Origin of the sequence: Blastococcus tunisiensis, assembly GCF_900112815.1 — a bacterium.
GTDB lineage: Bacteria > Actinomycetota > Actinomycetes > Mycobacteriales > Geodermatophilaceae > Blastococcus_B > Blastococcus_B tunisiensis.
The window spans coordinates 1-55415 of record NZ_FOND01000016.1; the positions used below are offsets into that span (position 1 = coordinate 1).

General features: G+C 73.3%; 59 protein-coding genes, 1 other RNA gene and 1 pseudogene (1 of these 61 running past the window's edge). 45 read left to right on the forward strand and 16 right to left on the reverse strand.

Annotation, left to right across the window (positions count from 1 at the left end; translation table 11 throughout):
- Positions 1 to 284 (reverse strand): helix-turn-helix domain-containing protein (locus tag BM142_RS25270; RefSeq protein WP_254791059.1); only part of this gene is annotated, 284 nt, incomplete at its 3' end.
- Positions 285 to 382: 98 nt separating this feature from the next.
- Between BM142_RS25270 and BM142_RS18155 the strand changes: the two genes are divergently transcribed.
- Entirely contained in the window at positions 383 to 955 is a 573-nt protein-coding gene (locus BM142_RS18155) for a hypothetical protein (RefSeq protein ID WP_092201861.1), read from the forward strand.
- Between the two features lie 173 nt (positions 956 to 1128).
- Here BM142_RS18155 and BM142_RS18160 read toward each other — a convergent pair whose 3' ends face one another.
- The 6 genes from BM142_RS18160 to BM142_RS18185 form a co-directional block, all read right to left on the reverse strand.
- Positions 1129 to 1347 carry a hypothetical protein gene (locus BM142_RS18160; RefSeq protein WP_092201863.1) on the reverse strand — a complete coding sequence of 73 codons (219 nt, stop codon included), beginning with the start codon at positions 1345 to 1347 and terminating at the stop codon, positions 1129 to 1131.
- Positions 1348 to 1638: 291 nt separating this feature from the next.
- The gene (locus BM142_RS18165; RefSeq protein ID WP_092201865.1) at positions 1639 to 2799 is read right to left on the reverse strand and encodes a phage portal protein; all 1161 of its coding nucleotides are present in this window, start codon (positions 2797 to 2799) and stop codon (positions 1639 to 1641) included.
- 93 nt (positions 2800 to 2892) lie between these two features.
- The gene (locus BM142_RS18170; protein WP_092201867.1) at positions 2893 to 4080 is read right to left on the reverse strand and encodes a phage major capsid protein; all 1188 of its coding nucleotides are present in this window, start codon (positions 4078 to 4080) and stop codon (positions 2893 to 2895) included.
- Positions 4081 to 4548: 468 nt separating this feature from the next.
- On the reverse strand, positions 4549 to 5424 hold the full coding sequence (locus BM142_RS18175) for a hypothetical protein (protein WP_092201869.1): 876 nt from the start codon (positions 5422 to 5424) through the stop codon (positions 4549 to 4551).
- A 261-nt stretch (positions 5425 to 5685) separates the two neighbouring features.
- A complete protein-coding gene (locus BM142_RS18180; protein WP_139228941.1) occupies positions 5686 to 5922 on the reverse strand; it encodes a hypothetical protein in 237 nt (78 codons plus the stop codon).
- 325 nt (positions 5923 to 6247) lie between these two features.
- The gene (locus BM142_RS18185) at positions 6248 to 7783 is read right to left on the reverse strand and encodes a recombinase family protein (protein WP_092201873.1); all 1536 of its coding nucleotides are present in this window, start codon (positions 7781 to 7783) and stop codon (positions 6248 to 6250) included.
- Between BM142_RS18185 and BM142_RS18190 the strand changes: the two genes are divergently transcribed.
- From BM142_RS18190 to BM142_RS18235, 10 genes are all read left to right on the forward strand, one after another.
- A complete protein-coding gene (locus BM142_RS18190; RefSeq protein WP_254791060.1) occupies positions 7776 to 8069 on the forward strand; it encodes a CpaF/VirB11 family protein in 294 nt (97 codons plus the stop codon). The genes BM142_RS18185 and BM142_RS18190 overlap by 8 nt on opposite strands.
- On the forward strand, positions 8066 to 8929 hold the full coding sequence (locus BM142_RS18195) for a type II secretion system F family protein (RefSeq protein WP_092201875.1): 864 nt from the start codon (positions 8066 to 8068) through the stop codon (positions 8927 to 8929). Before BM142_RS18190 ends, BM142_RS18195 begins: the two co-directional genes overlap by 4 nt.
- Positions 8926 to 9867 (forward strand): type II secretion system F family protein, encoded by a 942-nt coding sequence (locus BM142_RS18200; protein ID WP_217640783.1) that lies wholly within the window; start codon positions 8926 to 8928, stop codon positions 9865 to 9867. Before BM142_RS18195 ends, BM142_RS18200 begins: the two co-directional genes overlap by 4 nt.
- 32 nt (positions 9868 to 9899) lie before the next feature.
- A complete protein-coding gene (locus BM142_RS18205) occupies positions 9900 to 10106 on the forward strand; it encodes a hypothetical protein (RefSeq protein WP_092201877.1) in 207 nt (68 codons plus the stop codon).
- The gene (locus tag BM142_RS18210; RefSeq protein WP_092201879.1) at positions 10106 to 10540 is read left to right on the forward strand and encodes a TadE/TadG family type IV pilus assembly protein; all 435 of its coding nucleotides are present in this window, start codon (positions 10106 to 10108) and stop codon (positions 10538 to 10540) included. Before BM142_RS18205 ends, BM142_RS18210 begins: the two co-directional genes overlap by 1 nt.
- Positions 10537 to 10995: a TadE/TadG family type IV pilus assembly protein gene (locus BM142_RS18215; RefSeq protein ID WP_092201881.1), complete on the forward strand. Its 459-nt coding sequence runs from the start codon at positions 10537 to 10539 to the stop codon at positions 10993 to 10995. The genes BM142_RS18210 and BM142_RS18215 overlap by 4 nt, the downstream gene beginning before the upstream one ends.
- Before the next feature lie 194 nt (positions 10996 to 11189).
- Entirely contained in the window at positions 11190 to 11450 is a 261-nt protein-coding gene (locus tag BM142_RS18220; protein ID WP_092201883.1) for a DUF4190 domain-containing protein, read from the forward strand.
- Positions 11447 to 11629, forward strand: coding sequence for a hypothetical protein (locus BM142_RS18225; protein ID WP_092201885.1), 183 nt, complete (start codon positions 11447 to 11449; stop codon positions 11627 to 11629). Before BM142_RS18220 ends, BM142_RS18225 begins: the two co-directional genes overlap by 4 nt.
- A gap of 105 nt (positions 11630 to 11734) precedes the next feature.
- Positions 11735 to 13234, forward strand: a complete 1500-nt coding sequence (locus BM142_RS18230) for a class I adenylate-forming enzyme family protein (RefSeq protein WP_092201887.1) — start codon at positions 11735 to 11737, stop codon at positions 13232 to 13234.
- Between the two features lie 25 nt (positions 13235 to 13259).
- Complete coding sequence (locus BM142_RS18235) at positions 13260 to 14240, forward strand: phosphotriesterase family protein (protein WP_092201889.1); 981 nt, start codon at positions 13260 to 13262, stop codon at positions 14238 to 14240.
- 13 nt (positions 14241 to 14253) lie between these two features.
- Here BM142_RS18235 and BM142_RS18240 read toward each other — a convergent pair whose 3' ends face one another.
- Positions 14254 to 15201, reverse strand: coding sequence for an AraC-like ligand-binding domain-containing protein (locus BM142_RS18240; RefSeq protein WP_092201891.1), 948 nt, complete (start codon positions 15199 to 15201; stop codon positions 14254 to 14256).
- Positions 15202 to 15458: 257 nt separating this feature from the next.
- Between BM142_RS18240 and BM142_RS18245 the strand changes: the two genes are divergently transcribed.
- Positions 15459 to 16310: an alpha/beta hydrolase gene (locus BM142_RS18245; RefSeq protein ID WP_092201893.1), complete on the forward strand. Its 852-nt coding sequence runs from the start codon at positions 15459 to 15461 to the stop codon at positions 16308 to 16310.
- Positions 16307 to 17098, forward strand: a complete 792-nt coding sequence (locus BM142_RS18250; RefSeq protein ID WP_092201895.1) for an MBL fold metallo-hydrolase — start codon at positions 16307 to 16309, stop codon at positions 17096 to 17098. The genes BM142_RS18245 and BM142_RS18250 overlap by 4 nt, the downstream gene beginning before the upstream one ends.
- Before the next feature lie 46 nt (positions 17099 to 17144).
- On the opposite strand, the gene BM142_RS18255 is transcribed toward BM142_RS18250, so the two are convergent.
- The gene (locus tag BM142_RS18255) at positions 17145 to 17381 is read right to left on the reverse strand and encodes a hypothetical protein (protein WP_139228942.1); all 237 of its coding nucleotides are present in this window, start codon (positions 17379 to 17381) and stop codon (positions 17145 to 17147) included.
- Between the two features lie 64 nt (positions 17382 to 17445).
- Here BM142_RS18255 and cutA point away from each other — a divergent pair, with 64 nt between their 5' ends.
- Together cutA and BM142_RS18265 are read left to right on the forward strand one after the other, a co-directional pair.
- Positions 17446 to 17772, forward strand: a complete 327-nt coding sequence (cutA, locus tag BM142_RS18260; protein ID WP_217640784.1) for a divalent-cation tolerance protein CutA — start codon at positions 17446 to 17448, stop codon at positions 17770 to 17772.
- 132 nt (positions 17773 to 17904) lie between these two features.
- The gene (locus BM142_RS18265; RefSeq protein ID WP_092201899.1) at positions 17905 to 19668 is read left to right on the forward strand and encodes a putative bifunctional diguanylate cyclase/phosphodiesterase; all 1764 of its coding nucleotides are present in this window, start codon (positions 17905 to 17907) and stop codon (positions 19666 to 19668) included.
- Between the two features lie 10 nt (positions 19669 to 19678).
- Here the strand turns inward: BM142_RS18265 and BM142_RS18270 are convergent, their stop codons facing one another.
- Positions 19679 to 19966 carry a DUF6343 family protein gene (locus tag BM142_RS18270; RefSeq protein WP_092201901.1) on the reverse strand — a complete coding sequence of 96 codons (288 nt, stop codon included), beginning with the start codon at positions 19964 to 19966 and terminating at the stop codon, positions 19679 to 19681.
- Positions 19967 to 20012: 46 nt separating this feature from the next.
- On the opposite strand from BM142_RS18270, the gene prfB reads away from it, so the two are divergent.
- The 15 genes from prfB to paaI all read left to right on the forward strand — a co-directional run bounded on the left by prfB (position 20013) and on the right by paaI (position 33222).
- Complete coding sequence (gene prfB / locus BM142_RS18275) at positions 20013 to 21125, forward strand: peptide chain release factor 2 (protein WP_092201903.1); 1113 nt, start codon at positions 20013 to 20015, stop codon at positions 21123 to 21125.
- A gap of 259 nt (positions 21126 to 21384) precedes the next feature.
- On the forward strand, positions 21385 to 22074 hold the full coding sequence (ftsE, locus tag BM142_RS18280; RefSeq protein WP_092201905.1) for a cell division ATP-binding protein FtsE: 690 nt from the start codon (positions 21385 to 21387) through the stop codon (positions 22072 to 22074).
- A 53-nt stretch (positions 22075 to 22127) separates the two neighbouring features.
- Positions 22128 to 23012, forward strand: coding sequence for a permease-like cell division protein FtsX (ftsX, locus tag BM142_RS18285; RefSeq protein ID WP_092201907.1), 885 nt, complete (start codon positions 22128 to 22130; stop codon positions 23010 to 23012).
- A 102-nt stretch (positions 23013 to 23114) separates the two neighbouring features.
- Positions 23115 to 23591: an SsrA-binding protein SmpB gene (gene smpB / locus BM142_RS18290; RefSeq protein WP_092201909.1), complete on the forward strand. Its 477-nt coding sequence runs from the start codon at positions 23115 to 23117 to the stop codon at positions 23589 to 23591.
- Between the two features lie 119 nt (positions 23592 to 23710).
- The gene (locus tag BM142_RS18295; RefSeq protein ID WP_092201911.1) at positions 23711 to 24649 is read left to right on the forward strand and encodes an NADP-dependent oxidoreductase; all 939 of its coding nucleotides are present in this window, start codon (positions 23711 to 23713) and stop codon (positions 24647 to 24649) included.
- Positions 24650 to 24671: 22 nt separating this feature from the next.
- Positions 24672 to 25562: an amidohydrolase family protein gene (locus BM142_RS18300; protein ID WP_092201913.1), complete on the forward strand. Its 891-nt coding sequence runs from the start codon at positions 24672 to 24674 to the stop codon at positions 25560 to 25562.
- On the forward strand, positions 25562 to 25939 hold the full coding sequence (locus tag BM142_RS18305) for a VOC family protein (protein ID WP_092201915.1): 378 nt from the start codon (positions 25562 to 25564) through the stop codon (positions 25937 to 25939). The genes BM142_RS18300 and BM142_RS18305 overlap by 1 nt, the downstream gene beginning before the upstream one ends.
- Before the next feature lie 43 nt (positions 25940 to 25982).
- Positions 25983 to 26225, forward strand: a complete 243-nt coding sequence (locus tag BM142_RS18310) for a hypothetical protein (RefSeq protein ID WP_092201917.1) — start codon at positions 25983 to 25985, stop codon at positions 26223 to 26225.
- Positions 26222 to 27013, forward strand: a complete 792-nt coding sequence (locus BM142_RS18315; protein WP_175527344.1) for a GNAT family N-acetyltransferase — start codon at positions 26222 to 26224, stop codon at positions 27011 to 27013. Before BM142_RS18310 ends, BM142_RS18315 begins: the two co-directional genes overlap by 4 nt.
- 22 nt (positions 27014 to 27035) lie before the next feature.
- Complete coding sequence (locus tag BM142_RS18320) at positions 27036 to 28037, forward strand: GNAT family N-acetyltransferase (RefSeq protein ID WP_092201921.1); 1002 nt, start codon at positions 27036 to 27038, stop codon at positions 28035 to 28037.
- Positions 28038 to 28047: 10 nt separating this feature from the next.
- Positions 28048 to 28914, forward strand: coding sequence for an SCO6745 family protein (locus tag BM142_RS18325; RefSeq protein ID WP_092201923.1), 867 nt, complete (start codon positions 28048 to 28050; stop codon positions 28912 to 28914).
- A 126-nt stretch (positions 28915 to 29040) separates the two neighbouring features.
- Positions 29041 to 30666: an SLC13 family permease gene (locus tag BM142_RS18330; RefSeq protein WP_092201925.1), complete on the forward strand. Its 1626-nt coding sequence runs from the start codon at positions 29041 to 29043 to the stop codon at positions 30664 to 30666.
- Positions 30667 to 30937: 271 nt separating this feature from the next.
- Entirely contained in the window at positions 30938 to 32068 is a 1131-nt protein-coding gene (locus BM142_RS18335; RefSeq protein ID WP_092202046.1) for a magnesium and cobalt transport protein CorA, read from the forward strand.
- Between the two features lie 150 nt (positions 32069 to 32218).
- Positions 32219 to 32594: a transfer-messenger RNA gene (gene ssrA, locus BM142_RS18340) on the forward strand.
- Positions 32595 to 32778: 184 nt separating this feature from the next.
- Complete coding sequence (gene paaI, locus BM142_RS18345) at positions 32779 to 33222, forward strand: hydroxyphenylacetyl-CoA thioesterase PaaI (protein WP_092201927.1); 444 nt, start codon at positions 32779 to 32781, stop codon at positions 33220 to 33222.
- A 24-nt stretch (positions 33223 to 33246) separates the two neighbouring features.
- Here paaI and BM142_RS25275 read toward each other — a convergent pair.
- A pseudogene (locus tag BM142_RS25275) lies at positions 33247 to 33918 on the reverse strand (universal stress protein); the annotation flags it as partial.
- A gap of 24 nt (positions 33919 to 33942) precedes the next feature.
- Here BM142_RS25275 and argG point away from each other — a divergent pair.
- The 3 genes from argG (at position 33943) to BM142_RS18365 (ending at position 37577) form a co-directional block, all read left to right on the forward strand.
- Positions 33943 to 35391 (forward strand): argininosuccinate synthase, encoded by a 1449-nt coding sequence (argG, locus tag BM142_RS18355; RefSeq protein ID WP_092201931.1) that lies wholly within the window; start codon positions 33943 to 33945, stop codon positions 35389 to 35391.
- A gap of 136 nt (positions 35392 to 35527) precedes the next feature.
- Entirely contained in the window at positions 35528 to 35977 is a 450-nt protein-coding gene (locus BM142_RS18360) for an SRPBCC family protein (protein ID WP_092201933.1), read from the forward strand.
- Positions 35978 to 36050: 73 nt separating this feature from the next.
- A complete protein-coding gene (locus BM142_RS18365) occupies positions 36051 to 37577 on the forward strand; it encodes an adenylate/guanylate cyclase domain-containing protein (protein ID WP_217640785.1) in 1527 nt (508 codons plus the stop codon).
- A gap of 12 nt (positions 37578 to 37589) precedes the next feature.
- Here the strand turns inward: BM142_RS18365 and BM142_RS18370 are convergent, their stop codons facing one another.
- On the reverse strand, positions 37590 to 38672 hold the full coding sequence (locus BM142_RS18370; RefSeq protein WP_254791061.1) for a potassium channel family protein: 1083 nt from the start codon (positions 38670 to 38672) through the stop codon (positions 37590 to 37592).
- A gap of 102 nt (positions 38673 to 38774) precedes the next feature.
- A complete protein-coding gene (locus BM142_RS18375; RefSeq protein WP_092201937.1) occupies positions 38775 to 40511 on the reverse strand; it encodes a class I adenylate-forming enzyme family protein in 1737 nt (578 codons plus the stop codon).
- 89 nt (positions 40512 to 40600) lie between these two features.
- Here BM142_RS18375 and BM142_RS18380 point away from each other — a divergent pair, with 89 nt between their 5' ends.
- Complete coding sequence (locus BM142_RS18380; RefSeq protein ID WP_092201939.1) at positions 40601 to 41452, forward strand: patatin-like phospholipase family protein; 852 nt, start codon at positions 40601 to 40603, stop codon at positions 41450 to 41452.
- A gap of 111 nt (positions 41453 to 41563) precedes the next feature.
- Here BM142_RS18380 and BM142_RS18385 read toward each other — a convergent pair whose 3' ends face one another.
- Both BM142_RS18385 and BM142_RS18390 read right to left on the reverse strand, forming a co-directional pair.
- Positions 41564 to 43135, reverse strand: a complete 1572-nt coding sequence (locus BM142_RS18385) for a long-chain-fatty-acid--CoA ligase (RefSeq protein WP_217640786.1) — start codon at positions 43133 to 43135, stop codon at positions 41564 to 41566.
- Positions 43136 to 43199: 64 nt separating this feature from the next.
- Positions 43200 to 43853 (reverse strand): TetR/AcrR family transcriptional regulator, encoded by a 654-nt coding sequence (locus tag BM142_RS18390; RefSeq protein ID WP_175527345.1) that lies wholly within the window; start codon positions 43851 to 43853, stop codon positions 43200 to 43202.
- 108 nt (positions 43854 to 43961) lie between these two features.
- Here BM142_RS18390 and BM142_RS18395 point away from each other — a divergent pair, with 108 nt between their 5' ends.
- The 6 genes from BM142_RS18395 to BM142_RS18420 are packed head-to-tail and all read left to right on the forward strand — an operon-like array spanning position 43962 to position 50793.
- Entirely contained in the window at positions 43962 to 45182 is a 1221-nt protein-coding gene (locus BM142_RS18395; protein WP_092201940.1) for an acyl-CoA dehydrogenase family protein, read from the forward strand.
- The gene (locus BM142_RS18400; RefSeq protein WP_092201942.1) at positions 45179 to 46171 is read left to right on the forward strand and encodes an acyl-CoA dehydrogenase family protein; all 993 of its coding nucleotides are present in this window, start codon (positions 45179 to 45181) and stop codon (positions 46169 to 46171) included. The genes BM142_RS18395 and BM142_RS18400 overlap by 4 nt, the downstream gene beginning before the upstream one ends.
- 60 nt (positions 46172 to 46231) lie before the next feature.
- Positions 46232 to 47116, forward strand: a complete 885-nt coding sequence (locus tag BM142_RS18405; RefSeq protein WP_092201944.1) for an enoyl-CoA hydratase-related protein — start codon at positions 46232 to 46234, stop codon at positions 47114 to 47116.
- A 55-nt stretch (positions 47117 to 47171) separates the two neighbouring features.
- Positions 47172 to 47696 (forward strand): 2Fe-2S iron-sulfur cluster-binding protein, encoded by a 525-nt coding sequence (locus BM142_RS18410; RefSeq protein ID WP_092201946.1) that lies wholly within the window; start codon positions 47172 to 47174, stop codon positions 47694 to 47696.
- Entirely contained in the window at positions 47693 to 48697 is a 1005-nt protein-coding gene (locus BM142_RS18415; protein WP_092201948.1) for an FAD binding domain-containing protein, read from the forward strand. The genes BM142_RS18410 and BM142_RS18415 overlap by 4 nt, the downstream gene beginning before the upstream one ends.
- Positions 48694 to 50793 carry a xanthine dehydrogenase family protein molybdopterin-binding subunit gene (locus tag BM142_RS18420; RefSeq protein WP_092201950.1) on the forward strand — a complete coding sequence of 700 codons (2100 nt, stop codon included), beginning with the start codon at positions 48694 to 48696 and terminating at the stop codon, positions 50791 to 50793. Before BM142_RS18415 ends, BM142_RS18420 begins: the two co-directional genes overlap by 4 nt.
- A 108-nt stretch (positions 50794 to 50901) precedes the next feature.
- On the opposite strand, the gene BM142_RS18425 is transcribed toward BM142_RS18420, so the two are convergent.
- Positions 50902 to 51408 (reverse strand): MarR family winged helix-turn-helix transcriptional regulator, encoded by a 507-nt coding sequence (locus BM142_RS18425; RefSeq protein ID WP_092201952.1) that lies wholly within the window; start codon positions 51406 to 51408, stop codon positions 50902 to 50904.
- Positions 51409 to 51496: 88 nt separating this feature from the next.
- Between BM142_RS18425 and BM142_RS18430 the strand changes: the two genes are divergently transcribed.
- The 5 genes from BM142_RS18430 to typA form a co-directional block, all read left to right on the forward strand.
- Complete coding sequence (locus BM142_RS18430; protein WP_092201954.1) at positions 51497 to 52057, forward strand: YceI family protein; 561 nt, start codon at positions 51497 to 51499, stop codon at positions 52055 to 52057.
- A gap of 140 nt (positions 52058 to 52197) precedes the next feature.
- A complete protein-coding gene (locus tag BM142_RS18435) occupies positions 52198 to 52716 on the forward strand; it encodes a MauE/DoxX family redox-associated membrane protein (RefSeq protein WP_092201956.1) in 519 nt (172 codons plus the stop codon).
- Complete coding sequence (locus BM142_RS18440) at positions 52706 to 53485, forward strand: DsbA family protein (RefSeq protein WP_092201958.1); 780 nt, start codon at positions 52706 to 52708, stop codon at positions 53483 to 53485. The genes BM142_RS18435 and BM142_RS18440 overlap by 11 nt, the downstream gene beginning before the upstream one ends.
- Positions 53486 to 53529: 44 nt before the next feature.
- On the forward strand, positions 53530 to 53877 hold the full coding sequence (locus tag BM142_RS18445; RefSeq protein ID WP_092201960.1) for a hypothetical protein: 348 nt from the start codon (positions 53530 to 53532) through the stop codon (positions 53875 to 53877).
- Positions 53878 to 53975: 98 nt separating this feature from the next.
- Positions 53976 to 55415, forward strand: partial view of a translational GTPase TypA gene (gene typA, locus BM142_RS18450; RefSeq protein ID WP_092201961.1) — the 5' portion only. 453 nt of this gene lie beyond the right edge of the window; the window shows 1440 of its 1893 coding nt (coding positions 1-1440); it begins with the start codon at positions 53976 to 53978; the stop codon falls past the right edge of the window.

Below are 55415 nucleotides of genomic sequence, written 5' to 3' on the forward strand. Positions count from 1 at the left end.
GTCGAGGGGCTGCGCCTCAGCCGGCGGGCGATCTCCCGGACGCCCAGACCGGCTGCCCGATCCAGGGCGATCTCCTCGCGCTCGCTGAAGGACAGGTATCGGCCTTTGGGCTCGGCCAGATGTACCGGCGGGATGCCGCCGGCCCCGAGGAACCACCGGCGCCCGGTGCTGCCGGTGACCCCGACAGCTGCCGCGGCGTCCTCGGTGGAGGATCCCGCGGCGATCAACCGCCAGAACCGTCGGCGCACCTCGTTCGGGAGCGGAACATGCCCGGTCGTACCCATCGACAACACCTCGTCTTCATCGAGGTGTTGCGTCGACTCCTTGAACCCGAGGAGAGCTGGGCTTCTGGCCTGCTCATAGGCATGCGGTCGAATACTTGATGCAGATCGAGCGTGACCTCGTGGCTCTGGAGGCCTCAGGCGAAGACGTCGAGCATTACCGTGACACGCTCCCTGCGTGGTACCGCGCCGTGTTCTCCACGGAGCAAGCCTGGACAGGCGGAGTCAATAAAGCCACACCGATCGTTGATCCACGCGACCTGCGACTCCTCCGGGCGCTTGCGGGTCAAGTCGACAGCGTCGGACTGAACCCTAAGCCCGCGCCTGACTTCCTCGCGCATTTGCAGGAGGCTCTCGGTGATGCGCGGCAGCTCATCCTGGACGCTGGGCCTGATGTGCTTTCCGACGCGGCCCGTCGCTACCTCCTTGGACTGGTGCGGGAGGCAGAAAGGTGCATCGAGGAGATTGATGCCTTCGGTACAGCGGCCGTCCGAAGAGTGACCTTCGAACTGGGCGGGGCCATGGCTTCGATAGCCGAGGTCGCCAGCGACGAGAACGTGAAGAAGACCTGGCGTGAGAAGTCACGCGCCGTGCTCATTCAGTGGGCTGGTCTTGTTCCAACAGCTGCCATAACCACGGTCGTGACGCAGATGATCGAGGGTGGCATGAGCTAGCGGCGGCTTCCCGAAGGCGGTTGAACGCTCAGAAAAACTTCATGAGCACCCGGACCGCGCGAGGACACCTGCGGCAGGGCTCAAGCTTTCGTTCGCTCGGGAACAATCGCTCCGCCATCCGCCGCGCGACGTCGGATCAGGCGCCGCGCGGCGGGGAGGACGGCGTCGTCGTGTCAGTCGAGCGGCCGGAAGCCACCCTCCCTGGTGTCGAACAGCAGCAGCTTGGGCTCGTTGTCCGTCGCCGGACGCGGCGTGAGGCGCTGGCGCAGGTCGGCGATCAGCGCCTTGACCTCGATGACCAGTTCCTCCGTCGTCGGCATCACGTCGTTCGGTACCTCCACGACGCGGCCGTCCGCGTCCATCGTGAGTGCGGTGCGGACGATCGGCTTCATCCCAGACCTGCCATGCGCTGCCGTGCCCGCCTGCGGCGCTGATGCGCGGCACGGCGTTCGATGAACTGCACGGACAGGCGGTCTGTCCCGGCGCGGACGTGGTGCTCAGGCCGCCCGTTCAGCATCTCGTTCCAACGCTCGGCGTACGTCGGGTCAGAGAAGCGGTGCCGGTAGCGGCCCCATAGCTCGGAGCACGCAGTGGAGCAGTACGGCCGGTTTGGCTGCGCCGTGAACACGCAGCCGTCCCGCCTACAAGCGGAGTCCATCGGACGTCCTTTCGGTTGAGGATGATCAGGCGACAGCCGGCCCGTTGTCCGGGCGGGCGTTGTTCGGCAGGGGCGGCAGGTCTTCGATGCGGCGGACCTCGTCCAGCGTCAGGAACCCCGCGCGCAGGCCGACCTCGTGGGCGCGGTAGCGGGTGACGGTCTCGCCGCGCAGGAGCGCGTCGGTGTTCAGCTTCACCTGGGCGAGTGGCCGCTCCTCGCGGACGAGTCGCGTCATGTGCGACTCGAGCCGCGTGAGGTGCCCGCCGAGCGAGAACACGACGAACCCGCGCGACATCTCCTGGATGCCCGCGCCCCACGAACTGGTCTTCTCCGTGGAGCCGATCAGGTGCGGCGGCACGCGGAACGCACGCGCGACGTCCTCGACAGACCAGCGCCGGGTGGCGAGCAGTTCCGCGTCGGCCGGAGACACCGAAAGCCCACGGAACTTCGCGCCCTCGGTGATGACACCGACGCCGCCCTTCTTCTCGCCGCCGTGCGCGTCCTGCCAGCCTTGCTTCAGCTGGTTGACGCCCTGGTCGCTGAGCTGGCCCTCGACCTCGATGAGGCCTCCCGGCATGGCTCCGTTCCGCAGCAGTGCGGCGGCGTGGCGCTGGGCCTCCAGGGCCACGGCCGTCGTCTCAGCCGCCGCGCGCAGCGGCGACATGCCGACGAGCGATCCGGGCTTCCGCGTGAGCGGGATGTGGACGATGTCGGCGGCAGTCAGCTCGCGGCCGTCCACGTAGTAGACGATCTGGGTGCGGTTGCCGACGCGCTTCTTGCGCGGTGCGACGCGGTCCGGGTCGAGGACCCAGATGCGTTCGATCCGCTGCGCGGCGTCGCGTTCCGTCAGCAGGTACGCGTTGCCACGGAGCAGGAGCGACGTGACCGACTGCTCGATGATGTCGCGCGGCAGGTCTTCGTCGTTCGGCTCGGCCAGCCAGCGCGGCGAGGCGACCTCGATGCGGGAACGGCCGCGACGCTCGAACACGTCGATCGGCAGCCCGGCGATCGTGTCGGCGAGCAGGGTGACGGCGGCGTAGGTCGCCGTGACGCCGAGCGCGTCGTCCGTCGTGATCGGCGTGTTCGTCTCGGCGAGCAGCTGCTCGATCGTCAGCGGCCGGTTGCCGTTCTCGACGGAGCGCTGCTCGACGCCGAGTGCGCGTGCGAAGGCACGGCGTGAGTTCATGGTGGGACTCCTGGTTGGCGATGGAGGCGATGACGGCAACGGCCGCCCCGCAGCGCGATCAGCGCCACGGAGCGGCCGTTGGTAGTCAGTGCGTCAGTTCGTGACGCCGCTGACGAGCTGGAACGCGTCGCCGCGCAGCAGCTGGACGTCGGCCCGCAGGGTCGCCAGGAAGCCGACCATGCCCTCGTCGGCGTACCGCTCGGTCAGCGCGCGGACGCTGAAGGCCGAACGGATGCCGTAGGCGACGTAGCTGAAGTCACCGACGACGATGTCGGCGGTGTCCGTGGACGCGCCGACGGTCAGGTCGGTCGGCATCCCGGCCGAGGCCAGGAAGCGGACGTCGCTGAGGTAGGCCGGGGCGGCGACGAACTGGTTGTTGAGGTCGCGCTCCGTGCGGATCGCGGCGTCCGTCCGGGTGGACAGCAGGGCGGCCTTCGGGTCGTAGCCACGGCCACGGACGGCGGCGACGGCAGCGATGACGTCGTCGTAGGTGGCGTCCGCACCGTCGGTGGTGCCGAGGGTGGTCTGCGACCCGGCGGGCAGCCACAGCTTCAGGCCCTTGGGCTGCGGCGCGACGCCGGTGCCGTAGATGCCGACCCGGTCGAGCTCGATGGCGAACGCGTCGCCGAGCGCGGCCTGGACCTCCGCGCCGAGCGCCGGGGCGTCCTCGAGGGCCTCGACGGAGGCCTTGACGACGACGGCGAGCGACCGCGCGGTGAAGCTGACCTGGCCGAACGTCGCCGACGAGTCGCCGATGGACGCGGCCTCAGCGCGCCACGCCGGGGTGGGCCGGCCTTCCAGGCTGGCCATCTTCAGCGTGGCCGTGGACATCGGGACGATCCGGGCACCGGCCTGGCGCGTCCGCATGTTGTTGACGGCGAGGTCGATCACGCCAGCGGCCAGCGGGGTCGGCACGAGGAAGCCACCGGCCGAGCCGGTGCCCTCCGACTGCGCACGCCCCTCCACGATGTCGCGGAGGTGGTTGCCGAACTGCTCGACGTCGGCGCTGCCGCCGCTCAGGTCGCGGAAGCTCGCGCCCTCCGGCAGCGGCCGGTCGTGGCGCACCTCGGTGGAGCGGCCGTCGCGCGGGTCGATCTTGGGCTCCGGCGCGTCCGTCAGCGAGCGGATGGTGGCGTCGTGCGCCTCGATGGTGGCCTCGATCCGGCCGATCTTCTCCCGCTCCTCGCCGGAGAACTCGCGGCCCTCGGCGGCGCTCGCCAGGTCACGGAGCTCCTTGACGGCCTTCTCGCGGGCCTCGAAGGCGGCCTTGATCTGCTGCATGGGGTTCAACTGGACTCCTTGGTCAGTTGGCGGTGTGCGATGTCGCGCGGCGATGCCTCCACCCCGGCCGCTAGCCGCGCGTGGTCGCGCGACCGGGGGAGTTGTGATGTGGGACGCGGCGGACGGCGTCGGATACGCGAACGGCCGCCTCAGCCCGTGTGAGCTGAGACGGCCGTCGCGGTCCCCATCGCACGCCCTCGCCAAGGCGTCCCCCGGCCGTCGTGCGGCCGGAAGTCATGGCGCACGACGAGGCAGGCCGAGTGGGCTCGTGTTCCGCTCGACCTGCCTCGTGCGCCCTATCCCGCGTGTCATCCGTCCCGGTGCCTAGCCGGGCCACGCGGAGGTCTGTGTGGGTGCGGCGGGACGGCCGCGCGTAATCGCAGCAGCCGCCCCGCCATCCCCTCGATCCCTGGACCCCTCCAGGCGCCGCCGAGGGTGGAAGGTCCTCGGCGGACGTTCAGTGCGCCGTCAGAGCCGCAGCGGCGCGTTCAGCTCGGTGTTCATGGCCTTCGCCATGAACGGCTCGGGGGTCGCCACCGTCGCCGCGTGCGCGATGACGCGCTCCGCGACGATCTGCGCGGCGCGCTCCACCACGTCCTCGTACACCTGATCCATCGCAGCCTCCTTGCGATAGTGGGCGGTTCCGTCGATCACGCGGCGACGGCCGATGAGCCGGTCTGCGACCGCGTAGAACGTCTTGCGGCCGGGCACGGCGACCTCGTCGTCGTCCTCGATCCAGTCCTCGATCGCTCCCACGGCGACCTCGTACAGGTCAGCAGCCGCATACGCGCCGGGTGCGACGTCGTCGTCCTCCAGCCACGCGCGGACCCAGTCCTCGGACGCGGCGACCTGCGCGGCGCGGATGCGCTCGCGGCGGGTGCGCTGTCGTTCGGCGGGCGTCATCGCCGGAGCGCGTTCGGCGACCGGCTTGACCTCGCGGTAGGGGCGCAGGCCGGCTCGGACGTGGCGGACGACGTCAGCCAGGTACGCGGCGACGGTGTCCGGCTCGGCCTCGGCGACGAACAGGCGCAGGTCGGTGTACGGCCGTCCCGCGTCGTCGCGGTCAGGCAGCGCGGCGATCGCCTGCCGTAGTTCGCCGCTCAGCGCGTCGTCGGCGATCGGCCGGACGTCCTGGCCGTCCGTGGTGACGATCGCGCCACCGTCGCGGAACAGCGGCCGCGCGGCGATCAGCGCCGGGCGGACGACGTCGGCGAGCACGCGGGGGCCGGGAAGCTCCACGGACAGGCCGGAGTCGAGCTTGAGGGTGACGGGCCGGAGCGCGGTCGTGCGCTGCCACGGTCCACCGTCACGGAGAGCCGCCAGGTCGGCTGGGAAGTCAGTCATCTGTAGTCCTTGGGTGAAGCGCGCCGGAGGTCAACCGGTGCGCTGGGAAGTGGTCCGTGCTCGGTCAGGTGCCGCGCCGGAGGCGGAGAGGGATCAGCTCCCCGCCCCCGGGCGGCTTCGTGTCCGTCGCCGTGCTCGGCCGTCGTCCGCGGGACCACAGATGCGCGGAGGGCGGCGCTGCCCCCGAGGACCAGTCGGGGGTGAGCGTCAAGGGCGACGTGGTGACGTCAGTGATCAGGGGGCCAGCGGCCCCTCAGCAGTTCAGTCGTCGGTGAGGCCGAGCCGGCTGAGGCCGTCCTCGGCGATGTCGCGCGCTTCCCAGCCGTCGTTCGCGGCGGCGGCGCGCGCCAGGATGTCGCGGACGTCGTCGCGGAACTGCTCGTTGCGTTCCTTCTGGATGCGCCGCGATCGCCGGACGCGGCAGTTGACGCTGCACGTCAACTTGATCTGGCCAGGAGCCGGACGCATGGGCCCGAAGCACTCCGAACACGTGAGCATGGCGCGCGGCCTCCCTTCGCACGGGCGTTGGTTTCGCCCTCACTTGGTAGGGGGCCCGCAGTTCAGCGCGACGTGCGCTTTCGCAGTCCGGCGCCCAGGGAAGTTATGAAGCCGTGACCCTCTCGCGTGGCGGCGGATGCCGCTCCTGAGCGATGGCGTCCTGCGAGAGTGGAGAAACCTGTCACGAGTGACGGTACTGAGACTCTCCGTATTAGTTGTGTAGCTGCTGCTTTGCTGCTGTTCTTAGAGAAGTAGTGACTAGAACAAGAACCGTCACTCGTGACAGGTTTCTCCACTCTCAGGAGGCGCCGCCCTTCCGCCGCGCTCAGTCGGCGTCGCCGCCGCCCTCGCGCCAGTCGATCCGCAGCCGCGACGCGTCCACGCCGCGCCGTCCGCGCACGCCAGGTCGCACGACGACGGCCGCGATCGCGTCGGCCAGCAGCGCACGCCGCCCGTCCACGTCCACGCGCGCCCATCGTTCGGCGAACGTCTCGCCGGACGGCACGGCCGTCGTTGTCGGCGCAGCCGGCTGTGCGGCCAGCTCCTCGCGCCGCGCGCGCAGCGCCGTCAGCCGCTCCACGAGCGCCGGAACGTCGGCCGACGGGTCGGCCATGCGCGCCGCCGTGGCGCGGATGGCCTCCTCGACCTCGGCGAGTCCGGCGACTTCCGGCGCGGACGTGATGACGTCCACGACCTCGAACCGGCCGACCGTGGCGAGCAGTTCGGCCGTCAGCAGGTCATCGACGGCGTCGGCGTTGACGGACACCGGCGACGGACACAGTCGCCCGGACGACCTCGTCGCGCAGCGGTAGGTCGGCACGCCAGCGCCGTTGACGCCGACGCGGAGCGGCGCATCGCAGCCGGAACAGCGCAGCAGGCCGGACGCCAGGCGTGCGGCACGCCGCCGACGTTCGCCAGCCGGCTTCGGCGCGAGCGCCGCGCGGAGGCGCATCGCCTCGTCCACCGTCACGAGCGGCGTCCACGCCACGACAGGCAGGCCGTCGTCGCCGCGCAGCACGTCGCCGCGATGCACGACGCGGCCGAGGATCGCGTCACCGACGAGCAGCTGCCGGACGGACTGGATCGACCACTCCTTTGCGCGCCGTGGACGGATGCCGCGCGCGTTGAGGTCCTGCGCGGCGGCGTACAGCGATCCGCCGTCCAGCACCGTCGCCACCAGCTGGCGCACCACGGCCGACTCGTCCGGGTCCGGAACAAGAACGCGGCCGGGACCGTCAGGGTTCGCAGCCGTCCGATAGCCGTACGGCACGTTGCCGCCCGCGAATCGGCCGGCCCGGCGGACGCCGTCGATGCCGTCCGCGACCCGCGCCGCGATCGTCGCCGCTTCCATCTCGGCGAAGGCGGCGAGGATCGTCGCCACGAACCGGCCGGACGGCGTCGTCAGGTCCAACGACTCCGCGACGGACACGAGCGCCGCGCCGTGCTGTTCGGCCTCGTCGGCGAACGCGCGGAAGTCGATGACGTTGCGCGCCAGGCGGTCGAGCTTGGCGAAGATGACGACGTCCACGTCCGCCCAGCGGTCGCGGATCGCGTGCAGGCCGGGGCGATCGAGCCGGAGGCCCTTGTCAGACCCGGAGACGTCCAGGTCGCGGACGACGTCGATGACGTGCCAGCCCTTCGCGGCGGCGTAGGCGCGGCACGCGGCCTCCTGCCGCTCCGGCGACGTGGACGGGTCCGCCTCGCCACGATGCGACGACAGGCGGACGTAGACGATCGCGGTACGTTCCGTAGTCACCTGGCGACGGTATGACGTCCTGTGCCGTTCAGTGAAGCGCGGCCTGCCCGGGATGTGCACGCTGCACGCCAACAGCGCCCGCGAGGCCGTGGTGAAGATGTGCACGCTGCCGCTGCTGGCCGGGGAGAACATCGGGACGGCGTTCGTGGTGCCCACGGTGGCGGCCAGCGTCGACCTCGTCGTGCACGTGAACACCGACGCCTCGGGGCAGCGCCGGGTCCGGGAGATCGTGGCGCTGCCCGGGCGGGCGGAGAACGGCGTCATCGAGACCGCCGACGTCTTCACCACCCGCGACGGCCGGCTGGTGCGGGCCGACGGCTACCCGCCGCACCCCGACCGCTTCGCCGCCGCCGGCTTCGACCTGCCCGCGCTCCTGGGCGAGCGGGCATGACCGGATCCGGGGCGCTGCTCGGGCTGCTGCTGGGGGTCGGGCTGCTGCTGATCTGGCGCAGCGGGCCGCGCGCCCCGCAGCCGCGCAGTGCGCCGCGGCGCCCGGGACGGCGCCAGCTGCTCCTGGCCGAGGCCGGCCTCACCGGCATCAACGCCGCCCAGCTCCTCGCCCTGCAGGTGGCGCTGGGGCTGCTCTCCGTCGTCGTCGTCCTGCTGACCACCGGCACAGTGACGGTCAGCCTCGTGTTCGGTCTCTTCGGCTTCGCCCTCCCGTACGCGCAGGTGCGCCGGCTGGCCGGCCGCCGCACGGCGGATCTGCGGGAGGTGTGGCCGGAGGTGGTCGACAACCTCGCGTCCGCGGTCCGGGCCGGGATGTCGCTGCCGGAGGCGCTCTCGGCGCTGTCCTCCCGGGGGCCGGAGGTGCTGCGGCCGCCGTTCGCCCGCTTCGCCGCCGAGTACCGCTCCACCGGCCGGTTCGGTGCCTGCCTCGACCGGCTCAAGGATGATCTCGCCGACCCCGTCGGCGACCGCATCGTGGAGACCTTGCGGGTGGCCCGCGAGGTCGGTGGCACCGACCTCGGGGGGGTGCTCCGGACCCTCGCCACCTTCCTCCGCGAGGACGCCCGCGCCCGTGCGGAGCTGGAGACCCGGCAGGGCTGGGTGGTGTCCGCCGCCCGGCTCGCCGTGGCCGCGCCCTGGGTGGTGCTGCTCCTGCTCGCCACGCAGTCCACGACCCTGGCCGCCTACGACTCGGCGCTGGGGACGGGGATCCTGCTGGTCGGCGGCGCCGTCTGCGTCGTCGCCTACCGGCTGATGCTGCGGATCGGCCGGTTGCCCGCGGACGTCAGGGTCCTGCAGTGAGCGCCGGGGTGCTCGGGATACTGCTCGGGCTGATGGCCGGGGTCGGCCTGATCCTGGCGGTCGCCTATGCACCCCCGTTCCGGTCGGTGCGGTTGGTGGACCGGCTGGCGCCCTACGTGCACGACACCCCGCCGCCGTCCCGGCTGCTCGGCACCGCGACCGAACCGGGCCTGCTCACCGCCGCCCGCCGGGTGTTCGGCCCGGTGATCGGTGACGGGGCGCGCCTGGTCGACCGGATGCTGGGCGGTCGGGTGGCCGTCCGCCGGCGGCTGGACGCGCTGGCCGGTGCCAGCACCGTCGAGGACTTCCGGGTGGAGCAGGTCGTCTGGGGCGGGCTCGGCCTGCTCGGCGCCGCAATCGTGGCCACCGTCGGTTCGGTGGCGGCCGGCGGCCTCAACGTGCTGTCGGCCGGGTTACTCTGCCTGGCCGGCCTGCTCGGCGGCGTCCTGGGCCGCGACTGGTGGCTGACCCAGCAGGTGCAGCGGCGGGAGGAGCTGCTGCTGGCCGAGTTCCCGGTCGTCGCGGAGCTGCTCGCGCTCGCGGTGACGGCGGGGGAGAGCCCGACCGCGGCCATCGCGCGGGTCACCCGCCTCTCCGGTGGCGAGCTCGCCCGCGAGCTCGGCGCGGCGCTCGGCCGCGCCCGCTCCGGGGTGCCGCTGATGGACGCGCTGCAGGAGGTGGCCGACCGCACGTCGCTGGACCCGCTGGCCCGGTTCATCGACGGGCTCCTGGTCGCCATCGAGCGCGGGACGCCCCTGGCCGAGGTGCTCCGCGCGCAGGCGGCCGACGTCCGCGAGGCCGGCAAGCGCCGGCTGCTCGAGGCCGGCGGACGGAAGGAGATCGCCATGATGGTGCCGGTCGTCTTCCTGGTCCTGCCGGTCACCGTTCTCTTCGCCCTGTTCCCGGGGCTGATCAGCATCGTCTCGCTGGCGCGATGAGCCGGCGGGACCGACAGGAGGAAGGACGCATCATGCGCCCGTTCACGTACCTGACGACCGCTCTCGCCGCGCTGGCGGCCCGGGTTCGCGGCGACGATCCCGAACGGGGCGACGTCCCCGGGTGGGTCATGATCACGGTGATGACGGCGGCCCTCGTGCTGGCCATCCTGGTCCCGTTCCGCGAGGCGATCGTCGACGCGGTCACGAACGCGCTCACCTCCGTCACGACCGGCGGCTGATGGTCGCCCTGCGTGGTCCCTCCGCGAGCGTGCAGGGCAGCGGTGTTCCTCCGGGGGAGCGGGGCAGCGCCGTCGTCGACTTCGTCATGGTCTCGATGCTGATCGTGGCCCTGCTGCTGGCCGTCCTGCAGGTGGCGGTCTACGTGCACGTGCGCAACGTGGTGACGGCGAGCGCGCAGGCCGGCGCGCGGTACGCGGCCAACGCCGACGTCGACTCCGCGGCGGCCGCGCCGCGGACCGTGGAGGTCGTCGCACGCGCCACCTCGGTGCAGACCGCCGAGGGGCTCGCCTGCACGTCGGGAGAAGAGGTGGACCCGAGCGGGCTGACCCTGGTGGTGGTGCGCTGCACCGGCGCGGTGCCGTCGCTGCTGTCGGCGCTGGGGAACCTGCTGCCGCTGGAGGTCACCGGCCGCGCGGTGAAGGAGGCGGCATGACCTGGCTGCGCCGCCGGCTGGCCGGCGAGGACGGGTCGGCGCTGGTGGAGTTCGTCTTCATCGCGCTGGTGGTGTTCGTGCCGCTGGTCTACATCGTCGCCGGGTTCTCGGCCGTGCAGCGCGGGGTGTTCGCCTCGACCGCCGCGGCGCGGGAGGCCGGCCGGGCGATCGCCACCGCCCCGGACCCGGTGACCGGGCAGGAGCGGGCGCTGCGGGCCGCGCAGCTGGCGGTGCAGGACCAGTCGGTCGACGTCACCGATCTGCGGCTGGCCTACGCGCCGGCCGGCGCCGACTGCGCCGCGGCCGGCGGGTACGCGCCGACCCTGGCGCCGGGGGAGGAGTTCTCCGTGTGCGTCACCGTCACGGTGCGGATCCCGCTGCTGCCGGAGTTCATCGACGCCAACACCGCGACCGGCCAGTTCGTCGTCGAGCGGGACCGCTACGCGGACGCCTGATGGTTCCGGCGGCGCGGTGAGATCGGGTCGTCCCGTCGCCGGCATCTCCGCGGGACGGAGCCTGGAGACCACCGCTCCGCGGGCGCGTCCATCCATGGGATGACGACGGCGCCCCCGACCTGCGACTTCGGTCGGACCCGGCTCGGCACCTCCGGGCGATGTGCGGCACCCCGGCGCCCGACAGGCTTCCCGCCATGACCGTGATGCAGGGTTCCACCGTCCAGCTGGACCCCGACCGGGGGTTCGGCGTCCCGACCGACGCCATGGGGATCCTCGGCCTGGTCTTCGCCGTCGCCCTCTTCCCCCTCGGCATCGTGTTCAGCGCCCTGGGCCTGCGCAACACCCGCCGCGACGGCACCCGCGGCCGCGGGCTCGCCGTCGCCGGAATGGTCGTGGCGCTGCTGCAGGTGGCCGGGATCGCCGCGCTGCTCGTCGCCGCCGCGGTCGGCCCGTGAGCGCCGAGACCCGGGCCGGAGGGAGCGGCGGCCCGTCCGGTCCCGAGCGGCCGAGCGTCGTCGCCGCCCGCCAGCTCGCCGAGGAGGCGCGCCAGCGCCGGTACCAGCCACGCTCGCGCCTCCCACCGCGGCTCCGCAGGTCCCGCCGGTTCCAGGCCCTGGCCTCGGTGGCCCGGTAGCCGACCGGCGTCGCGGTGCAACGCGTTGCACCGGTCTGGACGCCGGTGAGCCGCCGCGCCAGACTCCGCTGACCAGTCCCGGACGACGACGTCGCGGAGGTCGGCATGGCGTACCCGTTCGACCGCAGCGACATCGAGCCGGGCCCGGACGGGATCCGTCGCTACCGGAACCTGCCGCGCAACCTCCCGGAGATGCTCCGCTCGGCGGTCGATCGCCGGCCGGACGGCGAGGCGCTGGTCGAGCTCGGCGGCGAGCGGGTGACCTACCGGCAGCTGTGGGACCGCGCCGCGCGGGTCGCCGGCGGCCTGCGGGCAGGGGGCGTGCAGCCGGGGGACCGGGTCGCCATCCGGCTGCCCAACGGCAACGACTGGGTGTACGCGTTCTGGGGCACGCTGCTGGCCGGCGCCGTCGCCGTCCCGGTGAACACCCGGTTCGCCGAGCCCGAGGTCCGCTACGTCCTCGACGACTCCGGCGCCACCGCCGTGTTCGAGCCGGGGGAGCCGCTACCCGACGGGGAGCCGCTGGAGACCACCGACCAGGGGCACGCCGACCTGGCCGCGATCTTCTACACCAGCGGCACCACCGGCTTCCCCAAGGGTGCGATGACCACCCACGAGAACTTCCTGTCCAACGTCGAGACCTGCCTGCGCTGCCTGGCCGTCGACCGCGCGGAGCCGGCGTCCACGCTCATCTCGGTGCCGCTGTTCCACGTCACCGGCTGCAACTCCCAGCTGCTCGTGGTCACCGCGCTCGCCGGGACGTCGGTGATCATGCCTGCCTTCGAGGTCCAGGCCTTCCTGCGCGCGATCTCCGACGAGCGCATCTCGGTGCTGACCACCGTGCCGGCCATCTACTGGCTCGCGCTGCAGCAGCCCGACTTCGCCGCGATCGACACCTCGTCGGTGCGGTCGCTCAGCTACGGCGGCGCACCCATCGCCCCCGACCTGGTGCACCGCATCCAGCAGGCGTTCCCCACGGCGCGGGTCGGCAACGGCTTCGGGCTCACCGAGACCGCGTCGGTCTCCACCTACCTGCCGCACGAGGACGCCGCCGAGCACGCCGACACCGTCGGCTACCCCGCGCCGGTGGTCGACGTCCGGCTCGACGACCCCGACCCGGTCAGCGGGGTGGGCGAGCTGCTGATCCGCGGCCCCAACGTCGTCCCGGGCTACTGGCGCAAGCCGGAGCAGACGGCGGAGACGTTCGTCGACGGCTGGCTGCACTCCGGGGACCTGGCCCGCATCGACGACGACGGGCGGGTGGCGATCGTCGACCGCAAGAAGGACATGATCAACCGCGGCGGCGAGAACGTGTACTGCGTCGAGGTGGAGAACGCCCTGGCCGCGCACCCGGACGTCGGCGAGGTCGCCGTCATCGGCGTCCCCGATCCGATGATGGGCGAGAAGGTCGGCGCCGTCGTCGTCCCCCGGCCCGGGCACGTGCTCGACGCCGCGGAGCTGACCGCCTACGCAGCCGAGCACCTGGCCGACTTCAAGGTGCCGCAGTACGTCGTCGTCCGGAGCGAACCGCTGCCCCGCAACCCCGGCGGCAAGGTGCTCAAGCCGTCGCTGCGCGAGCAGACCGACTGGCAGTCCCAGCGCTGACCGACCCACCGACCGAAGGGAAGACATGCCCACCGTCGAGACCGTCCGGGGCCCGATCGACACCGCCGACCTGGGGCCCACGCTCATGCACGAGCACGTCTTCGTGCTCTCCACCGAGCACCTGCAGAACTACGGCGAGAACGACTGGTGGGACGAGGACGAGCGCGTCGCCGACGCGGTCGCGCAGCTGAACGGGCTCAAGGCGCTCGGCATCGACACGATCGTCGACCCGACGGTGTGGGGGCTCGGGCGCTACATCCCGCGGGTGCAGCGGGTCGCCGAGCAGACCGACCTCAACATCATCGTGGCGACCGGCCTCTACACCTACGACGAGATCCCGCACCAGTACGAGCACCGGGGTCCGGGGCTGCTGCTCGACCTCCCGCGCGACCCGATGGTCGACGACTTCACCCGCGACATCCGCGACGGCATCGCCGGCACCGGGGTCAAGGCGGCGTTCCTCAAGTGCGTGGTGGAGGCGAAGGGGTTGACGCCCGGTGTGGAGCGCAACCTGCGGGCCTGCGCGGCCACCCACCGCGACACCGGTGCCCCGATCACCGTGCACACCTCGGTGCACAACCACGCCGGCCGGCTCGCCCTGCAGGTCTTCCGCGACGAGGGCGTCGACCTGACCAAGGTGGTCATCGGCCACGCCGGCGACAGCAACGACCTCGACTACCTGACCGAGCTCGCCGACGCCGGCTGCCTCCTGGGCATGGACCGCTTCGGCCTCGACATCTACAACCCGACGTCGTCGCGGGTGGACACGATCGTCGCGCTGGCCGAGCGCGGCTACGCCGACCGGATGGTGCTGGCCCACGACGCCAGCTGCTACATCGACTACTTCCCCGGCGTGGAGGCCCAGGCCGCCAAGGAGCAGATCGCGCCGAACTGGAACTACACCCACATCAGCACCGACGTGCTGCCCATGCTGCGCGAGCGCGGCATGACCGACGACCAGCTCCGGCAGATGCTGGTGGAGGCACCCCGGCGCTACTTCGAGTGATCGCGGCGGCAGGTCAGTGCGGGAGCTGCTGCCACTCCCGCGGCGAGATGCCGTAGGCGGCCCGGAACCGCCGGGCGAAGTGGCTCGGGTCGTGGAAGCCACAGGCGAGAGCCGTTCCGGCGATCGGCCGGCGTCGACCCCGGGGCGAGAGCAGCTCGGCGCGGGCCAGCTCCAGCCGCTCGGCGATCAGCCACTGCTCGAGGCCGACCCCGGCCGCGGCGCAGACCTTGTAGAGCTGCCGGACGGAGACGTTGTGCGCGGCGGCGATCCGCACGGGCCCCAGGTCGGGCTCGGTCAGATGCCGACGGGCCCAGGCGAGCACCCTGGTCAGCAGCGTCTCCTCCCGCACCTCGCGGGCCAGCCGCTCGTCGTCGGCGGCGGAGACCAGCAGCGCCCGCACCAGCTCGACGGTGGCCGTGCCCAGGGTGGCGGCCCCGGCGTCGGCCGACAGCCGGTCCGCGTCGGCGGCCAGCCGGAGGAGGTGGTCGCGGACCAGGTCGTGCAGCGGGCTGGCGCGCAGCCGCGGCGCACCCCGGCGGACGACGTCCGGCGGCAGCGACAACCGGACGTAGGGGATGTGGAACGCGCGCGAGCCGCCGGTGTCCACCCAGGAGAACTCGTACGGCGCGGTCAGGTCGCTGAGCATCAGCTGGCGCGGCGGCACGAGCGCCTCGGCGTCGAACTGGCGGAACCGGCCCACCCCGCTGGTCTGGACCGCGAGCGCCACCACCGGAGGGCTCTCCATCCGCAGGTGCCGGGGGGTGCGCACGAGCCGGAAGCCCGAGGCGTCGGTGGTGAACAGGTTGGCGGAGCCGAAGTGCCACAGGTGCATGCGCGAGTGCACGCGGGCGTCGGGGCCCAGGTGCTCGATCCGGCAGGGCACCGAGGCCTGGCCGAAGGCGGCGCGGAAGGCCTCGACCCGCTGCTCCGGCGCGATGGTCGCGGTGTCGAGCAGCTGCATCGGTCGTCCCTCGGCGGAGCTGGATGGGCGGGACGCGCGCGGCCCCGGCTCGCTCGTGCCGAGAGTGGCAGAGCGGGGCGGCACGGGGAACCGGCCGGCGCACGGGCAGCCGTGCAGGGAGGGACCGGAGGTGTGCGCGCACAGCCGCCCCGGAGGTGCGCCGCGGTGCCAGATTCCCCGCATCCGACGCCTCGCTCACGACAGGGGAAGCGCATGGCCACCCTCAGCACCACCGGATCCCGCGCCGAGGACCCCGCATGACCGACATCCCGACCCCGCGGCCGGCCGCCGGCGGCCCCGACACGATCGTCCTCGTCCACGGCTTCTGGGTGACCCCCCGCAGCTGGGAGAACTGGAAGGCGCACTACGAGGCCAAGGGCTACCGCGTCCTCACCCCCGGCTACCCCGGCTTCGAGGTGGAGGTCGAGGCGCTCAACGCCGACCCGGCCGTCATCGCGGAACTGACGCTCCCGACGATCATGGCGCACCTCGAGTCGGTCGTCGGGGCGCTGGAGAAGCCGCCGATCATCATCGGCCACTCGGCCGGCGGGACGCTGACCCAGCTGCTGCTCGACCGCGGCTACGGCGCGGTCGGGGTCACCCTCAACTCCGCCCCCACCGAGGGCGTCCGGGTGCTCCCCCTGTCGCAGCTGAGATCGACGTTCGTCGCCTTCCGCAACCCGGCCAACCGGCACCGCGCCGTGGGGCTCTCGCCCGAGCAGTGGCAGTACGCCTTCACCAACACCTTCAGCGACGAGGAGTCGCGGGCCCTGTACGAGCGGTACCACGTGCCGGCGTCGGGCCGGATCCTGTGGGACTCGGTGCTGGCCAACTTCATGCCCGGCCCGCAGGACGCGGCCGTCGACTACGGCAAGGCCGACCGCGTGCCGCTGCTGTTCATCTCCGGCGGCGAGGACCACATCATGCCGCCGAGCGTGCAGCGCTCGAACGCCACGCACTACACGTCCGGGGTCGTCGAGATCGAGGAGTACCCCGGGTACGCCCACCTGCTGCCGGCCCAGGCGGGGTGGCCGGCGATCGCCGACCACGCGCTGGAGTGGGCGGTCGGTCATGCGGCTCCCGAGCGGCAGGCGGCCGGCCAGCAGTGAAGGACGTCCGGATCACCCACATCGGCGGGCCGACCGTGCTCGTCGAGGTGGGGGGCTGGCGGCTGCTCGTCGACCCGACCTTCGACGCCCCCGGCCGGAGGTACGCCTTCGGCTGGGGGACGTCGTCCCGGAAGCTCACCGGGCCGGCCGTCCCGGTGGCCGACGTGCTGCCGGTCGACGTCGTGCTGCTCAGCCACGACCACCACGCCGACAACCTCGACGAGGCCGGCCGGGCACTGCTGCCCGCTGCGGGCGTCGTGCTGACCACGAAGCCCGGCGCCGGCCGGCTCGGGGGTGCGGCCCGCGGGTTGCGCGCCGGGTCCCGGACCGAGCTGGCGGCGCCGGGGAGACCGACCATCGAGGTGACCGCCACCCCGGCGCGGCACGGGCCCCCGCTGAGCCGGCCGGTGGCCGGTGCCGTCATCGGCTTCGCCCTCCGCTGGGACGGTCAGGACGCCGGCGTCCTGTGGATCTCCGGGGACACGGTGCTCTTCCGCGGCGTCCGCGAGGTGGCCGAGCGGCTCGACGTGGACACCGCGCTGCTGCACCTGGGGGGCGTCCGCTTCCCGGTGACCGGGCCGCTGCGCTACTCGATGACCGCGCGCCAGGCGGTGCGGTTGTGCGAGGTGCTCCGGCCGCGGACGGTGATCCCGGTCCACTACGAGGGCTGGTCGCACTTCCGGCAGGGGCGTGCCGCGATCGAGGCCGAGTTCGACCGCGCACCGGCCGACGTCAGGGCGCTCCTGCACTGGTTGCCGCTGGGAGTGCCGGCCGAACCGGCCGGCTGATCCGGCGGGGTGCCCCGCCGGATCAGACGGCGGGGTCCCTGCCGGCTCAGCCGCCGCGCTCGACCTCGGCCTGGGTGATGCCGCGCAGGGCCGTCAGCAGCGCCTCGTCGGAGGTGTCCCCGCGCTCCACCGCCTCCCGGGCCGGGGCCGGGAGGAGCGCGAGGTCGACGGTGTTGAGCCACGCGACGTCGGTCCCGTTCTGCCGCCCGACCTGCAGGCCGTCGCCGTCGCGCCGGAGGACGTACTGCTCGCTGTCGATCCTGATCGTCATGTCGTCGGTCATGCCCGGCCCCTACCCGCGGGGACGGCGGTTCCACGCGCCGGCGCGGAACGGCGAGGATGACGGCGTGGACGAGGAGTGCTGCGAGGTCGTGGTGACCGCGGCCGACGGCGACTGGCTGGCCGGCCTCACCCGCACGCTGGTGGCCGAACGGCTCGCCGCGTGCGGTCACCTGCTGGACCCGGTCCGGTCGGTCTACCGCTGGCAGGGCGCGATCGAGGACGAGCCCGAGGCGCGGGTGGCACTGCACACCCGGCTGGCGCTGGTGCCGGCGATCACCGCCCGCGTCGAGGAGTTGCACCCCTACGACGTCCCGTGCGTGATCGCGCTGCCGGTGGTGGGCGGCAACCCGGCCTACCTGGCCTGGGTGGCGGCGGAGACCCGCGACCCCTGATCCTGGAACGGGATCGGCCTCATCCTTTCGGGCAGGTGCACAGGTGCCCGGCATGCGGCCGGGCCCGTGGCTGCCGATGGCTCCCGGAAGGGGACGTCACGGACGACGGACCCGCCGGTGGGGGGAGGGAACGTGCGAGAGGTACCCGGACGCGCGGCGCTGCCCTCCGACGCGCCCGCCCCGGGCGATCCCGAGGTGGATGCGGTCCTGGTGCACGCCGTGCTCGACGCGCTGCCCTCGCCCACCGTCCTGCTCGACCCGGACGGGATCATCGTCCTGACCAACCAGATCTGGACCGTCGCCGGCGAGGAGCGGGGCAACGTGATCCCGCCCGGGGCCGACTACTACGCGGCGGCGACCGCGGTGAACGGGGACGCCGAGGGCCGGGCCCTCGTCCGGTCGCTGCGCGCACTGGCCCGCGGGGCGTGCGAGTCGGTCGCCGTGGACCGGGAGGTGCCCAACCCCCTGGACGCCCAGCAGCGGTGGTACCACGTGCAGGCCAGGCGGGTGGGCACCCGCGGGCACGTGGTGGTCACGCACACCGACGTCTCCGCCCGTGTGCTGGCCGAGCGCACCTCGCTCTGGCAGGCCCGGCACGACCACCTGACCGAGCTCCCCAACCGTGCCCACCTGCACGAGCTCATCGACGCCGAGCTGAGCCGTCCCGGCCCCGTGCCGCTGGCCGTGCTGTTCCTGGACGTCGACGGGTTCAAGGACGTCAACGACTCACTCGGCCACGACGTCGGCGACGACCTGCTCCGCCAGCTCGCCGTGCGGCTGTCGGAGTGCACCCGCACCGGCGACACCGTCGGGCGGCTCGGCGGCGACGAGTTCGTGGTGATCGGCCGCGACTGCGACGCCGCCGGCGCCGGCGTCCTCGCCCAACGGTTCCACGACGCGTTCGACACCCCGTTCGTCCTCCGCGGGCGGACCGCACGGCTCACCGCGAGCATCGGCGTCGCGACCAGCGACGGAACGGATCCGGGAGTGCGGTCCACCGACCTCGTGCGGGACGCCGACCTGGCGATGTACGCGGCCAAGGCCGGTGGCCGCAACCGGGTCGAGGCGTTCACCCCCGAGCTGCGCATCGCGGCCGAGCAGAAGGCCACCCTGGCCGGCGAGCTCCTCCGGGCCATCGAGCGCGGGGAGCTCGTCCTGCACTACCAGCCGGTCCTGCAGCTGCCCTCGCGCCGGTGCACCGGCGTGGAGGCGCTGGTCCGCTGGCAGCACCCCGAGCGCGGCCTCCTGCCGCCGTGCGACTTCCTCCCCACCGCCGAGCAGCACGACCTGATGACGCCGCTGGCCCGGTGGGTGCTGCGCGAGGCGACGCGGCAGGCGGCCGCCTGGCGCGACGCCGGGCTGGCCCTGGTCGCCGGCGTCAACATCAACGCGACGCACTTCTCGACCGGCACGCTCGTGGACGACGTGATGGACGCGCTCGACGCCGCCGGACTCGACCCGAGCCAGCTGATCGTCGAGGTGACCGAGACGTCGGTCGCGGACGACCCCGAGCGGGCCGTCGCGCAGTGCGCCCAGCTGCGGCGGCGCGGTGTCGAGGTCGCCATCGACGACTTCGGCAGCGGGTTCTCCTCACTGAGCCAGCTGGTCACCCTGCCCACCGGCATCCTCAAGATCGACCGCAGCCTGGTGGCCTTCCCCGACGGTCGGCGGGAGCAGACGGCGGCCGCGATCGCCGCGGTCGTCGCGCTGGGGAAGGCCTGCGGCATCCGCAGCCTGGCCGAGGGGGTGGAGACGGCCGAGCAGCTCGAGCTGGCCGCCGACCTCGGCTGCAGCTTCGCGCAGGGCTTCCACATCGCCCGGCCGATGCCCGCCGACGAGCTGGCGGCCTGGGCGGCGCGCGGCGTCCCGCTCGGGGGGACGACCGTCCTCGCCTGATCGGTCCGCGTCAGCCCGGCTCGCCGCGCGCCTTGCGCCGCACGATCACCACGATGTCGACCACGGCGACCGCCCCCAGCACCAGCAGCGCGACGCCCGGCCACGCGGGCAGGTCGGTCGCCAGCCAGGCGATCCCGCCGGCGACGCTGACGACGAGTCCGAAGACGGCGAGCACCAGCCGGAGCGTGAGCGCGGACTGGGCCGGTCGCGCGCCGCCGATGCCGGCCGTGGGGTCGTGGTGGTCGGGCAGGCCGCGCGCGTAGTCGGCCCGTGTCCTGGGCTTTCGTGGATCACTCATGCCACGGGTGCCTACCCCTTCCCGGTGCCCACTACCCTGGCTAGACGTGGCTGCCGACTTCGCCGTCGTACTCGACGAGCTCAACACGACCCTGAAGTCGATCGAGGCCGTCCTGCGCATCGACGACATGCGCAACGAGATCGCCGACCTGGAGCAGCAGGCCGCCGCCCCCGATCTCTGGAACGACGTCGAGGCGGCCCAGGCGCTCACCTCCCGGCTGTCCTACCTGCAGGGGGACCTGCGGCGGGTGGAGGAGCTGCGCAGCCGCCTCGACGACGTCGCGCTCATGCACGAGATGGCGGAGGAGGAGGGCGACGAGGCCACGACGGCCGAGACCGAGCGGGAGCTCGCCAGCATCCGCGCCGTCATCGACGAGCTCGAGGTCCGCACCCTGCTCAACGGGGAGTACGACTCCCGCGAGGCCCTGGTCACCATCCGGTCGGAGGCCGGCGGCGTCGACGCCGCCGACTTCGCCGAGATGCTCATGCGGATGTACCTGCGCTGGGCCGAGCGGCACAAGTACCCCACCGAGGTCTACGACGTCAGCTACGCCGAGGAGGCCGGCATCAAGTCGGCGACCTTCGCCGTCAAGGTGCCCTACGCCTACGGCACGCTGTCGGTGGAGCAGGGCACGCACCGGCTGGTGCGCATCTCGCCCTTCGACAACCAGGGCCGCCGCCAGACCTCGTTCGCCGGCGTCGAGGTGCTGCCGGTGGTCGAGCAGACCGACCACGTGGACATCCCCGAGAACGAGATCCGGGTCGACGTCTTCCGGTCGTCCGGGCCCGGTGGGCAGAGCGTCAACACGACCGACTCCGCCGTCCGGATGACCCACATCCCGACCGGCATCGTGGTGTCCTGCCAGAACGAGAAGAGCCAGATCCAGAACCGGGCCGCCGCGCTGCGGGTGCTGCAGGCCCGGCTGCTCGTCGTCCGCCAGCAGGAGCAGAAGGCGGAGATGGACGCGCTCAAGGGGGAGGGCAGCAGCTGGGGCAACCAGATGCGCTCCTACGTGCTGCACCCGTACCAGATGGTCAAGGACCTGCGCACCGAGCAGGAGACCGGGAACACCGCCTCCGTTCTCGACGGGGACATCGACTCCTTCATCGAGGCCGGGATCCGCTGGCGCCGTCAGCAGGAGACCGTCGACGCCGGCTGACAGCCGCCGGAGGCATCGCCGGCGGACAGCCACGGGAGCATCGCAGCGGGGAGCGGACTGCGGCGCCGCAGTCGGCCGGAGACATCACCGGCTGAGAAAGGACTGTGAGTCTGGCGGGACCGATCCGAGCCGGACGCGACCGTCCGTAATGGCTCACCGGGGAGTTCACCGAGCCTGGTGACGCAGCGCGACAACGAGTCGCGCGCGTTCCGTGGCGTCCGGGCCGTCGAGGGGCTCGGGGCAGGTACCGTGGCGCCTCGTGATCGAACTGCAACACGTCACCAAGCTCTACCCGGCCAGTGGCCGGCCGGCTCTCGACGACGTGTCCACCGAGATCGACAAGGGCGAGTTCGTCTTCCTCATCGGGTCCTCCGGTTCCGGGAAGTCGACGTTCCTCCGGCTGCTGCTGAAGGAGGACACCCCGACCTCGGGCACGATCAGCGTGAACGGCAAGGTCCTCAACACGATGAGCAAGTGGCAGGTGCCCAAGCTGCGCCGCACCATGGGCTGCGTCTTCCAGGACTTCCGCCTGCTCCGCGATCGCACGGTGGCCCAGAACGTCGCCTTCGCGCTCGAGGTCATCAACAAGCCGCAGCGCACGATCAAGCGGGTCGTGCCCGAGGTGCTGGAGATGGTCGGCCTCGAGGGCAAGGCGCACCGGCTGCCCAGCGAGCTCTCCGGTGGTGAGCAGCAGCGGGTGGCCATCGCCCGCGCGTTCGTCAACCGTCCGCTGGTGCTGTTGGCCGACGAGCCGACGGGGAACCTCGACCCGGAGACGAGCGAGGGGATCATGCTGCTGCTCGAGCGGATCAACCGCACCGGCACCACGGTGATCATGGCGACGCACGACTACCACATCGTGGACTCCATGCGGCGCCGCGTCATCGAGCTCAACGGGGGCGTCCTCACCCGCGACCAGTCGCGCGGCGTGTACGGGGTCGGCCGCTAGCCCGGCGGCCGCCCCCGCACCGCCCTACTGCTGAACTCCACGACAGGGAATCCATGCGCGTCAACTTCGTCCTCTCCGAGGTGGCCACCGGGCTGCGTCGCAACCTGACCATGACGGTCGCGATGATCCTGACCACGGCCATCTCGCTCGGGCTGATGGGCACCGGTCTCCTCATCGCCTCGATGATCAGCGAGATGAAGGAGATCTACTACGACAAGGTGCAGGTCTCCATCTTCCTGGCCGACGGTGTCACCGACGAGCAGCGGACGGCCATCGAGGCGGAGCTGGAGTCCTCGCCGGAGGTGAAGAGCTTCCTGTACGAGTCGAAGGAGGAAGCGTACGAGCGCTTCCAGCAGCAGTTCAGCCAGCAGCCGGAGCTGGTCGAGAACACCCCGCCGGACGCGCTGCCGGAGAGCTTCCGCGTCGAGCTGGTCAACCCCGAGCGCTACGCGGTCATCGCCTCCGAGTTCCCCAACGGGGAGAACGGCGTCGACAAGGTGGCCGACGAGGGCGACTTCCTCGACCGGTTGTTCGGCCTGCTGAACGGCGCACGGAACGCGACGATCGCCGTGGCGGTGGTCCAGGCGCTGGCGGCGCTGCTGCTGATCTCGAACACCATCCAGTTGGCGGCCTTCAACCGGCGCAACGAAACCAACATCATGCGGCTGGTCGGCGCCTCTCGCTGGTACACCCAGCTGCCCTTCATCCTCGAGGCCGCGCTCGCCGGGCTGGTGGGCGGGCTGCTCGCCGTCGGCGGGCTGGTCCTCACCAAGGTGCTCTTCGTCGACCGGACGCTGGCCGGGCCGATCAAGGCCGGGATCATCACCGGCATCGACTGGGGCGACATCGTCCTCGTCGGTGGGGTCATCACCGCGGCCGGCGTGGCCCTGGCCGGCATCGCCTCCTACGTCACCCTGCGGCTCTACGTCCGCCTGTAGCCCCAGCGCCCGCCACGATCATGGAGCGGGAACCACCCGAACGTCCCTCGGCGTGGTCACCGCTCCATGATCGTCGGGCGCGATGCCACGTAACCTGGGGTCATGCCGCGAGAGACCGGGCGCAAGCTCATCGCCCAGAACAAGAAGGCGCGGCACGACTACTCGATCCTCGACACCTACGAGGTCGGCCTCGCGCTGACCGGCACCGAGGTGAAGAGCCTCCGTGCCGGCCGTGCCTCGCTCGTCGACGGGTTCGCCTCGATCGACGACGGCGAGGTGTGGCTGCAGCACGTCCACATCCCCGAGTACACGCAGGGCACCTGGACCAACCACGCCCCGCGGCGCAAGCGCAAGGTGCTCATGCACCGCGCCGAGATCGACAAACTGCTCGGCAAGATCAAGGAGGGCGGGCTGACGCTCGTCCCGCTCGACCTGTACTTCAAGGACGGCAAGGTCAAGGCCACCCTGGCCCTCGCAAAGGGCAAGAAGTCCTACGACAAGCGGCAGGACCTCGCCGAGCGCGACTCGCGCCGCGAGATGCAGAAGGCGTTCGGCCGGTACGTGAAGGGCCGGCGCTGACGGCTGCCGCCTGAGCGGCGCGGGTACCGCGCCGCACCGCGGTCTCGGCCTCCGCACCGCGGTACCCGTCCACGGGGTCCCGCGAGCCCGCCGTCGCCCACCCGCATACGGTGACCGACATGCGCGGGATGGCCTACGACCGGTTCGGGGACGACGACGTCCTGCAGGTGCGCGACGACCTGCCCGACCCGCCCGTGGGCCCGGACACGGTCCTGGTCCGCGTGCACGCCGCGGGGGTCAACCCGGTCGACGTCAAGATCCGGGAGGGTGCGCTCGCCGGCGCCTACCCGCACCACTTCCCGATCGTCCCGGGCTGGGAGGTCGCGGGCGTCGTGGAGGCGGCAGGGCCGGCGGTCGTCGACTTCGCCCCCGGTGACGAGGTGTTCGGCTACGTCCGCCGCGACGACGTCCAGTGGGGGACGACGGCCGAGTTCGTGCCGGCGCCGCAGCGCTGCCTGGCGCACAAGCCCGAGTCGCTGTCCTTCGCCGAGGCCGGCGCGCTGCCGCTCGCCGGGCTGACCGCCTACCAGGCGCTGGCCGAGTACCTCGACGTCGCCGAGGGGGACCGGGTGCTGATCACCCGCGGTTCGGGCGGCGTCGGGACGTTCGCCGTCCAGATCGCCGTGGCCCTGGGCGCCCACGTGGTGACGACGGCGAGCCCGCGCAACCACGACTTCCTCCGGTCGCTGGGCGCGGCGGAGATCTACGACTACTCCGCCGGACCGATCAGCGGTCAGCTCGCCGACCCGGTGGACGCCCTGCTCGACCTCGTCGGCGGCGAGACCATGACCGACGCGATCTCCACCGTGCGTCCGCCCGGCTCCCGCGGGGTGCGGATGGTGTCGGTCGTCGACCCGACGATGCGCGACCACGACGGCGCGTACCTCTTCGTCCGCCCCGACGGTCATGACCTCGGCGAACTGGCCCGCATGGCCGACGCCGGTCAGCTCCGGGTGCCCATCGCGAAGGCGTTCCCCCTGGAGCGGACCGCCGAGGCGCACCGCCTGGTCGCGGACGGGCACGTGCGCGGCAAGGTCGTCGTCACGCTGGGCTCGTGACCATGGACATCGTCACCCTCCGATGAGCACCCCGCCGGTCGACGACGCCGACGTCCCGCGGTACTGGCAGGCGCTGGGCCTGCCCGGCCTGGTGGACGTGCACGTGCACTTCCTGCCCGAGCGGGTGCAGGCCAAGGTGTGGGAGTACTTCGGCGCGGCAGGCACCCACTACGGCGCCGAGTGGCCGGTCACCTACGCCCTGCCCGACGAGGAGCGGCTGGCGATCCTGGACCGGCTGGGGGTGCGCGCCTTCCCGACGCTGCCCTATCCGCACAAGCCGGGGATGGCCGCCTGGCTCAACGAGTGGTCGGCCGGGTTCGCCGCGGCCCGCCCGCAGGTGCTGCAGTCGGCCACCTTCTACCCGGAGCCGGAGGCGGCCGGCTACGTGGCCGCGGCCCTCGACGGCGGCGCCCGGGTGTTCAAGGTGCACGTCCAGGTCGGCTCCTTCGACCCCCGCGACCCGCTGCTGGACGACGTCTGGGCCCGGCTGGAGAAGACCGGCACGCCGGTCGTCATCCACTGCGGGTCCGGCCCGCTGGCCGGCGAGCACACCGGCCCGGAGCCGGTGACCGGCCTGCTGGAGCGGTACCCGCGGCTGCAGCTGGTGATCGCCCACCTGGGCATGCCCGAGTACCGGGAGTTCCTCGACCTGGCCGTGCGCTACGAGCGGGTGCACCTGGACACCACCATGTTCGCCACCGACTTCACCGAGCGGTTGATGCCGTTCGACCGGGCCGACCTGCCCCGGCTGTCGGACCTGCGTGCCAAGGTCCTCCTCGGCAGCGACTTCCCCTCCATCCCGTACGCGTACGCCCACCAGCTGGAGGCGTTGCACCGGCTGGAGCTGGGGGAGGAGTGGCTGCGCGCCGTGCTCTGGGGCAACGGTGCCCGTCTGTTCGGACTGGAGGCCTGATGCCGATCGCCACGCTCGCCGCCACCGTGCTCGGCACCCCCGATCCGCGGGGGCTCGCCCGCTTCTACCAGCGGTTGCTCGGCTGGCCGCTGCGCGACGACACCGACGAGTGGGCCACCCTGCGGCCGGCCGACGGCGGCACCGGGTTGTCCTTCCAGCGGGAGCCGGAGCACGTGCCGCCGGTGTGGCCGCCCGAGCCGGGCGCCCAGCAGATGCAGCTGCACCTCGACCTGCTGGTCGAGGACCTGACGGCGGCCGGCGCCGTGGCGGAGGAGGCCGGCGCCGAGCACGTGGGCGGGCACGAGGACGCCGAGGAGATCGTCCGCGTCTACCGGGACCCCGCCGGGCACCCGTTCTGCCTGTTCGTCCGCCGGTGAAACCAGTGGCCCGGTCGCGCGCGGCTGCCTAGCCTCCGACGACGTGGCCGACCTCCCCGCCCTGCCCGACGGGCTGACCGCCCGTCCCCTCGCCGCCGACGACGTGGCCGACGCCGCCGCCCTGCTGGCGGCCGCCGAGGAGCTCGACGACACCGGCGAGCACTGGAACGCCGACGACCTGGCCGAATGGTGGGTCAACGACCTCGTCGACCTCCGGCGGGACAGCCTCGCCGTCCGGACGCCGTCCGGACGCCGGACGGCGCGCTCGCCGGCTGGGCCACGGTGATCGCGCTGCCCACGTTCCGCGACGCGTTCCGGATCACCCTGGAGGCGCGCGTCCACCCGGCCTGGCGCGGCCGCGGGGTCGGCCGGGCCCTGCTGGGCTGGCAGCTGGCGCGCGGCCGGGAGGTGCACGCCGAGCGGCACCCGGGCTCCCCGGCCGTGCTCGAGGTGGGGGTCCACACCTCGATGGCCTCCCTGGCGGGGCTCGTGCGCCGGGCCGGGCTGGCCGAGGAGCGCTGGTACTTCGTCATGGAACGCCCGCTGGACGAGCTGCCGGTGGTTCCGGCGGTCGAGGGGGTGGAGCTCGTCTCCTTCGGCTGGGACCGCGACGACGAGCTCCGGCGCGCGCACAACTCCGCGTTCACCGAGCACCACGGGTCCGCCGAGCGGGACGAGGTCACCTGGCGGACGCTCTACACCGGCCAGCGCGCCTTCCGCCCCGAGCTCTCCACGCTCGCCGTGGCCGACGGTGCCGTCGTCGCCTACTGCCTGGGCTACGAGCTCGAGGCCGACACCGCGGCGAACGGGTACGCGGCGGTGGACCTCGGCCAGATCGGCGTGCTGCCGTCGGCCCGCGGACGCGGCCTCGCGAAGGCCACCATCACCGCGGTGCTGCGGGCGGCCGCGCAGCGCGGGTTCGGCCGGGCGACGCTCCAGGTGGACAGCGCGAACGTCACCGGCGCCCTGGCGCTCTACGAGGGGCTGGGCTTCACCCGGCGGCGGACGCAGGTGTCCTGGACCCGGCCGCTCCCGGCGGCGCCCGGCGTGCCCGCGGGGACGGCCGCACGGTAGGAGCCCCGTAGCCTGGGCCCCTGTGTCCACGTCCCGCATCCCCCTCCCCGACGGCCTGACCGTCCGACCGCTCCGCGCCGACGACGCCCCGGCGGTCGCCGCGCTGCTGGCCGCGGCCGAGCCCGTGGACCACACCGGTGACCATCCCGACGCCGCCGACCTGACCGAGCTGTGGGTCAACGAGCTGGTCGACCTCGAGCACGACGGCCGCCTGGTGCAGGACCGGGACGGCACCGTGGTCGGCTACGCCACGACGATCGCCCCGCCGACGTTCCGCGACGCCTACGGGGTCCACCTGCAGGGCCGGGTGCACCCGGACCGGCGCGGCCAGGGCATCGGCCGGGCGCTGCTGGCCTGGCAGCTCGACCGGGGCGCCGAGCTGCACGCGACCCGCCACCCCGAGGCGCCGGCCCGGCTCACCGCGACCGTCTACACCAGCCAGACGTCCGTGGAGGCGCTGCTGCGCCGGGCCGGGCTGGAGCAGCTGCGCTGGTTCTTCCACATGGAGCGCCCGCTCACCGACCTGCCCGACCGCCGGGTGGTCGAGGGCGTCCACCTGGTGCCCCTCACCCCGGACCGGGACGAGGACGTCCGGCACGCGCACAACGCGGCGTTCACCGAGCACTACGGGTCCAGCGAGCGCGACGCCGTCTCCTGGCAGGTCATGTTCACCGGCATGCGCGCCTTCCGGCCCGACCTGTCGGTGCTGGCCGTCCTCGACGGCGAGGTCGTCGGCTACGCGCTGGCCTACGTGCACGAGTCGGCCGCGAGGGCGACCGGGAGCCGGCAGTCCTACTTCGGGCAGATCGGCGTGGTGCCGCAGGCCCGGGGGCGGGGGCTGTCGAAGGCGATCATCATCGAGGCGCTGCACGTGGCCGCGGCCAACGACTGCCGGACGGCCGGCCTGGAGGTCGACAGCGAGAACTCCGCGGGTGCGCTCGGCCTCTACGAGAGCCTCGGGTTCGCGACCGCGCACACCCAGGTCTCGTGGTCCCGTCGGCTGCCCCCGCGAGCGGCTGACTAAGGTCCGGCGCATGGTCAGCGCCGATCACTTCGACCCCGCCCTCGTCGGCCGCGCCCACCGCGCGATCGACCCGCTGCACTCGCAGCTGTACTTCGCCCCGGAGCACGACGAGCACTTCGGCGCCGTCGGGCTGAAGCCAGGGCGGATGTCCTACTTCGCGGGGCGCTCGGCGCCGATGGGGGCGGTGGGGGCGGGGGTCGTGACGGCCACCTTCTACAACTTCTCGCCGTCCCTGGTCGCGCACATGATCCCGCGCGCCTGGACGCTCGCCGCGCCGGAACAGGTGCTGGCCGCCCGCCTGGAGGCCGCCCGCGCCTCCCTCACCCGGCTGCTCGGCGAGCAGGCCGCGGAGTCGGCGGAGGTGGCCGAGCTCGGCGGGCTGCTCCGCGAGGCGTGCGCGGGCCTGACCGCCGAGGGCCGCCCGCTCTACGCCGGGCACGCCGACCTGCCCTGGCCGGAGGAGCCGCTGCTCGCGCTGTGGCACGGCGCGACCCTGCTCCGGGAGCACCGCGGCGACGGGCACGTGGCGGTCCTGGTGCACGCCGGGCTGACCGGCCTGGAGGCGCTGATCACCCACTGCGCCACCGGGCGCGGCTTCACCGAGCCCGCCGCCAAGGCCACCCGTGGGTGGCGCAACGAGGAGTGGGCGGCCGCCCGCGCCGCGCTCGCCCACCGGGGGCTCCTGGACGACGCAGGCCTCACCGAGGACGGCGAGGAGCTGCGCCGGCACATCGAGGTGCAGACCGACGCGCTGGCCGCCGACCCGTGGCTGTCCCTCGGGGCGGAGAAGACCGCACGGGTGGTCGAGCTCGGCAAGGGCCTGTCCCGCCGGGTGGCCGAGGCGGGGGCCTTCGGGCAGGGCATCTTCGGCCGCTGACCGTCCGCCGGCACGCACGTCCCGGGCCGGTCGCGTCACCGATCGGGCATCCGCGCGTTCTCCATGTCGCCGAGCGGCGGCAGGACTCCTACGGTCATGCCGGGCGCTCGCCCCGAGGGAGGCGTCATGACCGCGACCGAGCGGGAGCAGGGCAGGGTCCAGGGCCGGCGGACGGACGTGGACGCCGCGTTCCAGGGCAGCGCCACCTACCGCAGTCTGGGCGAGCAGGAGCTCAGCCCGGCCGAGGAGAAGTTCGAGAAGGGCCGCCGCACCGTCGGGCTGTTCCTGGCCCCGGTGGTGACGATCATCTTCGCGCTGGTGCCGATCGACCTGCCGCGTGACCAGCACCTGCTCGCCGCCGTCCTGCTCGGCGTCATCGTCCTGTGGATCACCGAGCCGGTGCCGATCCCGATCGGCGGCCTGATCGGCGTCGGGGCCATCGTCGTCCTCGGCGTGGTGCCGGCCGACGACGCGCTGGCGCCGTTCGGCTCGACGACGGTGTTCACCTTCATCGGGGCGTTCATCCTCGCCGCGGCCATGCTCAAGCACGGGGTGGCCCGGCGCTTCGCGATGTTCATCCTGTCGCTGAAATGGGTCGGCGCCTCGACGGCCCGGGTCATCATCGCCTTCGGGTTCATCACCGCGGTGCTGTCGGCGTTCGTGTCCAACACCGCCACCGTCGCCATGCTGCTGCCCACGGCGATCGGCATCCTCTCCGTCATCGCCAAGCTCCTCCAGGACAAGGAGCTGGTGCAGCCGGACTTCGACCCGCTGCGGCTGCGGGTCGGCGTCGCGCTGATGCTGATGCTCGCCTACGGCGCCGGCGTCGGCGGCCTGCTCACCCCGGTCGGCAGCCCGCCCAACCTGATCGGCCGCGGGCTGATCGAGGAGGCGACCGGCGAGCGGATCGGCTTCCTCGACTGGATGCTCATGGCGCTGCCGATCTGCGCGCTGATGTTCGTCGCACTGACCGTCGTCCTGCTGCTGCTCAACAAGCCGGAGATCAAGCGGATCGAGGGCGTGCACGAGTACGTGCAGCAGGAGCGGGCCGAGCTCGGCCCCTTCTCCGGCGCCGAGCGCAACACGCTCATCGCCTTCGGCGTCACCGTGGCGCTGTGGATCTTCCCCGGCGTCATCGCCCTGACCGCCGGCACCGAGTCCGACCTGTACACGACCATCAGCGACCGGCTCGACGAGGGCATCGTCGCCGTCCTCGGCGCCTCGCTGCTGTTCCTGCTGCCGACCGAGTGGAAATCGCGGGAGTTCACGCTCAACTGGAGCGACGCGGCGAGGATCGACTGGGGCACCATCCTGCTCTTCGGCACCGGCATCATCTTCGGGTCGCTGCTGGCCAGCACCGGCCTGGCCGAGACGATCGGCCAGGCCTCGGCGGACGGGCTCGGCCTGACCAGCACCCTCGCGATCACGGTCTTCGCGGTGATCCTGGCGATCATCATCAGCGAGACGACGTCGAACACCGCGTCGGCCGCCGTCGTGGTGCCGATCATCATCCCGGTGGCGGTGGCCGCGGGCATCAACCCGTTCGTCCCGGCGCTCGCGGCCACGTTCGCCGCTTCGTTCGGGTTCATGCTGCCGGTGTCCACGCCCCAGAACGCGATCGTCTACGGGTCCGGCGTCGTGCCGATCACGAAGATGATCAGGTCCGGGATCTCCTTCGACGTCCTCGGGGCCCTGCTGATCGTGCTGCTCCTGCCGGTGCTGGTCGACCTGGTGCTCGGCTCCGTCGGCTGATCTCCTGGGGGCCGGTCTCACCCGTGCGGGCGACGCCGCTGGACAGCGCGTGGGACCATGGACGACGGCCAGCCGCAGGAGCGAGCCCGGACCGGAAGGGAGTCGAGCGCGTGCGCAGCGAACCTCCCAGTCCCGGTCATCCCGAGGTCCTCCCCGCCTGAGAAACACCCCCTGCCCCCCGCCACTCGCACGCTCGCGGCGGGACCCTGCAGGGGGCCGGCGCGAGGACCTCCCGGTGTCCCTCGTCGTCCCTGCCCTCCGGGAGCCCCTCATGACCGAGCGCCGTCTCGCGCCGCTGAGCGCCCTGACCACCCTGACCCGCCGTCCGCACCGGCCGGACCCGCGGGTCGCCGCCGCGCCGGCAACGGCGCCGGAGCCCCGGTCGCGCGTCGTGGACAACGCCGTCTACTCCGAGGGCCGGCGGGTCGCGACGCCGGAGACGGCCGCGGAGAGCCTCGAGGAGCTGGCCGCGGGGGAGGACCGGCTCGCCTGGCTGGGCCTCTACCGCCCGGAGCCCGGGGATCTCGGCGAGCTCGCCGAGCTCTACGACCTGCCCGAGCTGGCGGTCGAGGACGCGATCAAGGCCCACCAGCGGCCGAAGTTCGAGCGCTACGGGACCACGCTGTTCGTCGTCCTCAAGGCCGCCCGGTACCTGGACGCCACCGAGGAGGTGGAGTTCGGGGAGCTGCACCTGTTCCTGGGCGCCGACTTCGCCATCACCGTGCGGCACAGCGAGTCCCCGGACCTGTCGCGGGTCCGCCGCCGGCTGGAGAGCGAGCCGGCGCTGCTGGCCAAGGGCAGCGAGGCGGTGCTCTACGCGACGCTGGACGCCGTCGTCGACGGGTACCGGCCGGTGGTCGACGGGCTGGCCACCGACATCGACGAGATCGAGACCCAGGTGTTCGGGGGCGATCCCGGCGTCTCCCGGCGGATCTACGAGCTGTCCCAGGAGGTGCTCGAGTTCCAGCGCGCCGCCGCGCCGCTGACCGGCATCCTCGTGGCCATCACCGCCGGTTTCGACAAGTACGGCGTCGACGAGGAGCTGCGCAGCTACCTGCGCGATGTCGCCGACCACGTCAGCCAGGTCACCGAGCGGGTGGAGGCCTTCCGGCTGCAGCTGCGCGACATCCTGACCGTGAACGCGACGCTGGTCGCGCAGCGGCAGAACGAGGAGATCCGCGAGCTCACCGAGACCAGCATCGCGCAGGGCGAGGAGGTCAAGAAGATCTCGGCGTGGGCGGCCATCCTGTTCGCGCCCAGTCTGGTGGGCGGGGTGTACGGGATGAACTTCGACACCATGCCCGAGCTGGACTGGTACTTCGGCTACCCGTTCGCGCTGCTGCTCATGGTGGGGGTCAGCGTCACGCTCTACCTGGTGTTCAAGCGGCGCGACTGGATCTGACCGAGGGCCCCTGTCGATCATCGCCGGGTGGCTGCTCCCCCCGGCGTGTCGGGCAGCCACGCGGCGATGATCAACCGGCTGGGGTGACGTGGGGGCGTCGGCGGAACACGCGGGCGCCGGGAGCCGTTAGGCTGTGCGTACAACTACACAGGGGGTGAATGGTCTCGACTTCGGTCGGGTGACCAGGGGAAGCGAGCCGAGGAAGGCAACGATGAGCTCGTTAACCATCCGTTGCAAACCACACAAGCGCCGATTCCAATCAGCGCGACTTCGCTCTCGCTGCCTGATAGCAGCTAGACGAGTCTGTCAGCCCGGGTTCGTCATCGGCCCGGATCCTGGCATCAGCTAGATGACTCACCGCACGTGCCGGTCGCGGGCGCGTGCGGGACACCGAACAGCGACTGGGCCCGTCACGTCGACTTGTCTGCATGATCGACGGGGTCGAGCAGAGGCAACGCAGACTGCGCTCGGAGAAGCCCTGGTGATGCGTCGAAGGACGCGGGTTCGATTCCCGCCACCTCCACCACCCCTGTTCCACCACGGAGGGCCCGGTCTGATGACCGGGCCCTTCCGTGCGTCTGCGCCGCGTCGCGGACGCGGGGTCCTTCGCGTTCCTCCGCTCGAGTGGAGCCCCCGGCTACGGTCTGCGTCGTGCCCGTCAGCCCTCCGGCCGGGTCACCCGTCGGAGGACCGCGAACGAGGAGCTGTCGATGCCCGACCGGACCGAGCACGAGGTCGCCGAGGAGTCGGTGGCCCGCTTCCTGTCCGGCGACGCCGCGGCCCGGGCGCTCGGCATCACGGTGAGCCGCGTGGCACCCGGGGCGGTGACCGCGCACATGACCATCGGCCCGGAGATGCTCAACGGCCACGGCACCGCGCACGGCGCGGCACTGTTCGCGGTGGCCGACATCGCCTTCGCCATGGCCTGCAATTCGCACGGCCGCCCCGCCGTCGGACGCTCCTGCAGCATCGAGTACCTGGCGCCGGCCTCACTGGGGGAAGCGGTCACCGCGACCGCGGTCGAGCGCTCCGTCGTCGGCCGGGGCGGCATCTACGACGTCGCCGTCACCCGGGATGCCGACGGGAGGCTGCTCGCCGAGCTGCGCGGGCACAGCCGGGAGCTGGGCGCTGCTCCCGGCCCCGGGCCCGGCTGAGCCGGCCCCGGCGAGCAGCACCGGGATGACCGCGTGCCGGCTCAGGGAGTCGGCGACGCTGCCGAGCAGCAGGTGGGACAGCCCCCGGCCGCGCCGGCCGACGACCAGCACGTCGGCGCCCTCGGCGTCGGCCGTCTCCAGCAGCACGCGGTCCGGCTGCCCGTAGCGGAGCCTCGGTACCGGGACGGCGCCACCGGGCGGGAACCAGCCGGCCCGGTCGTCGAGCAGGTCCTGCCATGCCCGGAGCCGGGCCTCGTCGCCGAACTCCGCGACGTCGGGATCGGCGACCCCCACCAGCAGGACGCGGGCGGCGCCGGGCGCGAACAGCCGGGCCGCCTCGCGGACGGCGGCATCGGACTCGGCCGAGCCGTCCACGCCGACCAGGACGGTGAGCCTCTCCGACGGGGCGTCCCGGCGCGCGGCGACCTCGGTGTCGTCGGGAGCCCGGCGGCCGCGCTCCATCGCGATCGGCAGGAACAGCGGCCCGAGCACGGCGCCGAGGAGGTACCAGGTGCCGCTGCGGTACCCGCGGCGGCCCAGGAACAGCAGGACGGCGACGAGGCCGACGAGGACCCAGAGCAGCACGACGGCGAGGGCGAGCAGGAACGTGGACACGTGCGGGTCCTCCGGTCGGTCTCGGGCTGCCTGCCAGTGTCCCGGACCGGTGGGCGGCGACCCCCACGTCCGCATGGTCATGCATAGGCGTGCATAATCGTTCTCGTGTCCAAGGTCCTCACCTCCCTGCCCGTCGGCGAACGCGTCGGCATCGCCTTCTCCGGCGGCCTCGACACCTCGGTGGCGGTCGCCTGGATGCGCGACAAGGGCGCAGTGCCCTGCACCTACACCGCCGACATCGGCCAGTACGACGAGCCGGACATCGGGTCGGTTCCCGGGCGCGCCACCGCCTACGGCGCCGAGCTGGCCCGGCTGGTGGACTGCCGCGCCGCGCTCGTCGAGGAGGGGCTCGCGGCCCTGACCTGCGGTGCCTTCCACATCCGGTCCGGCGGCCGCAGCTACTTCAACACCACCCCGCTGGGGCGCGCGGTGACCGGCACGCTCCTGGTGCGCGCCATGCTCGAGGACGACGTCCAGATCTGGGGCGACGGCTCCACGTTCAAGGGCAACGACATCGAGCGGTTCTACCGGTACGGGCTGCTGGCCAACCCGTCGCTGCGGATCTACAAGCCCTGGCTGGACGCCGACTTCGTGACCGAGCTCGGGGGCCGCAAGGAGATGTCGGAGTGGCTGGTCGCCCACGACCTGCCCTACCGGGACAGTGCCGAGAAGGCCTACTCGACCGACGCCAACATCTGGGGCGCCACCCACGAGGCGAAGACCCTCGAGCACCTGGACACCGGCATCGAGACCGTCGAGCCGATCATGGGCGTGCGGTTCTGGGACCCCGACGTGTCGATCCCCACCGAGGACGTCACGATCGGCTTCGCGCAGGGCCGGCCGGTCAGCATCGCCGGGAAGGAGTTCGACTCCGCCGTCGACCTGGTGCTGGCGGCCAACGCGATCGGCGGCCGGCACGGGCTGGGCATGTCCGACCAGATCGAGAACCGGATCATCGAGGCCAAGAGCCGCGGCATCTACGAGGCGCCGGGCATGGCCCTGCTGCACATCGCCTACGAGCGCCTGGTCAACGCCATCCACAACGAGGACACCCTCGCGAACTACCACAGCGAGGGACGGCGGCTGGGCCGGCTCATGTACGAGGGGCGCTGGCTCGACCCGCAGGCGCTCATGCTGAGGGAGTCCCTGCAGCGCTGGGTCGGCATGGCCGTCACCGGGGAGGTCACCCTGCGGCTGCGCCGGGGCGAGGACTACTCGATCCTCGACACCACCGGCCCGGCGTTCAGCTACCACCCGGACAAGCTCTCGATGGAGCGCACCGAGGACTCCGCCTTCGGGCCGGTGGACCGGATCGGCCAGCTGACCATGCGCAACCTCGACATCGCCGACTCGCGCGCCAAGCTGGAGCAGTACGCGGCGATGGGCATGGTGGGCGGGGCGACCCAGACGGCGATCGGTGCGGCGCAGGCGGCCTCGACCGGGCTGATCGGCTCCATGACCGAGGGCGGCGCCGAGGTGATCGCCTCGCGGGGCGAGGTGTCCGACGAGGACCAGATGCTCGACCGGGCCGCCATGGAGTCCGGCACCGACTGACCGCGCCCCCCTCGGCCGGGATCAGGGACCCTGATCATCGAGCGTCCTCCCTCACCGCAGGACGTGGGGGAGGACGCCGCACGATCAGGTGGGCTGATCCCGGCGCACGGGGGAGGATGGCCCGGGAGGCGGGGCCATGGCGAGCGAGGTCGACGTGCTGACCGAGGCGGTGATCGGGCGCCCGGTGGCGGAGGTCGCCGCCTACGCCGGCGATCCCACGAACGCCCCGGAGTGGTACCGCAACATCGACTCCGTCGAGTGGGAGACGCCGCCGCCGGTGGCCGTCGGCTCGCGCATGGCGTTCGTCGCACGCTTCCTGGGCCGCCGGCTGGCCTACACCTACGAGGTGGTCGAGCTGGTCCCCGGCGAGCGGCTGGTCATGCGGACGGCGCAGGGACCGTTCCCGATGGAGACCACCTACACCTGGCAGGCCGTGGACGACGGCGCCACCCGGATGACCCTGCGCAACCGTGGCCGGCCGTCGGGTTTCGCCGGGATCGCCGCACCGGCGATGGCCGCGGCGATGCGGCGGGCCAACCGGAAGGACCTCGCCGCGCTCCGGAGCCGGCTCGAGCTCGGGCGCTGAGGCCGACACCCGACCGGGCGACCCCCGGGCGCCCCCTGCGGCGACGGTGGCCCCGGTCCGCGATCATGTGCGCGTGACCTCGGGTAACAGTCGCGGCCCGCAGGCCGTGCGCCGCGACCAGCCGTGGACGTACTGGGCCCCGAGCGGTCGCAGCGCCGTCCCGGCGATCGTGCTGCTCGTCCTCGGCGCGAACCTCGTGGGGGTCGCCACCGTCGCCGTCCTGCTCCTGGGCGTGGAGGACGCCGGCGGCGACAGCGGCCGCAGGCCGGTGCTGCTCGCCGTCGCGGCCTACCTCGTCGTGGCGCTGCCGGTCGCCACCGTCGCGGGCCTGCGCCGCCAGCGCGCCACCAACCAGTGGCTCGTGGCCGGCCGCTCGCCGAGCGGCGAGGAGGCCCGCCACGTGCTGCGGCTCCCGCTGGACACGGCACTGCTCGCCGGCGCGGTGTGGCTGGTCGGCGCGGCCGTCGTCGGGCTGGTCGCGGCGGCGGCCTTCCCCGACGCGCGGGTCGGCCTGCGGGTCGCCGTCGCCACGCTGCTCGGCGGGCTGGCCACCGCCGGTGTCACCTACCTGCTGGTCGCCCGCGCCGCCCGCGTGGTCACCGCGCTCGCCCTCACCGCCCACCCTCCGGCGGGTGCCCTCGTCCTCGGTGTCCGGCCGCGCCTGCTGCTGGGCTGGCTGCTCACCAGCGGCGTCCCGATGCTGGGCGTCGCCCTGCTGTTCCTCGACCCGAGCAACCCCGGCGGGCCCGGGGAGGGGGCGGTCGTCTTCCTCGTGGTCGTCGCGCTCCTCGTGGGCGCGCTGGCGACCCTGCTCGTCGCCCGGGCCGTGGGGCAGCCGCTGCGCGACCTGCGCGAGGCCGTCACGCGGATCGGCACCGGTGACTACGACGTCCGGGTGGTCGTCGACGACGCCGGCGAGATCGGCCTCCTCCAGGAGGGCGTGAACACCATGGCCGCGGGTCTGGCCGAGCGGGAGCGGCTGAAGGACCTGTTCGGCCGGCACGTCGGGACGACGGTCGCGCAGCGGGCGCTGGACACCGGCATCTCCCTGGACGGCGAGGAGCGCACCGTGGCCGCGCTCTTCGTCGACATCGCTGGCTCCACGTCCCTGGTCCGGCGCACCGGGCCCGAGCAGATGGTCGGCCTGCTCAACCGCTTCTTCGAGGTGGTGGTCGACGCGATCGAGGCCGACGGCGGGCTGGTCAACAAGTTCGAGGGCGACGCGGCGCTCTGCGTCTTCGGGGCCCCCGCCGACCATCCCGATCCCGCGGGCGCGGCGCTGCGGGCGGCCCGCCGCATCGGCGACGCCGTCCGCGAGGCCGGCGAGGTGGACGTCGGGGTCGGGGTCGCGTGCGGGCGGGTCTGGGCCGGTCAGGTCGGCGCGGCGAGCCGGCTGGAGTACACCGTGATCGGCGATCCGGTGAACGAGGCGGCGCGGCTCACCGAGGTGGCCAAGGAGCACCCCGGCCGGGTGGTGGCCAGCGAGGCCACCGTGCTGGCCGCGGAGGAGACGGAGCGCGCGCACTGGGTCCGCGACGTCGCGGTGGAGCTGCGCGGCCGCGGCGAGCCGACCCCCACCTGGGTGCGCCGGGCCGGCTGAGACCCGGCCGGGCTACGCCTGCGACTGCGCCGACGGCTGGGTCGGCGGCCGGTTCGGCCTGCCGGGGTCGTGCGCCTTCACCACGACGAGCACGTCCTCGGGCTGCAGGGTGCCGATAAGCGGGTCGTCGAAGCGCAGGGTCCGCCCGCCGCGGGTGACCGACAGGACGATGTCGCGCAGGTCGCGCGGCCCCAGGCCGGTCTCGCTCGACGTCACCGTGCGCTGGTGCAGGTCCAGGCCCTGGCCGCCGGTGACCAGGTCCTCGACCACCGCGACCACCCGCGGCGCGTCGGTCGAGAGCCCCAGCAACCGTCCGGAGGTCGCCGAGGTGGTGATGACCGTGTCGGCCCCCGACTGGCGCAGGAGGTTGGCGTTCTCCTCCTCCCGGACGCTGGTCGTGATCGGCACGCTCGGGTTGAGCTGGCGCACGGTGAGGGTGATGAGGACCGCCGCGTCGTCCCGGTTGGCGGCCACGATGACGGCGCGGGCGCGCTCCACGGAGGCCCGGCGGAGGACCTCGGTGCGCCCGGCGTCCCCGACGATCCCGGTGAGCCCGACGGAGTTGGCCTCGTCGATGGCCCGCGGCTCCGGGTCGACGACGACGATCCGGTCCGGCGGCGTGCCGTTGGCGATGAGCGAGCGGATGGCGCTGCGGCCCTTGGTGCCGTAGCCGCACACGATGACGTGCTGACGCACGCGGGACCTCCAGCGTCGGATGCGGAACTCCTCCCGCGAGCGCGCGGTGAGGGCTTCGAGTGTCGTCCCGATGAGGACGATCAGGAACATGATCCGCAGGGGCGTGATCAGCAGGATGTTGACCAGCCGGGCCTCGGCGGTGACCGGCGTGATGTCGCCGTAGCCCGTCGTGGAGAGCGTGACCGTGGCGTAGTACGTCGCGTCGAGCAGCGAGATCGGGCCGCCCTTGCTGTCCTCGTAGCCGTCCCGGTCGATGTAGACGATGAGGACGACGACGACCAGGACGACGGCGGCGATGAGGACGCGGCGCCACACCTGGCGAACGGGTGACTGTTCGACGTGGGCGATCCGGACACCGGTGTGCTCGGTCTCCGTGCCGCCCGGCACCTCTCGCTCCACCCCGCGGACACTAGTGAGGCCGATGCCGTGATGCGCGCCGCCGCACCCGTTCGGGTCAGGAGACCTGGCGGGGTGCGGCGGCGCGGGGTCGGACGGAGGAGCTCAGCCGCCGGCCTTCTCCCGCTCCTTGGCTGCCAGCTCGCGCTTGAGCACCTTGCCGGCGGCCGACACCGGGATGGCGTCGATGAAGACGACGTCGCGCAGCCGCTTGTAGGGCGTCACCTTGTCGTTGACCGCGGCCATGACCGACTCGGCGGTGAGCGCCGTCCCGGCGTCGTCGGCCTTGCGGACGACGTAGGCGACCGGGAGCTCCCCGGCGTCCTCGTCGGGGCGGCCGACCACCGCGGCGCCGGCCACCCCCGGGACGCCGAAGAGGATCTCCTCGAGCTCGCGCGGGAACACGTTGTAGCCCTTGTAGAGCAGCATGTCCTTGGTCCGGTCGACGATGGCGAGGTAGCCGTCCTCGTCGAGGATGCCGACGTCGCCGGTGTGGAACCAGCCGTCCGGATCGATCGACTCCGCGGTGGCCTCCGGGCGGTGGGCGTAGCCGCGCATCACCTGCGGGCCGCGGATGCAGACCTCGCCGCGCTCCCCGACCGGCAGGGGGTCGCCGCCGCCGAGCGGCCGGATGCTGATCTCGGTGTCGAAGACCGGCACGCCGACGGTGCCCGCCTTGCGGGTGCCGGACCGGAACGACGGGTTGCCGGTGGCCTGCATGGTCACCTCGGTCAGCCCGTAGCCCTCGCCGATCACGGCGTTGGGCAGCACGGTCTGCAGCTTCTCGATCAGCGTCACCGGCAGGGGTGCGGCGCCGCTGGACACCCCGCGCACGCGGGACCAGTCGTGGTCGGCGAAGCCCGGCACCTGCAGCAACGCGACGAAGACCGGCGGTGCCCCACCGATGGCGGTCACGTCGTAGCGGACGGCGTCCTCGACGTACTTCACCGGGTCGAAGCGCATGTGGATGACGGTCGTCGTGCCGCCCAGGACCATGCCGTTGAGGTAGCCGATGGCGCCCATCGCGTGGAACCACGGCGTGAGGTTGATGATCCGGGCCGTGCCGAGGCGGGTCGGGTACTCGTCCTCGCCCACGACCTGGCGGACCGTCACGTCGCCGGCGTCGTCCAGTTCCGGCAGGGAGCCCGAGGTCCAGCAGGCCGACTGCAGCACGTTGGTGACGACCGTGCGGTGCGGCAGCTCGACGCCCTTGCTCACGCCGGTCGTGCCGCCGGTGTAGGCGAGGTGGGCCAGGTCGCCCGCGACGTCGACGTCGGCGTCGAGGTGCCGGTCGGTCGGGTCGGCGGCCAGCAGGTCGGCGAGGTCGACGTCGCCGTCCTCGAGCTCCAGGCGGGCGGCGAGGTCGAGGATGTGCGCCTCACCGGTGACGACCACCGTCCGCACCGGGGTCTGGGCGAGGGCGCCGCGGACGAAGGGCAGCACCTGGTCCCAGGTGACGAGCACGGTCGCGCGGGCATCGGTCAGCTGGGCGGCCAGGTCGGCGGCCGGCAGCAGCGGGTTGGTGGGGGAGAAGGTGGCCCCGGCGAGCAGGATCCCGTAGTAGAGCGGCGGGTACTGGCGGCAGTTCGGGATGTGCACGGCGACGACGTCGCCCCGCCCGACGCCGTGGTCGGCCAGCCAGCCCGCGACGGCGTGCGCACGGCGCCCCAGCTCGGTGAACGTCAGCTCGACGTCGTGGTCGATGAACGCCGGGCGCTCGCCCCACCGCCGGACCGCCGCGCGCAGGATCGACCCGACGGGCACCTCCGGGTAGTCCAGGGACCGGGGCAGCCCCGGGGGCCAGCTGGAGGTGGTGGTCGGCTCCGACTGCGTGGCGGTCATGCGTGTCCTCTCCTCGGGGGGCGCGGATGCTCAGCGTGGCCCAGCTCACACGCGCTGTCGAGATCCGGCCGGTCTGTGAGGATGGCCGGATGAGCGACCAGCGCACCGCCCTCGTGCTCGGCGGCGGGGGCATCACCGGGATCGCCTGGGAGATCGGCCTGCTCGCCGGGCTGGCCGAGGCCGGCGTCGACCTGAGCGGCGCGGATCTCGTCGTCGGCACCTCGGCCGGCTCCGTGGTGGGCGCGCAGGTGACCGGCGGGGCCGAGCTCGGGGCGATGTTCGAGCGGCAACTGGCGGCCCCGGCGGAGGAGAGGGTCGCGCGGATGACCCGCTCGAACCTCGCGCAGTACGGGTGGGCGATGGTGCGCAGCCGCCGCGACGACGGGGAGTTCCGCCGCCGGATCGGCGCCCTCGCGCTCGCCGCGGAGCGGGCCGGGGTCACGCCGTCCGAGCAGGAGCGGCTCGACGTCATCGGCTCGCGGCTGGTCAGCACCGAGTGGCCGGAGCGGAAGCTGCTGATCACCGCCGTCGACGCGGAGACCGGCGAGTTCCGCGCGTTCGACCGGGACTCGGGGGTGCCGTTGCTGCAGGCGGTCGCGGCCAGCTGCGCCGTGCCCGGGGTCTACCCGCCGGTGACGATCGACGGGCGCCGCTACGTCGACGGCGGGATGCGCTCGGCGGCCAACGCCGACCTCGCCGAGGGGCACGAGCGGCTGGTCGTCCTGGCGCCCATCCCGCGCGGGATCGGGCCGCTCGCCAGCGTCGACGCGCAGGTGACCGGCCTGGTGGCGCGGGTCGCCGTCGTGTCCCCGGACGCCGACAGCAAGCGGGCGATCGGCCGCAACGTCCTCGACCCCGCGGCCCGGGCCCCGTCGGCGCGGGCCGGGCGCGCCCAGGCCGCGACGGTGGCGGCGCGCGTCGCCGAGGTCTGGAACGGCTGACCCGGGACACGTCTGGCCGCTGAACGATGTGCGCTGGTCGGCAGCTTTCCGGCCAGAAACTGCCGACCAGCGCACATCGTCAGGCCACCGCGGTCCGGGCGGGCGGCTGGGTCACACCACCGGTTCGGCGACCAGGGAGCCGGCCGAGTGCTCCTGGCGCAGCGCCGTCTTGAGCACCTTGCCGCTGGGGTTGCGGGGGAGCGCACCGACGACGGAGTACTCGCGCGGGTTCTTGTAGCGGGCCAGCTTCTCCCGGCAGTACGCCGCGAGCTCCTCCGGGGTCGGCGGATCGGCCGCGTCCCGCGGGGCGACGACCGCCAGCGGCGCCTCGCCGTACCGGGCGTCCGGGACGCCGATCAGCGCGACCTCGCTGACCTTCGGGTGCGCGGCGAGCACGTTCTCCACCTCGGCGCAGTAGATGTTCTCCCCACCCGAGATGATCATGTCCTTCTTGCGGTCGACGACGTAGAAGTAGCCGTCCTCGTCCTGGCGCACGAGGTCGCCGGAGTGGAACCAGCCGCCCTCGAAGGCGAGCGCGGTCTCCTCGGGCTTGTTCCAGTAGCCGGTCATCACCATCGGGCTGCGGTAGACGATCTCGCCGACCTCGCCCTGCGGGACGTCGCGCAGGGCGTCGTCGACCACCCGCACCTCGACGTTGAGGATCGGCGTCCCGACGGAGCCGATCTTGCGCACCGAGTCCTCGCCGCGCAGCAGGCAGGTGACCGGGGAGCACTCGGTCTGGCCGAACGCGGTGACCACCTCCGCCTGCGGGAACGCGTCGATCAGCGAGCGCAGCAGGGTGGTGGAGGCGGGCGCGGCTCCCCAGGACACCCGGCGCAGGTGCGAGAGGTCGCGGTCGGCCAGGCCGGGGACGGCGAGCACGGCGGCCCACATCGCCGGCACGAGGAAGATGCTGGAGACCTTCTCCCGCTCCATCAGGTCGAGGGTCTCGGCCGGGTCGAACGCCCCCGACCGCAGGATCACGTTGGTGCCGCCGAGCAGCAGCGGCGGGAGGCCGCCGGCCAGGCCGGCGATGTGGAACAGCGGCGCCCCCGGCACGCCGACCCGGTCGTCGGGGTCCCAGCCGAGCGTGGTGATCTGGCTGAAGGCGTGCATGAGCAGGTTGCGGTGGGTCAGCACGGCGCCCTTGGGGCGGCCGGTGGTCCCGGAGGTGTACATGATGAAGGCCGGCGCCTCCTCCTCGACCTCGACGTCGAGCGGCTCGTCCCCGGCCGCCGCCAGGGCCTCCTCGTAGTCCCCGCCGATGACCAGGGTGGTCCGCAGCGACGGCGCCTGCTCGCCCGCCTTCCCGGCGACCTCGGCCAGCGCCGCGTCGACGACGAGGGCGACGGCGCCGGAGTCGGTGAGCACGTAGGCCACCTCGTCGGCGACCAGCCGGAAGTTGACCGGGACGACGATGGCGCCCAGCCGCACGCCGGCGAGATAGGTCTCCCACGTCTCCATGCCGTTGAGCGCCAGCACGGCGACCCGGTCGCCCACCCCGACGCCGCGCCGCCGCAGCGCCCGGGCCAGCCGGGTGACCCGCCGGTCCAGCTCGGCGTAGCTGCGCCCGGCTCCCTCGAACCGCAGTGCCGCGACGTCGGGGTTCTTCCGGGCGTGCCGGGCCAGCTGGTTGGCCATGGTCATGCCGCGGCCGTGCAGGACGGGGATCTCGACGGTCACGGGCTGCTCCTCGACGTCCGGCACGGTGTGACCTGCGTCATGCTGGCCGCGATGCAGGGAGCGGTCAACCCTGACTGTCGAGGGGCAGCATCCGGGCGGCCAGGCGCTTCCAGAGCGCGAGGTGCGGGTCCGTCGCGGCCGGCCGGTCGTCGAAGGCGTAGACCAGCGCCACCCCGCGCATGCTGGTGAACAGCAGCTCGGTGAGGTCGGCGTAGAGCGGGGCGCCGACGATCTCCGGCCCCCAGATGCCGTCGGCCACGGCCGCGATCGCCGCGCGCAGCCGCCGCTCCTCACCCCGCAGCGCGGCGCGCAGGGCCGGGTCGGTGCGGGCCGCCGTCCACAGCTCCATGGCCGCCCAGAACGGCGGCTCCTGGAACGTGGTCCACATCAGGTCGATGGCGCGGTCGACCCGCTCCCGGCCGGTCGGCTCGTCGTCCATGAGCGCCGCGGCGCGCCGCCGGACCTCCTCGAGCTGCGTCGTCGCCAGGTGCTCGGCGGCGGCCACCAGCAGCTCGGCCCGGGAGGGGAAGTGGTGCAGCAGCCGACCGCGGGAGACGCCGGCGCGGGCCTGGACGGCGAGCGTCGAGGCGCCGGCGTACCCGTCCTCGACCAGGCAGGCCACCGCGGCGTCGAGGATCAGCAGCCGGCTGCCGGCGGTGCGCTCGGACCGCGAGCGGGGGACCGGCACGGCGTCCTCGGGCGCGGGCTCGGCGGTCATCCGGCGAAGCCTAGGCCGACGCGGCGATCGGCAACAGTCACCGTTGACCGTCCCGGGGGGCGGCTGCCACGCTGCGCCGGACCGGCTCATCGACGAGAGGCGCGGCCCGTGGACTTCGACGACAGCCCCGACGAGGCCGCCTACCGGGCGCGGGTCCGGGAGCTGCTCGAGCGGCACGCGTCCGAGCTGGTGCGGCTGCGGCCCGGGCAGGAGGCCGTGGACCCCCGGACTTCCGAGGCGGAGCTGCGGCGCACCCAGCGGGTGCTCGCCGACGCCGGGCTGGTCGGGGTCGCGTGGCCGGCGGAGTTCGGCGGCCAGGGCGGCACGCTGATGCAGCAGGCCATCGTGTCCCAGGAGCTGGCGCGGGCCGGCGTGCCGGCGCTGATCAACCACATCGGCATCGGGATGTGCGGCCCGACGGTCATCGCGCACGGCAGCCAGGACCAGCGCGAGCGCTACCTCACCCGGCTGCTGCGGGCCGACGACGTGTGGTGCCAGCTGTTCAGCGAGCCGGCGTCGGGCTCGGACCTGGCCGCGCTGCGCACCACGGCGGTGCGCGACGGCGACGACTGGGTGGTCAACGGCCAGAAGGTGTGGACGACGCTGGCCCACGTCGCCGACCTCGGCATCCTGCTCACCCGCACCGACCCCGACCGCCCGAAGCACGCGGGCCTGACGATGTTCGTCGTCGACATGCACGCCCCCGGCGTCACCGTGCGGCCGCTGCGCCAGATGGGCGGGCAGTCGGACTTCAACGAGGTCTTCTTCGACGACGTCCGCATCCCCGACAGCGAGCGGCTGGGCGAGCCCGGCGAGGGGTGGCGGGTCGCCCTGACCACGCTGATGAACGAGCGGGTCGCGATCGGCGGGGCCGGCGGCACCATCGGGCTGCCGGTGGAGGCCTTCGTGCAGCACGCGCGGGAGCGGCTGCCCGGCCTCGACCCCGAGCGGCAGGTGCTGGCCCGGCAGGCGGTCGGCCGGGCGGTGGTCGCCGCACTGGGGGCCCGGTACTCCGGCTACCGGCGGCTGACCGCGCTCAGCCAGGGCGGCCTCCCCGGCCCCGAGGCCAGCGCGGGCAAGCTCGCCGGCACCGAGGCCGCCCGCCTGGTCGCCGACGCCGGCGTTCGGCTGCTGGGGGACGACGCCGTGTACGCCGCCACCGGGGAGGGCGACGACCGGTGGCAGCGCACCCAGTCCTGGATCCCCGGCATCGCGATCGCCGGCGGGACCGACCAGGTGCTGCGCAACATCATCGGCGAGCGGGTGCTCGGCCTCCCGCCGGAGCCGCGCAGCGACAAGACCGTCCCGTTCTCCGGAGGACGGCGGTGAACTTCGACCTCGACGACGACCAGCGCGACATCGCCGCCGGTGCCCGCGACTTCTTCCGCGGCTCCGCCTCGCCCGCCGCGGCGCGCGCCGGTCTGGAGGGTGGCCGGCCCGAGCCGGGGCGGGCGGCGCTGTCCGACATCGGCTTCCTCGGCATCACCGTGCCCGAGTCGGCCGGAGGCGCCGGGCGCACCCTGCTCGACCTGGCGGTGGTCGCCGAGCAGGGCGGCGCGGTCCTGGCGGCACCGTCCCTGGTCACCCCCGCCCGGGCGGCGGTGCTGCTCGCCGGAGAGCCGGAGCTGGCCGCCGGGCTGGCCGACGGGTCGACGTCGTTCGCCGTGCTGGACGGGTCGCCGGACGGCTCCGCGCCCTCGGTCGACGCCGCCGACGCGACCACCTTCCTGGCCCTGGACGGCGAGGACCTGGTGGTCGGGGCGGGCGAGGTCGTGCCCGGCCGGCCGCTGGACGCCACCCGCGGGCTGGCGTCGGTGCGGCTCACCTCGCGCCGGGTGCTCGCGACCGGCGCCGGGGAGCTGTGGGCCCGCGCGCGGCAGGTGGGCGCGGTGGTGATGGCGGCCGAGGACCTCGGCGGCGCCGACCGGTGCGTGCAGCTGGGGGTCGCCTACGCCCAGGAGCGGGAGGCGTTCGGCCGGCGGATCGGTTCCTACCAGGCGGTGAAGCACCTGCTGGTGGACGCATGGGTCGGCGTCGAGCAGCTGCGCTCGCTGGTGTGGTGGGCGGCGTGGGCGGCCGACGCGAACCCGGGGGAGCTGCCGCTGGCCGCCGCCGCCGCGAAGGCGTGCGCCGCCGCCGTCTACGAGCAGGCCGCCGGGACGCTGGTCCAGGTGCACGGCGGGATCGGTTTCACCTGGGAGCACGACGCGCACCTGTTCTGGCGGCGGGCGAAGGTGGACCGGCTGCTGCTCGGCGACGAGGCCGAGCACCTCGACGCGGTCGCCCGGCTCGCCGTCGCCGGAGCCCTCGGCACCTGATTCCGTGCGTTCCCGCGAGGACGCACGTCCGGAGGGAGGACGACGACGGAACTCACCGAGCTGCGCTACGAGGTGGCCGGCGGGGTCGCGACCGTGTGGTTGCACCGCCCCGACCGGCTGAACGCCTTCACCCTGACGATGGCCGACGAGCTGGCCGCCGTCGCGGCCGCGGCGGACGCCGACGACGACGTCCGGGTCGTCGTCGTGACCGGCGCCGGCCGGGCCTTCTGCGCGGGGGCCGACCTGGGCGGAGGTCCCGGCACGTTCGGCGACCGGCGCACGCGCGCGCGACCGCCGGGGCCGCTGAGCCAGGACATCGGGGGTTTCCCGCGGGACGCCGGCGGGGTGGCGTCGCTGGCCTTCGCCGCCCTGCGCAAGCCGGTGATCGCCGCGATCAACGGGCCGGCGGTCGGCATCGGGGCGACGCTCCCGCTGGCCATGGACATCCGGATCGCCGGTCAGTCCGCCCGCTTCGGGTTCGTGTTCGGCCGGGTCGGCATCGTGCCGGAGGCGGCGTCGTCGTGGTTCCTGCCCCGGGTCGTCGGCATCAGCCAGGCGATGGAGTGGGTGGCCACCGGCCGGGTGTTCGACGCCGCCGAGGCGCTGCGCGGCCGGCTGGTCTCCCGGGTGGTGCCCGACGCGGAGCTGCTGCCGACCGCGTACGCGCTGGCCCGCGAGATCGTCGCGAACACCAGCGGGGTCGCCGTGGCCGCGGCGCGGCAGTTGCTCTGGTCGATGCTGGGCGCCTCCTCGCCGTGGGACGCCCACCGCGCCGAGTCCCGCGCGCTGGTCGAGCTGGGCGAGGGGCCCGATCCGGCCGAGGGCGTGGCCGCCTTCCTGGAGAAGCGGCGGCCGCGGTTCCCGGCGCGGCTCGACCCGGGTCCCGTCGCCGGCGTGCCGCGGTGGCCGGCGCCCCCGGACGACGTGATCCCCGGACAGCCCTGACCGGTTGCGCGCTGCATCGTTTGTCCACACCCGCTGCCGGGGCAGGACCGGCCGCGTGGACACCCAGATCACGCTGCGGGTGGACGGGGCGGCGCACCCGCTGACCGTCGACACCCGGACCACGCTCCTCGACGCGTTGCGGGAGCGGCTGCGCAACACCAGCCCGAAGAAGGGCTGCGACCACGGCCAGTGCGGCGCCTGCACCGTGCTGCTCGACGGGCGCCGGGTGAACAGCTGCCTCGTCCTGGCCGTCACCGTCGGGGACGCGGAGGTGACGACGTCGGACGGGCTGGCCGAGGGCGACCGGCCGCACGCCCTGCACCGCTCCTTCGTCGAGCACGACGCCTTCCAGTGCGGGTACTGCACGCCGGGGCAGGTCTGCTCGGCCGCCGGTGTCCTCGCCGAGGCCCGCGCGGGCTGGCCGAGTGCCGTCACCGACGACCTGCACGCCGCGGACGCCGAGCTCACCGACGAGGAGATCCGCGAGCGGATGAGCGGCAACCTCTGCCGCTGCGCCGCCTACGCCAACATCGTCCCGGCGGTCGCGGCCGTCGCCGAGGCCGAGGGGGTGCGGCGGTGAGGGAGTTCCGCTACGAGCGCGCCGCCGACGTCGCGGGTGCCGTGGCGCTGCTGGCCGACGCCCCGCAGGGCGCCTTCCTGGGCGGCGGCACCAACCTGGTCGACCTGATGAAGCTCGGGGTCGCCACCCCCGACGTGCTGGTCGACGTCCGGGAGCTCACCTCGCGGGAGGTCACCGAGCTCCCCGACGGCGGGCTGCGGATCGGCGCCGGCGTGCCGAACGCCGACCTCGCCGCCGACCGGCGGGTCCGCGAGCGCTTCCCGGTGCTGGCCCAGGCCCTGCTCGCCGGCGCCTCCGGGCAGCTGCGCAACCGGGCCACCACCGGCGGCAACCTCCTCCAGCGCACCCGCTGCGGCTACTTCACCGACGTGACGAGGCCGTGCAACAAGCGCTCGCCGGGCAGCGGGTGCGGGGCGCTGGAGGGCGTGCACCGCAACCACGCGATCCTCGGCCAGACGCTGGCCGGCTCCGACCATCCCGCGACCTGCGTGGCCACCCACCCCTCCGACATGGCGGTGGCGATGGTGGCCCTGGACGCCGTCGTCCGGGTGCACGGGCCCGATGGCGAGCGCGCCGTCCCGATCACCGACCTGCACCGGCTGCCCGGCGACGACCCGTCCCGGGACACCACCCTGCGGCACGGCGAGCTGATCACCGCGATCGACCTGCCCGCCCTCGGCATGCCGTCGCGCTACCGCAAGGTCCGCGACCGGGCCTCGTTCGCCTTCGCCCTGGTGAGCATCGCCGCGGCGCTGCGGGTCGAGGACGGCGTCGTCCACGACGTGCGCCTGGCCCTGGGCGGAGTGGCGCACGCGCCGTGGCGGGCCACCGCCGCCGAGCACGTGCTGCGCGGCCTGCCCGCCACCGAGGACTCCTTCGCCCGGGCCGCGGAGTCCGAGCTCGAGGCGGCCACCCCGCTCCGGGACAACGGCTTCAAGGTGCCGCTGGCCCGCAACCTGATCGTCCGCACCCTCGTGGACCTGGCGGAGAGCTCCCGATGACCACGATCGACCGGCTCGTGGGTGCCGGCATCGACCGGATCGACGGACCGGCGAAGGTGCGCGGCACCGCGCCGTACGCCTTCGAGCAGGATCCCGGCGAGCCCATCACCCACCTGGCGCTCGTCCAGAGCACCGTCAACCGGGGCCGGATCAGCCGGCTGGACCCGTCGCGCGCGGAGGCGATGCCCGGCGTCCTGGCCGTGCTCACGCCGGCGAACGCGCCGCGGCTGGGGGGCGGGCTGACCTCCGACCTCCCCGTGCTCCAGTCGCTCGACGTGCACTACCAGGGGCAGGTGGTGGCCGCCGTCGTCGCCGAGACATCGGAGATCGCGAAGGCCGCCGTCGGTGCCGTCGTCGTCGAGTACGCGGCCGAGCCGCCAGACGTCGCGCTGCGCACCGACCGGCCGGACCTGTACGCGCCGGACAAGCTGATGGCCGGGTTCGAGACCGACTCGGTCATCGGGGACGTCGACGGCGCGCTGGCCGCCGCGGCCGTGACCGTGGACGCCACCTACGAGACGCCGACCCAGCACAACAACCCGATCGAGATGCACACCTCGATGGCCCGCTGGGAAGGCGACTCGCTGACCCTCTGGGACGCCAACCAGGGCCCGCACAGCATCGTCAAGGACCTGGTGACCGGCTTCGGCGTCGACGCCGGCCAGGTGCGGGTGATCTCGCCCTACGTCGGCGGCGCCTTCGGCTCGAAGGCGTTCACCCATCCCAACCAGATGCTCGCCGCGATGGCCGCGCGGGTGGTCGGGCGCACCGTCGTCCTGGAGCTCACCCGGCAGCAGATGTTCTCCCTGGTCGGCCACCGCACCCCGACCATCCAGCGGCTCCGGCTCGGCGCCGACCCGGAGGGCCGGCTGACGGCGATCAGCCACGAGGTGGTCGAGCACACCTCGCGGATCAGCGAGTTCGCCGAGCAGACCGCCACCCCGACCCGGGTGCTGTACGCCGCGCCGCACCGGCGGACGACGCACCGGCTGGCCCGGCTCGACGTCCCGCCGCCGACGATCATGCGGGCGCCGGGGGAGACGCCGGGGATGTTCGCGCTGGAGTCGGCGATGGACGAGCTCGCCGTCGCACTGGGCCTGGACCCGGTCGAGCTGCGGATCCGCAACGAGCCCGACCGCGATCCCGAGCGGGACGTGCCCTGGTCCACCCGCCACCTGGTGGAGTGCCTGCGCACCGGGGCCGAGCGGTTCGGCTGGGCCGGCCGCGACCTGCGCCCGGGGATCCGGACCGACGGCCGCTGGCTCGTCGGCACCGGCGTCGCCTCGGCCACGTACCCGACCCGGCGGCGCAAGGCGCAGTGCCGGATCTCGGTGGACGGGGCCGGCCGCTACACCGTGGAGATCGACGGCTCCGACATCGGCACCGGCGCCTGGACGGTGCTCAGCCAGATCGCCGCCGACGCGCTGCGCACCGACCTCGGCTCGGTGGAGCTGCGGATCGGCGACAGCCGGCTGCCGTTCGCCGGTGGGGCCGGCGGATCGACCGGCCTGGCGTCCTGGGGGACGGCGATCGTGTTCACCGCCCGCGACCTGCGCACCCGGCTGGAGGAGCAGTACGGCGGGCAGGTGCCGGCCGACGGCGTGACGGTGGACGGCGAGCTGCCGGGGGAGTCACCCGCGGCGAAGACGCACTCGATGCACGCCTACGGGGCGCACTTCGTCGAGGTGCGGGTGGACCGCGACACCGGGGAGGTGCGGGTGCCGCGGGCGACCAGCGTGTACGACGCCGGCACGATCGTGAACGCCAAGACCGCGCGGTCGCAGCTGCTCGGTGGCTTCTGCATGGGCGTGTCGATGGCCCTGCACGAGGAGTCGGTCACCGACGAGCGGTACGGGCACTACGTCAACCACGACCTGGCCGAGTACCACGTGGCGACCAACGCCGACATCGGCGACATCGACATCTCCTGGCTGGACGTCGACGACCAGCTGGCCAACCCGATCGGGCTCAAGGGCATCGGCGAGATCGGCATCACGGGGGCGGCCGCCGCGGTGGCCAACGCCTACTGGCACGCCACCGGGCTGCGCATCCGCGACCTGCCGATCACCCCGGACAAGTACTTCCGGCCGCGGTGAGGGGATGGGGCGGCCGGGCTGGGAACGAGCCATGCGACGTCGTGGCCATCGATCTCTGATGGCCACGAGTTCGCATGGTTCGAGACGGCCCGGGGGACAGGGGAGGCGTCAGGGCGCCTGAGCGTCGAGGTGGCGGAGCAGGGTCTCGCCGAGGTCGCGCATGTTCTCCACCTGCTGCGGGGTGAGCTGGTCGAACAGGTGGGTGCGGACGCTCTCCACGTGCACCGGTGCGGCGGCCTCGAGGGCGGCGAAGCCCTCGTCGGTGAGCACGGCGAGCTGGCCGCGGCCGTCGTCCGGGCAGACCTGCCGCCGGACCCAGCCGCGCTCCTGCAGCCGGGACACCGCGTGCGACAGGCGGCTGCGCGAGGACAGGCAGCGGTCGGCGAGCTGGCTCATGCGCAGCATCCGGCCCTCGGCCTCGGACAGCTGCACGAGGATCTCGTAGTAGGCGTGCGAGATGCCGGTCTCGTGGGTGAGCTCCCGGTCCAGCCGGTCCTGCAGCAGGAGGGTGCTGTACAGCCAGGCGCGCCAGGCGCGCTGCTCGTCGGCGTCGAGCCACCGCGGCTCACCCGGGAACGCGGCAGCAGACGATGGGGACGACACGTGCGCGGTCATGTGCACAGCGTACTAGCGGAATAGTTGTGCCTTCAACTACGCTACGGTCGGGCAGAAGGTCAAACGCTCAACAAACCTGGAGGAACACATGACCAGCACCCTGCGCCAGATCCCCGGCTACGTCGTCGGCACCTGGGACATCGACGCCTCGCACTCGACCGTCGGCTTCTCGGTCCGCCACATGATGGTCAGCAAGGTCCGCGGCTACTTCCGTGAGTTCTCCGGTGAGCTCGTCACCGCCGAGGACCCCTCGCAGTCCACCGTCACCGCCACCATCGACATGGACTCGATCGACACCCGTCAGGAGCAGCGTGACGCGCACATCCGCTCCGCCGACTTCTTCGACGTGGGCAACCACACCGTCATGACGTTCCGCTCCACCACCGTCCGCGCCCATGGCGAGGACTGGGTGGTCGACGGCGAGCTGACCCTCAAGGGCATCACCAAGCCGGTCTCCCTGGAGCTGGAGCTCAACGGCTTCGGCCCGGACGCCTACGGCGGCACGCGCGCCGGCTTCAGCGCCAAGACCGTCATCTCCCGCTCGGAGTTCGGCGTCGACATCGACATGCCGATGGACGGCGGCGGCGTGGTCGTCGGCGACAAGATCAACGTCGAGCTCGAGATCGAGGCCGTGCTCCGCGCCTCCTGAGCCGCACCCCCACGCGCACCCGTGGGGGACCTGAAGGCCGCCGGGCCCCGAGCGCCATGCGCTCGGGGCCCGCGTGCGTCCGGAGGATCTCCTCCGCGCGTCCCGGGAACTCCGGCGGCCCGGCGGACGACTATGGGGTCATGCGCTGGAGTGCCGGAACCGTGGGCCCCTGGCTGGCGACGGCGGCCCGGCTCCTGCTGGGCGGCGTGCTGGTCGTCGCCGGCGCCCTGAAGATCCCCGATCCGGCGGCCGCCGAACGCGCCGTCCGGGCCTACCAGCTGCTGCCCGAGGGGCTCGTCGGCCCGGTCGCCTTCGGGCTCCCGGTGCTGGAGATCGCCGTCGGCCTGGCCCTGTTCGCCGGCGTCTTCGTCCGGACGGCGGCCCTCGGCGCGGCGGCGCTGATGGTCGTGTTCCTCGTCGGCGTCGTCTCCGCGTGGGCCCGGGGCCTGCAGATCGACTGCGGCTGCTTCGGGGGCGGGGGAGAGGTGGCCCCGGGCGAGACCGCCTATCCCGGCGAGGTGGTCCGGGACACCGCGCTGCTGCTGGTCGCGCTCGCCCTCGCCCGCCGTCCCCGCTCGCGCCTCGCCCTCGGTGGCCCGCCCGCCGCCGACGTCCCGCCCGACCCGGCCCACCCGACGGAGCTCACCGATGCCCGCTAGCCCCTCCCAGCAGTCTCGGCGCGCCTCGGCCCGGCAGCGGATCGAGAACCGCCGCGCTGCCGAGGCCGCGGCGCGGGCGGCCGCCGAGCGGCGCCGGCGCACGGTGATCGGCGGCGTCGTGGCCGGGGTCGTCCTGGTCGTGGCGCTCGTCGTCGTCATCGTCGTCCAGATGCAGCGGACGGCCACGTCGGACGCGGCCGCGGTGCCGGCCGACACCGCGGCCGACGGCACCGTGGTGGAGGTGGGGGCGGACGACGGGGCCGTCCCGGTCGACATCTGGGCGGACTTCCAGTGCCCCGCGTGCCAGCGGTTCCACCAGGTGAACGGCGAGACCCTCGAGCAGCTGGCCGACGAGGGAACGCTGCAGCTGAGGTACCACCCGATCGCCATCCTCGACCGGTACTCCACCGACGCGTACTCGACCCGGTCGCTCAACGCGGCCGGCGTCGTCGTCGACGCGGCCGGTCCTGAGGCGTTCGCCGAGTTCACTGACCTGCTGTACGCCAACCAGCCCCCCGAGGGAGGCGCTGGGCTGTCCGACGACGAGCTGATCGAGCTCGCGGCGCAGGCCGGTGCCACCGGGGACGAGGTCGAGGCGGGCATCCGCGACCTGGTCTTCGAGGACTGGACGGCCCGGATCACCGAGGAGGCCAGCCGGCAGGGCGTGACCTCCACCCCGACGGTGCTCGTCGACGGCGAGCCGCTGGACCTGCGGCAGGCGACGCCCGCGACCATCACCGCCCTCGTGGAGGCCGCGGCGCCGGAGTGAGCCGGACGCCGCCAGCCGCGCGGTCGACAGGGAGACTGGGGGACATGTCGACAGCCGCGCTCGTCCGCACCCGGTTCCCCTCCGCCGTCCTCGTCGCCGTCGGCCTCGCCGCGGGCTTCGGCATCGCCCAGGGCACCGGGATCCGCGCGCTCGGCGGGGCGGTCTTCGCCGCGGCCGGGCTGGCAGCCGGGGTCCTCTGGCTCCGGCGGCGCGGCCCGGCCACCGCCGTCGCCCTCGCCGCCCTCTACGTCGGCGCCTTCGTGCTGGCCCACGTCCTGGCCATCGGCGTGGGGATGTCGGCCTGGCTGGCGGTGAGCCTGGTCACCCTCGCCGCCGCGGGAGTGACGTTCGGGGTGGCCGACACCGCTCGTCCGGGAGGTCCGGTCGCCTGAGCGACTACAGTGGGAAGGTCGCCGGGCCGGCGGCCGTTACAGCGATGTCGGTGCGAGAGCGCGCCGGATCCCCGAATTCTCCTGAGGTGCCCTCCCGCATGCCCACTCGCGACGACCTGCGCAACGTGGCGATCATCGCCCACGTCGACCACGGCAAGACGACCCTGGTCGACGCCCTCCTCCGCCAGGCCGGCGCCCTCGGGCGCGCCAAGGGCGAGGGGACGGACAACGACTCCACGCAGGACCGCGTGATGGACTCGATGGACCTCGAGCGCGAGCGCGGGATCACCATCCTGGCCAAGAACACCGCGATCCACCTGGCCGACGAGAACGGCAACCCCGTCGTCGTCAACATCGTCGACACCCCCGGGCACGCCGACTTCGGCGGCGAGGTCGAGCGCGGCCTGTCGATGGTCGACGGCGTCGTCCTGCTGGTCGACTCCTCCGAGGGGCCGCTGCCGCAGACCCGCTTCGTGCTGCGCAAGGCGCTGGGCAAGGGCCTGCCGGTCATCCTGGTGGTCAACAAGACCGACCGCTCCGACGCCCGCATCGCCGAGGTCGTCGACGAGACCTACGAGCTGTTCATGGAGCTGCTCGAGGACTCGGGCATGGACGTGGACAACCTCGACTTCCCGATCGTCTACAGCAACGGCAAGACCGGGCAGGCCTCGCTCACCCGGCCCGAGAACGGCACCTCGCCCGACAGCCCCGACCTCGGGCCGCTGGTGAAGACGCTGCTCGACACCATCCCGGCGCCGGTCTACGACGCCGAGGAGCCGCTGCGCGCGCAGGTCACCAACCTCGACGCCTCGCCCTACCTCGGCCGCCTCGCCCTGCTGCGCATCCACTCCGGCACGATGAAGAACGGCCAGCAGGTGGCCTGGTGCAAGGTCGACGGCACGATCAAGAACGTCAAGATCACCGAGCTGCTCGTCACCGAGGGCCTCACCCGGACGCCGGCCGACAGCGCCGGCCCCGGTGAGCTGGTGGCCATCGCCGGCATCGAGGACGTCATGATCGGCGACACCCTCGCCGACCCCAACGACCCGCGCCCGCTCCCGCCGCTGACCGTCGACGAGCCGTCGATCTCGATCACCATCGGGATCAACACGGCGCCGCTGGCCGGCAAGTCCGGCAAGAAGCTCACCGCTCGGCTGATCAAGAACCGGCTCGACCAGGAGCTGGTCGGCAACGTGTCGGTGCGGATGCTGAACACCGACCGCCCCGACACCTGGGAGATGCAGGGCCGCGGCGAGCTGGCGCTGGCGATCCTGGTCGAGCAGCTGCGCCGCGAGGAGTTCGAGCTCACCGTCGGCCGGCCGACCGTGGTCACCAAGGAGATCGACGGCAAGCTGCACGAGCCGGTCGAGCGCGTGACGATCGACGTCCCGGGGGAGTACGTCGGCACGCTGACCCAGGCGCTGGCCAGCCGCCGCGCGCGGCTGGAGAACCTGGTGCACCACGACACCGGCTGGGCGCGGATGGAGTACATCGTCCCGTCCCGCGGGCTGATCGGGTTCCGCACCGAGTTCCTCACC

Bases quoted from the DNA above. Each gene is read 5' to 3' on its own strand.
- BM142_RS18155 (WP_092201861.1), top strand. From the start codon at position 383: ATGCAGATCGAGCGTGACCTCGTGGCTCTGGAGGCCTCAGGCGAAGAC.
- BM142_RS18160 (WP_092201863.1), bottom strand. From the start codon at position 1,347: ATGAAGCCGATCGTCCGCACCGCACTCACGATGGACGCGGACGGCCGC.
- BM142_RS18165 (WP_092201865.1), bottom strand. From the start codon at position 2,799: ATGAACTCACGCCGTGCCTTCGCACGCGCACTCGGCGTCGAGCAGCGC.
- BM142_RS18170 (WP_092201867.1), bottom strand. From the start codon at position 4,080: ATGCAGCAGATCAAGGCCGCCTTCGAGGCCCGCGAGAAGGCCGTCAAG.
- BM142_RS18175 (WP_092201869.1), bottom strand. From the start codon at position 5,424: ATGACTGACTTCCCAGCCGACCTGGCGGCTCTCCGTGACGGTGGACCG.
- BM142_RS18180 (WP_139228941.1), bottom strand. From the start codon at position 5,922: ATGCTCACGTGTTCGGAGTGCTTCGGGCCCATGCGTCCGGCTCCTGGC.
- BM142_RS18190 (WP_254791060.1), top strand. From the start codon at position 7,776: ATGTGCACGCTGCCGCTGCTGGCCGGGGAGAACATCGGGACGGCGTTC.
- BM142_RS18195 (WP_092201875.1), top strand. From the start codon at position 8,066: ATGACCGGATCCGGGGCGCTGCTCGGGCTGCTGCTGGGGGTCGGGCTG.
- BM142_RS18205 (WP_092201877.1), top strand. From the start codon at position 9,900: ATGCGCCCGTTCACGTACCTGACGACCGCTCTCGCCGCGCTGGCGGCC.
- BM142_RS18210 (WP_092201879.1), top strand. From the start codon at position 10,106: ATGGTCGCCCTGCGTGGTCCCTCCGCGAGCGTGCAGGGCAGCGGTGTT.
- BM142_RS18215 (WP_092201881.1), top strand. From the start codon at position 10,537: ATGACCTGGCTGCGCCGCCGGCTGGCCGGCGAGGACGGGTCGGCGCTG.
- BM142_RS18220 (WP_092201883.1), top strand. From the start codon at position 11,190: ATGACCGTGATGCAGGGTTCCACCGTCCAGCTGGACCCCGACCGGGGG.
- BM142_RS18230 (WP_092201887.1), top strand. From the start codon at position 11,735: ATGGCGTACCCGTTCGACCGCAGCGACATCGAGCCGGGCCCGGACGGG.
- BM142_RS18235 (WP_092201889.1), top strand. From the start codon at position 13,260: ATGCCCACCGTCGAGACCGTCCGGGGCCCGATCGACACCGCCGACCTG.
- BM142_RS18240 (WP_092201891.1), bottom strand. From the start codon at position 15,201: ATGCAGCTGCTCGACACCGCGACCATCGCGCCGGAGCAGCGGGTCGAG.
- BM142_RS18245 (WP_092201893.1), top strand. From the start codon at position 15,459: ATGACCGACATCCCGACCCCGCGGCCGGCCGCCGGCGGCCCCGACACG.
- BM142_RS18255 (WP_139228942.1), bottom strand. From the start codon at position 17,381: ATGACCGACGACATGACGATCAGGATCGACAGCGAGCAGTACGTCCTC.
- BM142_RS18270 (WP_092201901.1), bottom strand. From the start codon at position 19,966: ATGAGTGATCCACGAAAGCCCAGGACACGGGCCGACTACGCGCGCGGC.
- ftsX (WP_092201907.1), top strand. From the start codon at position 22,128: ATGCGCGTCAACTTCGTCCTCTCCGAGGTGGCCACCGGGCTGCGTCGC.
- smpB (WP_092201909.1), top strand. From the start codon at position 23,115: ATGCCGCGAGAGACCGGGCGCAAGCTCATCGCCCAGAACAAGAAGGCG.
- BM142_RS18295 (WP_092201911.1), top strand. From the start codon at position 23,711: ATGCGCGGGATGGCCTACGACCGGTTCGGGGACGACGACGTCCTGCAG.
- BM142_RS18300 (WP_092201913.1), top strand. From the start codon at position 24,672: ATGAGCACCCCGCCGGTCGACGACGCCGACGTCCCGCGGTACTGGCAG.
- BM142_RS18305 (WP_092201915.1), top strand. From the start codon at position 25,562: ATGCCGATCGCCACGCTCGCCGCCACCGTGCTCGGCACCCCCGATCCG.
- BM142_RS18325 (WP_092201923.1), top strand. From the start codon at position 28,048: ATGGTCAGCGCCGATCACTTCGACCCCGCCCTCGTCGGCCGCGCCCAC.
- BM142_RS18330 (WP_092201925.1), top strand. From the start codon at position 29,041: ATGACCGCGACCGAGCGGGAGCAGGGCAGGGTCCAGGGCCGGCGGACG.
- BM142_RS18335 (WP_092202046.1), top strand. From the start codon at position 30,938: ATGACCGAGCGCCGTCTCGCGCCGCTGAGCGCCCTGACCACCCTGACC.
- paaI (WP_092201927.1), top strand. From the start codon at position 32,779: ATGCCCGACCGGACCGAGCACGAGGTCGCCGAGGAGTCGGTGGCCCGC.
- BM142_RS18360 (WP_092201933.1), top strand. From the start codon at position 35,528: ATGGCGAGCGAGGTCGACGTGCTGACCGAGGCGGTGATCGGGCGCCCG.
- BM142_RS18375 (WP_092201937.1), bottom strand. From the start codon at position 40,511: ATGACCGCCACGCAGTCGGAGCCGACCACCACCTCCAGCTGGCCCCCG.
- BM142_RS18380 (WP_092201939.1), top strand. From the start codon at position 40,601: ATGAGCGACCAGCGCACCGCCCTCGTGCTCGGCGGCGGGGGCATCACC.
- BM142_RS18390 (WP_175527345.1), bottom strand. From the start codon at position 43,853: ATGACCGCCGAGCCCGCGCCCGAGGACGCCGTGCCGGTCCCCCGCTCG.
- BM142_RS18420 (WP_092201950.1), top strand. From the start codon at position 48,694: ATGACCACGATCGACCGGCTCGTGGGTGCCGGCATCGACCGGATCGAC.
- BM142_RS18425 (WP_092201952.1), bottom strand. From the start codon at position 51,408: ATGACCGCGCACGTGTCGTCCCCATCGTCTGCTGCCGCGTTCCCGGGT.
- BM142_RS18430 (WP_092201954.1), top strand. From the start codon at position 51,497: ATGACCAGCACCCTGCGCCAGATCCCCGGCTACGTCGTCGGCACCTGG.
- BM142_RS18435 (WP_092201956.1), top strand. From the start codon at position 52,198: ATGCGCTGGAGTGCCGGAACCGTGGGCCCCTGGCTGGCGACGGCGGCC.
- BM142_RS18440 (WP_092201958.1), top strand. From the start codon at position 52,706: ATGCCCGCTAGCCCCTCCCAGCAGTCTCGGCGCGCCTCGGCCCGGCAG.
- BM142_RS18445 (WP_092201960.1), top strand. From the start codon at position 53,530: ATGTCGACAGCCGCGCTCGTCCGCACCCGGTTCCCCTCCGCCGTCCTC.